This is a genomic window from Thainema salinarum CENA647 (genome assembly GCF_057732415.1).
Map to the genome: position 1 here is coordinate 113,850 of NZ_JBYJZJ010000035.1, position 57,671 is coordinate 171,520.

Below are 57,671 nucleotides of genomic sequence, written 5' to 3' on the forward strand. Positions count from 1 at the left end.
TCAATATTGGCATCGTCTCAAGCGATTGATTGAAGAGGCTAAATTTGACGAGGAGGAAAAGAAGGCATTCTATAGCCGCACTAAACGTCCTTTCCAGATCCATCAAACAGACATTGCAGTATCCGCAACCTCGCAAGGTGATCCAGAGTTTCAGAATGGACTTAACGGCTTGATGTACTCTAGCCGTTGGCTTGCAGATGATATGGGCTTGCAAACTCAGGACGACATTCGTAGCTTGCGCTCTTTAGTAGATAAGGCTCACCAGAAAGGGGATGGTTTTTCTGGATTTAGTCAAGGCAGCCCTGATGATTGGTGGGTAATTTTGCTGTCAGATGGAGACGGCATGGGCAGCTACGTCTCAGGCAAAAAGCTCTTGAAGTACGATCAGTATTTGATAAATGAGGCGATTGCACCTGACATCAACCGCCAACTCCTAGACACCTTTCAAGAAAATACCTGCAAACGCATGGGGCCGGCCACTCACGTTGGACTCAATCGAGCTTTGTTGGACTTCTCTAACCGCTTGGTTCCCTACCTAACCGAAGAACGTTTTTGTGGTCGCGTTATCTACAGCGGTGGCGACGACGTGATGGCGGTACTGCCCTTAGAAGATTTGCCAGAATACCTGATCTCGCTGCGGGCGGCTTGGTGTGGAAGTAGTGATCCTCATGGAGAGTTTCTCAATCAGGCCAATGCACAGCCAGATGCTAGAGCAAGCGGTTACTGGTTTCCTAACCATGACCATCCCCCGAAGGGAATTCAACCTCGGCCTCATTTCACTATGGGAGAGACCACTACCATGAGCAGTGGCGTTGTTTTTGCCCATAAGAGCGTGCCCCTGCCCACAGTGCTAGAGAGTTTATGGACGGCTGAGGGCGATCGCGCTAAGGCAATGCCAGGTAAAAATGGCATCTGCTTTCGCGTCATCTATAGCAGTGGTAATCAGCTAGAAGCGTTGATGAATGGGCAATTGCTAGAGCAATGGTGGGAATGGGTTGGGCAGTATCCTGACTACCAAAAGAAACTGAGCCCGCTGCTATATCGATTGGCAGAAGAGCTACCCCGACGAATTGATGAGATGCCAGAATACCCTCATCTTTTTTCCAAAGCGGCCAAAGTGCTGATGGAACGGCGGGAGGATAGCCAACAAATGAAAGAGGTTTTCGACAAGATTGAGAGCTGGCTAGACTGCTGGGAAAAGTGGGCGCGTGAGGTTCGAGAGGAAGTGAAACAGAATGCATTAAATCGGGATAAATCTCCCTCAGAAGCAATAGGTTTAGCCGAAACGACGCCAGGAACTAGTCCGAAAGATTTAAGTAAATTGCTGCGATTCACTGCGTTTTGGATTGATAAACGAGTAGAGCGTTGGCAGTGGATTTATGGGGAGGAAGCTTGATGCCCTGGTATACGTTAAAGCCACTGGATGTCTTGCTCTTTCGCGAAGCTAAGCCGTTTAACCCAGGTGATGGCTCTTGGGCAAAGGGATTGTTTCCGCCCATGCCGATCACGGTATTTCAGGCGATGCGATCGCTACTGCCAGACTATGGTGAGGGTGAAAAAGACCTCAGCCATCGGGATCTGGAGTTTCTAGGGCCGTTTTTGTTAGATAAGCACGACACCCTCTGGTTACCAACCCCAAAAGATTTGGTTTGCATTTATCCTGAAGGCCATAACCGTAAGCTTTCAGGCTATGACTGGACTGAGGTTAAACGCCTAGTTCCGATTGATCAAACCCAATCGGCTTGGGCTAGATTAGCTTTTCCTAATGGATTAGCGCCTATGGTGCTAGATGAAGCCATTTCGGGAGAAGTGGGCGAACCAGCACCCTGGATGCGGGCAGAGGAGTTACTTGATATCTACCTGCAAGGGCAAGTGAACTTCTCTAAAAACGTTTTTCACAGCAATCCTTGGTCATCTCAGATTTTGCCCCATATTGATATCGATGACAGCAAACGACAGGTCAAAGACGCTGAGGGCTATTTTACCGAAGTCGCCATTCGAGTTCACGAGGGCTGGCGGTTTGTTGTAGCCATGAGTTCCGATCTACCTGGAGGAGCTGTGCGGTTAGGGGGTGAAGGACATCGGGCAATTGTCCAGCCTTTGCCTCTAAAGGAGCACCCTGCTTTAGTGCAACAGTTAGACATACTCCAGAATCCACTAGCCGCATCAGCAGAGCGCCCCTGTGGCTATCTGCTCACGCCGGGACTGGCCCAAGCTGGAGCAACGCTTTACAGTAGCTACCCCAGCGACTGGGAAAATCTAAAAGGCTGTGCCACCGACAAACAACTGTTATGGGGCGGCGTTTCTACGATTCGGCGGAAGAAGCCACGCTTGGATAGTCATTCAGAAGTAGAACGGGACAAACAAGACAAAACGTTTGCCCTGTTACCACAACGAGCCTTTGTGCCACCGGGGACAGTCTACCGCTTTGACCCCGGATCTTATCCTGAGCGGGTACTACCGACGCCAACATCGGAACTAGAGCGTAAGTGGCTGACCACCTTTGAAAAGCTGAATTACGGACACCTATTGTGGGGAGCTTAAAAGAACAATCATGAGTGACTTTCGAACGGGATATTTATATAGTCTTGCGCCGATTCACTGTGGGGGCGAGGGCGATTTGGGCAATGTGCTGGATATTGCCCGCGAAGTGCATACCGATTTCCCATATATTCCAGGCTCGTCCCTACGGGGTGGTATTCGGGAAGAGGTAAGACTTCATGGCGAGGCTAAAGCTGAGGAATCTAGACGGCAAAACGATGAGGAAAAATCCAAGCTATACAAGGAAGCTGCCGACCATCTCTTTGGTAAAGAGTTGCAGACTAATGGCGACATGGGGGTCCATCAAGTCTGGTTTGGTGACGCTCGCTTGCTCTGGGTGCCCATGCGGACAATGGGCCTGAAGCGAAACACGAATACTAGTATCTTTACTTGGGTAAGTTGCCATAGCCTGATTCGAGATCATGCGATCGCAGCAGGCAAATCTATCACTGCTTTTCCTAGTGACGATCCGATTGGCGATCGTCCTGACACTTACATCGTGGCCGATGCAGAAGTTGAGGTAAAGAAATGGCCTCCAGGAATAGAGGACGCGATCGCTCTCGATGACTGGCCGGACGCTCTCAAAAATACGGCCCATCCCACTTGGAGCAAAAACCGCATCATCCTCTGCGATGCTGACTTCCAAACCTTGATGGAACATGCCCTCTGGACTCAAATCCGCAACAAGATTCAAGACGAGACGGATGACGAAAATAAAAATCCAGGCTCAGCCGAAATTTTTTGGACCGATATTTGCATTCCGCGAGACACCCTTCTCTATTTCACCTGGGGCTATAAGCTACTGCCAAAAGAGCGGAAAGAGCGTATTAGCCGGGATGAACATGTCTTGCTGATGAAGACCATCAACGCTTTATTGCAGGTCGGCGGACAGGCTAATGTCGGGCGCGGTTGGGTACACGGTTGGGTGAATCGGAAGGAGGAGCCTAAAGGACTGGAAGACGAAACAGTCAACGGCACTCAAACCGATGATGAAGCACCAGAAACAGCTCAACTACAATCTGCGGGAGTGTAACAATGGCGAAAAATAGGAGAAATAATAAAGCAAATAAGGGAAAGGCTAAAATTCAATCCACTTCCCAGGCATCTAGACCACCTCGACAGACAGATCGATTAGCAGAATCACCGCAGAAGGCAGTGCAGGTTCAATCTGGCGGTAGCAGCAGAACTCGGATTAGTCCAGAGCGTATGAGTCTGACAGCCCATAGTCATGTTCAATCCTACATCAACCAACATCAGTCGAAAACCAAGCAACTGTCTAAAGATGAAGTGACGGCTGTGCTCCGACTAAGGCAACACCTTCGAGTTTTTGGACTACTGTCTGCTGTGGGATTTGTCAATCAGTCTAATCAACAAGAGGGAAAGGTCTCAGGAATCACAAACCAGGTTTGGCAAGTATTACTCAACAAGCTCGTTGATGAAAATAATGCGTTGTCTCCTGCTCAACTCATGGAGCGTGTCCAAGCAACAGCGCAGAACCAACAGGCAAACTATATGGTGCTGTGGCGGCGATCGCTGACAATCTCACACTATTGGAATTTTTGGGCAAAGGCATACCAAGAGGAAAAGAAGAATGAGCAGAGAGCAGATGTATCAGACTACTCAACTGCTGACGGAACTGCTAGCGAAGCAGCATCAGGAAAGATATCAGGCTAAGTATCCAGGTCTATTCAGACAAGGTGTTTTTACATTGCCGTGGCGAGCCAAGGTAGGTTCTTTTCCTTCGCCTGATGTTGAAACCCTTATATCTGCTGGTGAACCCTGTGGTCGCTGGGACTGGCAATCGCAAAAAGAAAAGCTTCAGGGCAAAAAGAACCACGAGAAGCGGGTACCCGAAGACTTTGCTGATGTAGGACAACGTCCTGATGATGTTCCCCTGAATGGCTATATTCCTGGCTCTGCAATTCGTGGCATTGTTCGTAGTTGGGCGCTAAGGCACTATTTCGACCAAAGCAAGGTCTGGGAATACCTTGGGAAGGATAATAGTGGAAAACTGCAAACAGGTAAAATTCAATTTTTGGACGCTTGGCCAACCGAACGCACTAAACTCCAGAAAGATATTGTCAATCCTCAGGAAAAATTTCAGGTATTTCACGAGGGGTCAGCAGAACCCCATCCGGTGTATGGTTTGGGTAGTGGTCATCAAATTATTAAATTTAGAATAGCTATTAGAGGTATACCTAATAAATTCAATCAGGATGAAAATTCTGCCGATTGTTTAGACCTAATTTGGAGTTGGGTGGAAAGTGCATTAACCACTTACGGAATCGGTAGTAGGACATCAGCAGGTTATGGACTAATTCAGGCAGAAGATGCGCTATCTCATAAAGCTTTTGAGATTATCCAAGCTGCCAATATAACCTCAAAAGAATTTGATTTTGAACTCTACAGCCAAGGTAGTGCTGGCCCAAATACGAAAGTAATGGAATTGCGCCCATCCCACTGGCGAGGATGGTTCAGATCCTGGACGCTACGCTTTCTACTTGGTGTTATGTCCGAAAACGATGCTCAAATAACACTTGAAGAGCTATTTGGCACGATTGAATCTAAAGAGGATGAAATTAGGGGAAGAACTAAACAACACCGCCAAGGTCACGTACGCTTAAAAATGATTCCTGATGAAACGATGTGGGGACGACGCTCACGCTCAAACCTTAATGGCGAAGTTAATGGTGGCCACGAGCCAGATTTTTACTGCTGGAAAGGGAAGCTAGTGGTATATGCACCAGAACCGCTGCTCAGTCGTTTTTTACTACCAATCATCAGATTTGCTGTAATGCTTGGTGGCGTAGGGCGAGGTTGGAGACGTCCACTACACAGTTTCCTGATGGATAATGGCAGGGCTGCTGCCCGGGGAAGTAACTTGAATCTCAGGAGCTTCAAGTCAGGAGAAACTCAAAGTAAGAACTTTGGTATCAGTCCGCGTCCAGATATCTGGATGAAAGCTTACGAAAACTGGAAGAAATTTGTTGAGAGTCCACAAGGCGACCTATGCCATTGGGCTACTCGGTTTACAATAGCCCCCCCTTTCATAGAGGCTGAAGTGTTTTCCCCCAGAAATTGCTCGGTTTACCTTCTACCAGGGCCTGATGAAGAACCTATTGACTATCGAGATAAATGCTGGCATATTGTGGAACCGTTAGATACTCGCGGCGACGGGATAAACAGCATTTATTCTCCACGCTATAAGCGAAAAATAGATGTTGGAGGAACTGCTGCAAATGGTGATTCACACTGTTCTTGGGTCAGCATCAAGCGAGTAAAAATACGCAATCAGCAACAAGCAACAGATTGTCAAGAGATTGTTTGCTTGTTTTTAGGCAACGTCGCTCCAAAATCAAGACCAGATCATCTGAGATCGCAGTTTCTCTGCGATCTCGATAAAAGCCCCGGCGCAGTTCATTTATTTGGCATGAAGCCACCAGGCACAGAAAAGTAGTTGTATTTTGAATTGATGTTCTTATCACTTGAATAAAGATGAAACGAATTCTCGTGTTGTCAGCTAACCCTCGAAATACCGGAAGCCTGAGATTAGATGAAGAAGTCCGAGATATTGAGGAAGCCTTGCAGCGCAGCCGACATCGTGACGAATTCGATATTCGTTCTAAATGCGCTGTTCGTCATAGAGACATGGCAAGAGCAATTTTAGATTATGAGCCAAATATTATTCATTTCTCAGGACACGGGGAAGGTGAAGATGGGATTTTACTAGAAGATGAGACTGGGCAAGCAAAATTTTTAAGTTCGGAAGCCTTATCTAATCTATTTAAGCTCTTCGCGGAAAATGTTGAATGTGTGATTCTCAATGCTTGCTACAGTGAAGCTCAGGCTAAAACTATTTGCCAGCATATTGATTATGTTATTGGCATGAATACTGCAATCGAAGATCGTGCTGCGATTGAATTCGCAGTGGGCTTTTATGATGCGCTAAGCAACGGCAGAGATTATGATTTTGCATATAATTTAGGCTGTCGATATATCTCCTTAGCTGGTGTGCAACAGGCTGATGTGCCTCAGCTCATGAAAAAAAGATCTTTGCTTAATCCAGTGATTAGCCTAGGTGTCAATGGCTCTGCTAAACGAGAGTATGACAATTCACCTGACAGGATTCTGGATTGGACAGATCATTATGATTTTGACGCTCAACCCCGAAAGCTAGCAAGTCCAGACACATGGCAGCGAGATCTATTGCCTGAACTCGAACAAGTTCGCGATAAACTTGCCCAAGGCCGACGAAATTTAACACTCGATTTACGAGGTATGATACCGCTCAGTGGAGCCTTTGCCATTGGCACGGTATTTCAAGAAACTCGTGGTTTTACGCTACAGGTTGAGCAGTCAACAGGATCATCTAGTTGCTGGAAATCTAGCGAGAAACGGTCAGACCTAAAATTCCGTGTTAAAGAGTATGGTCATAATGGAAGAAATCTATGCATCGCCCTAGCCATATCCAGATCGTCTTGGCCGCAAGTCCAAAAGCTTTATGAGAATCCAAGCAGTGATATTAATGCAGTAGTTTATCTTGAGCCAGATACAGAATCGGGTGCCTGCGATCGTGCCTTAACGTCAAATGCTGACGCAATTGCTCTGGTTGAAGATGCCAAAAGACTAACTGATCACTATCGCCAACTGTACCAAGCTGATCGACTCCACTTACTTTTTGTGTGTCCTATGGGGTTTGCTGCTTTACTCGGTCATCGCTTACGCGCCGTTGGAGAAGTTATTGCTTATGAATTCACGAAGTCTGCCGAAGAGCCTTATGTCCCATCGGTAACTCTCAACCTTTGATCCAGTAGTGCTATTACGTAGCCTATGGAGATCGCATAGCAAATCACCAGTTTTAGGGGATCAGGATCAGGTTCGTTGGAGATTAATATGAAGGCAATTCACTCCTGGTACTTTGTCAACGAACTTGCGCTAGAAGATTTTGTTTATGCCAACCTATGGCCGTTACTACGGCTACAACCCCTAGCACGGCAGTACGCTATCGATGGCCAAATCTGCGACATTCTCGCCCTCAACCCTCAGCAGCAACTCGTCATCATCGAACTGAAAAACGTCGAAGACCGCTACGTCATCCCACAGCTCACCCGCTACTACGCCAGCCTCGCAAAAGCACAACCCTTTGCCGATCAAGTTGATTACAGCCAACCCATTCGCCTACTTGCGATCTCACCCAGCTTTCATGTCCACAACCTAATTGACCGAGACTACAGCCAACTACACTTTGACTGTCTCACCTTTCAAATCACCGAAACCGACAGTCGAGAGCTGATGCTGACCTTTACAGATTTAGATCAGCAGTTGATTGGTGAAGTTGAGATCGCGCCGCTCTATCGCCGCTATCTTCAGGCAGAAGATAAAGAAATTGAACCCGAACCCATTCGCCAAATCGGGCCACCACCCAAATCACTCCGAAAACTGCTCGATACACTCCCGCCCGAACAGCAACAAGAGTGGTTAACGGTGCGAGAGCAAATCTTAAATTTTGATGAACGGATTGCCGAAGTAGGCCGCAGCACCACAACCCAATATGGTTTGAGAAAAGGAAACACCGAGGTCTACAAAACAAAGCTCTGTGCAGAGATTCTAACTAAAGGGACATCCCAGCCCCACTTGATGCTGCGCCTTCCCTATCCCAAACGCGAGTTTGGTGCTCCAGGTCGAACTTACAAGAAGCAACGGGTTTTGGGATTTACATGGGCCACTGTGCCACTGCCCTATCAATTTCAACATGGGTGGCAAGTATCTTACCACTTGGGCAAATCTCGGCTTAGCGCCAGTTTCACACTACAACCATCTCAACTAGCGCTCATGCATCAGCAACTGACTGGTCAAATCCGTCAAGTCACATCCACGCAGGATATCGTTGAGCTAGCCCTCGAACAGTGGGTTCAGCAGTTTTTATAAGACTTAATGCTCGTCTATGCGAGTTTCAAAGCTCTCTGTCCAAGTTGCAATCGCAGCTTCAATAGGCTGACTACACGGAATGGCTCAAGAATTGACGGATCACCTTGGCTATTTCTTCAGCATCATCACGACACGGTGTGGCAGGGCGGGCTGTTCGAACTATCTTACGATTGTTCAACTCCAATACTGTTCGGTAAACAGACAGCTTCTTCCCACGCGTTTTTTCTTGAACGGTTACCGTGTCGATATTCGACAACCCGAATCGTTGAGTCGTCTGTAAGCCTCGACGTTCAACTTTGCGAGCCACTCGGTTTTGCTCTTATCAACGCAATGGCTCCATCAGCATTTTCAGAAAACGTTAAACGTTATCGAACATACCAAACGGCACACCTAAAGCAATCACGAAACCGTTCTCGACTGCACGATTGGCAGAACGGCTAGAAACCAAGAATGAAGCTATCTTTGCAGATGTATCGCCCAAATAGGTTCTAGGATAAGGTCAGCTTGCGGTCTGTATTTGTAGTAATGCCACAATCTCATCCCGACCATGCAGATGGATGAGGGCGTCGAGAATATCACCTAACTCATACTCAGTCAGAGATTCAAGGATGTCGGGGTGTAGGTTTTCCATTGCCATAGTCCTGTGTATGTTCGTTATGTGGCAGATTGAGGGGGCTAGATGCCCCCAGTGGCTAGTGTTTAATGCTCGTCAGTGCGAGTCTCGAAACGTTCTGTCCAAGTTGCGATCGCAACCGAGCGAACGATGCGCTTGAACATGTCAGGACGGCGACGGAGGCGGCTGTACTCCGCCTGCCAATGTTTCAGGTAATCAGGGTTAGAGGATTGAGGCATGACGCCATGAGCACCATCGCTAGCACCTTCGTAGGCCATTGCGGGTAGGAGGATGGGGTCAGATTGTTTGAGTTGTGCAATCATAGATTTACTCCATCACGAGTGGATAAATGGGAGGCGGATGCTTTGGTCGGTATCACCTCCCGTTTGCATTGATGGGGTATTGTTCAGCCTGCCCCAAGGCGAAAGCTTGTTAGGCCGCGATCGCGTCGCTATCCTCCAGTGCCGCTTCGTACAGCTCAATGAACTGTGGCTTCGTCAGCGACTTGCCATGACGGGTAGCTGGAACGCCAAAAGCCTTGCGAAGACGGGCCTTTTTCAAATCACGGATATCCCACTTCGACCAATCAATAGCTACAATCTCAGGCTTACGGTAGGGACGTTGAAACGGGACGACCGCGTCCTCAATGATTGGCCGATGATGCGCGTCCCTCTGTGCGAGTTCCGCCTCGATATCAATGTCGAGATCCGGAACCATCGTTCCACTGTTGGCGTTGCCAATCTGGCGATCACGCTCATACTGCGCAAAGCCTCCCATAAACACAGTTGCGAAAAACGCAAAACATGAAATGGTGAACGCTTCGATTGCGAACGTAAAAACGGATTGCATTGTAAATACCTAGATAACAACATGCCCTTGAAACGGTGGGCAAAGAATCAGCAAACGTTGAAGTGACAACTCGCGAGTTGATTGCAACGGGCGTGAAGCGTTCCCCAGATAGTTCCAACTCTTATTCGTCGGCAACGCTCTGCGCCCTTGGAGCTGATATCTCATTTATCTGGTACTATTTTACAGATACCTGTAAGGATATGTCAACAGATATCTGTAAAAAAACGACAGATATCTGTAGGTTTCCCCTATTAACATCAACGTTCTCGATATGAGAGTGAAAAGTAATCTTCCTGTATTAATGGCTCAGCATGAGCCGCCCCTAAACCAAGCTGATGTTGCGAGGCAAGCTAAAGTCAGCCCCACCACCATCAATCAGCTCTATAACGACAAATTGCAGCGATTAGATAGAAAGCTGTGCAAGAGTCTATACGATGCATTCGGATGGACACCCGGTGATATTTGGATCGTCGTACCCGATTGATTCTTTCATCTGCGATCGCAACTGGATGCACAGAACAGCACACGTTTTATGTCCCCACTCACCATTCCGGCTGCGACTTTATTCGTGTCACTTAAATGGACGACTAAATAAGTGACACGAATAAAGTCGCGAAAACCGGGACCTGCCACTGCTCATCTGCAACAGTATGGCTCCATCAACACTTTCAGGAAACGTTATCCAACGTCCAAAACGGGACACCTAAAGCAACAAGGATTTTAGCTACGCTGCGGGGATAACAGTCACGAGTCCATTGAGGATTGGCATGAGCATTCGCCCATTTCATCTAGCATTTCCGGTCAACGATTTAGCGGCGACTCGCCACTTCTATGAGACCGTTCTCGGCTGCACGATTGGCAGAACGGCTGACACCTGGATTGACTTTAATCTATTTGGGCATCAGGTCACAGCCCATTTAAGTCCATCTCACGCGGCGACAACCCCTACCAATGATGTTGATGGCAAACCAGTTCCGGTGCAGCATTGGGGCGTCATTTTAGAGATGCCCCAATGGCAGAGGTTGGCAAAGCGACTTCAACAGCACGGAATCGACTTCATTATTGAGCCTCATATTCGCTTTAAGGGAGAAGTCGGAGAACAAGCCACCATGTTTTTCCTGGATGTCAACGGACATGCACTGGAGTTCAAAGCCTTTCAACAGGATGAAGCTATCTTTGCGGTGACATCACAACAATAGGTCATCGATAGCGCTAGGGTTGGCCATATATCACCCCGTCCTTAAATCCCTGGTATTCAGAATTCAGCCGTTCGTATTCCAGTGCTTGCTGTTCTGCCGTCCATTTTGCCCGTTCTTGCTGGAGCAGTGCATCTACCTCAGATTGGGTTAGGGTTGGCTCCTGCTGCTTGGGTTTTAATGCCTGAATAAGCATAAGCAGCGCTACCAAAAAGCAAGTTGCTGCGATCGCAGCTCTCACCGCATCCCAGTTGATGCCAGATTGAGGCACGGTAAACACTCCGACCTGTTCATCGGGCTCCTCCACCAGTTCTGCTTGAACTGGCTGTGACTGTCGCACCAGCGGCTGTGGTGCAACAACCGGGGTAGAGGTAGGCAGTTGTTTCTGATTGCCGTCGAGATTGATGTTGATGTTAATTGGATTCATAATGACCTCGTCTCTTGGTTGGAGATGAGGTAGGGAAGCTTTAGCTGGGTTCCCTACCTGCCAATTAGTGATTGACAGCGGCCAGCCACATGCCAGCCAGGAGTGCCGGAATGAGCAAGAGAGCCGAGTAGACGCTCATGCCAACTGCGATCGCACATCCGACCGGGATAATCGCAACCAGCAGTCCATAGAACAGGGTGCGACCAATGAACCGCAGCCGCTCGTCGAGCCGGACAATGGCTACATATTCCCCCAGGTATCGGCTCATGGCTTCATCGCTGGTTTGCGCTAGGCAAAAGCCTTTGTAGTTTTGGTCGAGTCGCTGTGAATAGCTGGATTCCGCGACATCGAACTGAAGATCGGCCATGTGTTGGCCAATTGCGATCGCAAGGGTTGGATCGAACTCGTCCGGGATTTGCTCGATGTCTTCAGGCTTCATCGGCCTCATCCTCATGGGGCGTAATGTAGGCCGAGCGGATACTGCCCGCTTTGATCGCCATGCCATTAAAGAGCGATGCCATCATGTAGTTCGTTCGCTTGACGAGTTGCTGACCGCGCTCCTTGAATCGTTTTTCCATGCCATGCTCAGCCGCATCAAAGGCCGCATCGACCAGTTCAGTTCCACCCTGAACCAGTTGGGCAGGCTCAAACTGCTCCACATCAACATTTACGTTTGGGTTCTCAGTCTGGACGGCGGGTGGACGATAGGGTTTGGATTGTGTTTTGCCGCGCTCCACCTTGCCGCTCGATGCAGTATCGACTGAACGAGCTAAGCCTGTTTGTGTTTCTGTGGTTTGTTCGGAATGACTAGGTTTGTTGGTCATAACTGAAGTCTCCTAAGCAACTGTGCTGGATACGTTGATCGTTTCTTGTTCAATTCGGCGTTGATTGCGGCGCATGAGCATCTCTTCAATCCCCGCTTTGCAGTCCTCTTGGGAACCACCGGCTAGAGCCACGACTGCCCAGATTTCTGCATCAGTGTTGTCATTGATGAACGCCAAAATTTCCTCTGCCAAAACTTGATAGCGGCCTCTGGCGTACTGGATGTGCCGAAACATTGCAACACAATAGAGGGTTCTCACTTGCGCTTCAGATAGCAACGAAAAATATGCCCGTTTCGGCCAAAGAACCTGACAATCCCGACTAATTTGGTAGGCAGCTGCGCCTAGCATGTTGGCGACTTCAGCCTGCCTAAAACCTTCTGATACGTCTAGCAAAGCAGGTACGCGAGTTGTTGCCGGACGTTTACGACTGGGCATGGTTGAATTCAATCTCCATCGGAAATTTGCAATGTTGAGAAAAGGCTTGCAACCCTTATGGTTTAGAGTGAGAGATTGCAACGATTGCACGCGATTGCAGCAATAGAAGGGGGTGGATTGCAACCCGAACTTATTCCGGTTAAGGCTAAAAGGGTTCGCTAGATTGGGGTTGAGCGATTTGATGCAACGCTAGGTTGCGATCGCAACCTTTTTAGGACTTAACTGCTGTCGTCCCAATCTGAACTAGGGGGTCGATTTTCAGGATGATCTTGGGTCGTAATATCTAGGAACTCCTGTTGGGCTGCTGGCCAGCCTGCGTCACCTTCAGCCACGTTCCAGACACGACTGATGATGTAGGCGTTAGATTTGCCTTTGCTGCGGAGTTCAAAGATGCGATCGCGTTTCTGCTCTCGCGTGAGTTTGGCAATCTTGGGAAAGCACCACTCTTTCAGGTCGCTGATGGATGTGTCATAGGCTTGCAGTCGCACCGGTTCCTCTCCACCCCGGCGGGCCAGCATGTCACCTTTACCGAGCAACCGCTCACAACCGGCTTGTTGGATGACCAACTCTGAGTCTTTATCCCGCTGGAGCAATAGGCCAATCCGATGGCCAATTTTGGCGTCTACCTGACGGTGAATCGTCTTGCGATCGGGGGCTTGGGTGCAGAACAGAATCAGCCAGCCAAAGGTAGCCGCAACGGACATGACATCTGATAAACGTTTCACTTGTGTCGGCTTACCATCAATGACCATTGACTCCTTTCGCATATCGGGAAAGCCGATGTGGGACTCGTCGAGAATCCACACCTTGTAGTCCGCTTTGGTCACGCCTTCAAGATGGTTAAAGTCCTCAATGTTGGACACTCCCTGATAGGCGAATAGGCTGCGACGGTTTTCGATATCCTGCTCAACCCACTGAAGCTGGAGTTCTGCATCCTCCTCTGAATGCCCGACCAGTCGGTTAGCCGTCGATGGCCATTCAGCCAGGTAAGGAGAATTCTTGAGCGGGTTCAGTTCTGTGCCTTTGCCGTCGAAGACGAGGAACTGAATGTGCCGATAGCTGTAGTTCTTAGCGGCAAAGCCAATCATCTGCCGGATCAGATTGGTCTTACCCGCAACACGGGGCAGACCACCGATTAAGACGGCTTCCATCTGTTTGCCGTCGAGGTGGATGTAGTGACGGATCTCTTTCAGGTCAACGCCCAAGAATAGCGATGGACGCTTTGGGACTGGGATTTCGTCGATTTCGTCTGCTAGTTTCCGCAGCTCTCGATCGGGACGGGCCAGCGACAGGGATAGAAAACCGTGTTCGTTATCACTCATTGGCAGTTTGGGCAGGTGCAAACTGGCCTGGACAATCGACGGCGTTCGGTCAATGGCTTCCGGCAGTTTCTTGGGATCTCGCATCTCCAGAATGAACTGGATAAACGACGGGCCTTTGAAACAGGTCACATAATCGGCATAATAATTTGCCTTGTGAATGGCCTTCAGCGTCGCTTGCAAAAGTCCATGCACGGTTGGATCGTCGGGCGGATTCGGTATCCGTGGCTCAGAGGTATCGTTCTCCCGCGACACTGACTGATCGGGTAAGGCTTCCTGTTGGGGAGCATTTAGCGCTTTGAGATCAGCCACGTCAATACCGAGAATGGCGGCAATTTCTTCATCGCCTCGTTCCTCCGCTCGCAGGTTCTCCACCACTTGAGCAATCTTGAGCATTTCGGAACTAGCCAGCAGTTGCCGCTGGAGTTCTTCCTGCTCTCGAACAGCTCGCAGCCGCAACTCATGATTAAGCTGCCGAAGTAGTTCCCGTTCTTCCTTCTCAGCCAGCTTACTGGTGTGGAAGGCTTTACCGAAACCTGCGATCGCAATCATAATCCCAGCCATTTTTGACCATGAATCCGGTGCATAAATGGCTGCAATCTGAGCACGATTCGTGACGGCCCAATGCGGCAACCGCTGACCAGCCGGGGTGATGACGGTTGGATCAAGCCGTCCCCAGGAGGCAATTAGCAGACCAAATACGCCTGCCGCTTGATAAATCAGGATAGATTGTCGGTAGATTGAGAAATCCATTGGTTAAGATACGCTGCCCATGCAGCGTCATAGGCTTTTTCGGAATTGGTCTGCTGCGACTCGACCTGAGTTTGCTGCTGCGCTTTGGGCTGTCGAGTATTGAAGAACACTCGAAACAGCCCCGCACTCAGCACAAACCCAATCGCAACGATGAAGAACTTCCAGATGGGACTGCCTTGATAGAAGAACAGGCCCAGCAGTAAATCCCAACTGGCCAGCAGCGTCGCAATGATGACGCCAAAAGCGGTGATGCCGACCAACGTGAATAAGTTGGGATGACCTGCCACTGCAACGTAGAAACAGGCCAGTAATCCGGCTCCAGTCAGAATCAGGTAGATAAACGCGAAATCAGGTAGGAGCCGAGCTAAAAACGTCAGGAACATCCAACTGCCAATCAGCAAACCAAACATGGAACCCGCTCGGTTAATGGTGTGGAAGTTCCACGTCGGGACTTCAGGGTGAGGAGCGACTGCGATCGCAGATTCTTGCAGCGCTCGAAGCCGCTCTAGTTCAGGGTTGTGTTGCTCTGCATACATAACAGTAGCTCCCCCTTATGCGACCAGATTTAGAATGCGCTGAAACGGGCCGGGAGCTTTGCCCGTATTGGGCGTATAGTCGTCGGCTCGGATGTAGCGCTTCAGAGCGATTTCTTCCTGTTTTCGAAGCTCCTTAGCAGCGGCTTTCTGCCGAGCATCGTCAAGCTTCATCTGGGTTTCCTTGCCGATGCTAGTGCCCATCTGCTGAAGCTTTGAGGCTTGGAGCTGTCGAGCCTGCTGCACCTTAAGTTGATATTTGGTTGTCAGGGTGTCGCGCTCCATCTGGCCTTGTTCTGCGATCGCACTTAAGCCCAACTGAGTGGCATGGGCCGTGGTTTGCAGCGATTGCATATATTGCCCGGTTTGCAACTGGGCGCGGCTAACCAAGTTATCAACCGCTTTCGCACCTTCAAGACCTTTGGCTAACAGATCCGTACGAAGCTCTTCAATCGTGACTTTGGACTTGATCACGTCTTCGCTGGCGGTCTTATATTGCTTCGCTAAAACCACCTGCTGACGAAGATCTTTTGCTAGTTGTGATTGGGCACGAACCTCAGACGGGGTGAGGCGACCAAGTTTATTAATATCAACGCGAAATTCATCATTGACGCGAGCTGCACCACCCGATGAGATGCCAGTCTGTCCGACTCTCCAATTCATTTGCGGAGGGCTACCGGTTGCAAGTGCCATACATTCTTTTCCTCATGTAGCGATAGAAGCAAAATTTGCAAGTGCTGCAACATTTGCTCAAACGAATGCTAACATAACTGTCATTGATCAGTTACTAATTAGTCAAAATAGATTCAAGGTTGTTACTAAATCGTCAATCAGTCATACGATAGGAGCATGATTTTTATGATCGATGATGCAGTGAGTAAAAGGTTCTATATCTCTTTGCCTGACGGAATTGCAGATGTGCTAACCCGTTGGGCTGAAAGCGAGGGCAACAAACCCACATCCCTAGCGGCTTTTTTGGTTGAAAAAGCTGTAAGGGAAGCAATTGACAGCGGAAAAGTTCCACCTCCACATGAGATAGATAGATCCGATAAGTAAGGCGCGATCTCAGATGAGTAATAGTGAAACAGTTAAAGCTCAACGTGCGATAGTTCGCATCGGCAACCTTAAGGTTGAAGGCTTCATGCTGCCCGATGGCAGTTATCGCATGTCTCAAACCCAAGCCGCTGAATGTGTGCAGAAGCCCGAAATTAACGCCCGACGTTTTTTAGATTCAAAGGCTATCAAAGCCATGCTGGGTAAAGGTTATACGCCCGACAGTATTGAAATTGAATCGGACTTAGATCGGCGTGGACAGAGCCGATTCAACGCGCTGCCATTGGAAGTGATTACAGCTTTCTGGGTCAATGAGTGTTTTAAGGGCAATCGTGTGGCATTGGCATTAGTCATGGCCTTAGCGACAGAAACACTGGAGCGCCGATTTGATTCAGCGTTTGGCGTGACGCGAGGAGGAGGATTACGATCAGCAGCTGGCTGAGCGAACAGAACAGATTGAGAAAGCCTTTGGTGATGCCTTTGCCGATGAAGCGGTGAGCGAACGGGATTATTTTCTGCGGCTGCTACAGGAGAACGGAATTGCCCCCTACGGCATTCCAGGTGAGGAGGAGCCTGTTAATCTAACTTGTTGTGCCCAAAGCAAATTCGATACAGATTGATTTGGGATATATATAGCAAGACCAAGTTTGTCCCAATGCCCGTCCAGGAGGTGAGTTAGATGTGAAAATCCTAAGAAAGTCAAAAACCCCAGCTGGTGGTAACAGCAAGGGTTTGTAGATGACTTTTATATTCGCTTTTTGAGATAGCTGGGAACCTAACCGATTGCTTTGGCGGGCGTGACGTTAGGTGACCCATAGAGTCTTGCGCCTATCCTAGCATAGGGTCAAGCGGTAAAGTCAACATCGCGAGATCTTTTGTAGCAATTCTGCGTAGCACTCTCTATCTCTCCTTTTGACGGTGGTAGAGAGCTTTTTTGATGCTTTCTATCTCCGATCCCTCTACAGAATTAAAGGAGATAGAGCCATGAGCCAAGCAACATCTGGGCGTCAGGATACCCGACGTTCCCATTCAGAACCCTTACCCGCCGATGCCAACGGCAAGCGGCTGTGTGAACTGTTTAACTACCCGTGGCAGTTCATCACCGCCACCCTCGACCATCCCCACTACAAACCCAAATGGGAAACCATCACCCGCTATCCCCTGCGCCCGCGTAACCTGTGGACGCAATGGCAAGATCCCAATCAGTTAATTGGTGTTCGATTCGGCCACACCACTTCCTATGCGTTGATCGACATTGATGCCAAAAGCCAGTACCTCAATCCAACTGCGATCGCAGATCTCCAGTACGCCCTGGAAACTATCGGCATTTGCCGAGTGCTTATCCTGCGCTCTAGCTGGAGCGGCGGCCTGCACCTCTACCTTCCCTTACCCGAAGCCGTCAACACCTTCTCCCTGGCCTGCACGCTCAAGCACAGCCTCACCGCCCAAGGATTTGACATAGCCCCCGGTCAGCTCGAACTCTTTCCGAACGTCAAAGCCTGGGCCAACCACTACCGAGGCGAATTCACCCAGTACAACGGCCATCGCCTCCCCCTGCAACCCGATAGCGGTTCCACCCTGCTCGATGCTGAACTCAACCCGCAACCGCACGGCACCGATCTCGGCGTGTTCTTCCAGCAGTGGGACATTAGCGCCGACGGCCAAGATCTCACCCTGCTCAACAGCGCCCTCAACCAGGGCCGCAACCATCAGCGCAAACGCAATCGCCGCCATAATCCCCACAGCCACATCGTCGCCACCTGGCAAGCCGATCTAGAAGACGAAATCGCCCAAGGCTGGACGGACTATAGCCAAACCAATCACTTGCTCAAAACCATCGCCTGCTACGGCGTCGTCTTCCAAAAACTGAGCGGAGACGACCTAATCGACTACATCCAGCACACCGCCACCCATAGCCCCAGCTATTACCAATGGTGCCGCCACCGCCACGAAATCCGAGCGCGAGCCAAAGCCTGGGCCAAAGCCGCCGAGAGCTACTACTGGCCCCTGGGCAGCAAACCCAAACGCAGCACTGAGCACCCCCAACTAGACGGCACGAACAACATCGTCAACTTTAACCAAGAGCGAGCCACCGATGCACAGAACCGAATTCGAGCTGCCGTGGAGCAACTGAGAGCCGATAACCAGCTACCGGATGGAATCACTGCCAGAGCAACTGCGATCGCACCCGTTGCCAATACGAGTCGCAAAACGCTCTATAAACCTCGCAATTTAGCCCTGTGGCATCCACAGCATCAGGAGGTGGAACAACAAGTACAGTCTTCAAATCCCGATACGCAGCCGCGATCGTGTGAACGACCAGATTCCACAAGCAATCCAGCCCATGATCCGACCCATCAGGCAAATTCCGCTCAACGGCTGAAACGAGCACACAGCACGAAAGTACACACCCTCAAGAAAAATATGAAAGGTAGACTACTACCAGCGACACAATCTAGCTTTCCGAGAGATTCGCGCATCAATCAAAGCCAATGGCTACCAAAATTCCAGATACATCATCCACAAACAGATATCACAGACTGAAAAATTCACGAATTCCGGCCCAACCAACTGATATTCCGCTGAATTACGAACCTGATCTAACAAAAAATCAGACACAAACGGGCTGTATTGCTTATCCTCTGGAGAATTACCATCATCGGTACATAATAAGCTTGGGGATAAGACTTTCTCTTCTACATCTAGCTTTTCTGCCTCGATCTGCTCTGTTTGATGTTTTTCCAGATCTTCTGGATGCCATAGATCCCGATGTCGATATAAACTTCCTCCACCAATTCCATAGCTTGTTAAGATCTTGAATCGTTCTGTTGTTTGGCTTGGTAATTGATTCTTTTCTAAAAGATCTGCGATCGCAGCCTGAATCTTTTTACGAGTATCTTCAGATTTCTGTTGATTCCAACTCGTTTCTTTAGGCTGCTCCGACAAAGTTTTATACTTTCCTTTTGAATAGCCATAGTGAAAGTAGTGACTCGATTCAATACATCTAGCCCACTCTTCTATCCGAGACTCTATCTCATGTTGATGTCTACACCACTCTTTATAACCGGGCAAGGATGTAGCGATTTGAAGAATGTTTTCAATCAGCCTTTTTCCATCTAGTGGCGGTTCATTCGTCAAAACATGATGAAAGATATACGATCTCATCGTAATCCGACCGAGCAGTCGATTAGTTTGACCGAACCCAGTCCAACCCGCTTCAATTTCTGTGTTTAGGTCGTCTAGAAATTTCTGAGCTCGTCCAGAAAGTTGATAATAATACTGCCTCTGAACTTGCCTTAAAATTGCAGCAAGTTGCTTTTGATCAACTTTGTTTTGAGTTTGGCAGTACTGCCATTGGCGCACAAAAACAGATTGACAACTCCAAATCGGTTCAAAATCACTGTTCAGCAGGTATGAACCAATCTGAAGCGGTAATCGGTGAGCGTTAAATAAACTGCGTGTTCCATCTCCAGGGTAAGCCCGTCGGTTTGGAAAAAGCTCAAGTTGACCGGGTGACAGTTTAAAGCCCGAATGCTCTAACAAATATGAAACGGCATTCGCAAGTTGCCACGATTTAATCGTCTTTTGCAGTGGGAAGTAAAGGTGTAAGCCATTACTGTAGCTTGATGTGCAGGTGATATGCGTTGAGATGCCTAAAGGTTCAAGCGCCTCTAGGATTTTTGCGATCGCAAAGGGATCAGTGTTTGGATGATACTGGCTGCCAATATCAATATCGAGTAAAAAATAGTTTGTGGTCGAGCTAGGACGGACACCAAAGAGCTGTTTCCCCTGCTGGATGAGGCGATCAGACAAAGGATATCGCGTTTCAGTCTGCCACTGGGGTAACTCTCCTAGTTCTGGATAGGGAGCATAGATAAAGTCATAACGATTCGGGAAGAGAGACAAAAACTCGTCGTCCCACTCCTGCACATACCTAAATCGGTCAGTGGCAACCGTGCTAACGATATGCCACCTCCGCTACAGCCACTGCAGCTGGGCACCAAAAACGAAGCTGACCCAATACTTTGGGTGCACTTAGCGCCTTTCGTTGGCGCTTGCGACAATTAGCTTGCCTAACCATTAGTACAGCCTGAAGCATTGAGAACTTTTGACCAGCAGCAACGTCCCAGCATTGAAAACTTTGTTTCAGTGCTAGATGGACTTTGTAATCAATAATCACATTGCGAAGATAGTGACCAAAAATCTGACAAAAGCGCCGACTATTCAAATCACTGAGCAGCAGTTCACAATTCAAGTTTTGCATTGTCTTCTACCTCGATAAGATGCTGCGATCGCAACTGTGTTGCTCACGGCAGGATAGAGAGCTTGCACCATATCGATAGAAGTGTCGTAATATGGACACAAAGCTCTAGGTATAAAGTTCTGTGGGACACCTAATTCTTCGCCTGCCACAGCACTGGTTAGGTTCCCTATGAATGTGAGATTGAGTCCCTCACTGTTGTACAGTTGAGGGATTTAATTTATGGCTACTGTTAGGTCATCTCTTACGCCTCAGCAAAAGCATAAAAGTAGTTATAGCAAGCGCTTTGATGACAAAATACGGCCATGACGCGCTCCTAAAGCAGCTTTTGTAATCAAAAATGGGTTGATCTGACGGCGCGGATCGTCAAACGACTCGAAATCTCGTCGGCATCAAAACAGATCGTCCCAAGGGTCTAGATTTTTTGTCCCAGGGGGTCTAGATTTTTTGTCCTGTGGTTCTAGAAAACGGTGTAATCATTGCGGCTCTGTCATCAAACGCAATACTAAACTTCAGCACAAAGGCTGTATTCTTCTCCAGACAAGCATTTCGACTTCTGTATTAACCTCTAACGATAAGCAAAAGGGCAAGGGCCGACATGAAGAGGCATCTGCTTGTAACTTGCCATTACGAGAATTGATATCAGTCACTAGATTCTGTATGTCCCAGGGTTTTAGAGCAATTGTGTAATCGCTTAGCTTTGTCCCAGGGCTTTAGAGGAAGCTGTAATCAACGCTATCTCTGTAATCAAGTCGTATGTCCTAAGGCTCTAGAATCACCTGTAATCAAACTCCGAAATCTGTAATCAGGTTCTGTATGTCCCAGGGTTTTAGAGCAATTTGTAATCATCACGTATAGATCAGTAGAAAGCACGTCCCGAGGGTTTAGAGCAATTTGTAATCAACTTTGGCTAATTTGAACTTCAGAACGAAAGGCACTATAGCAAGCCATATTGATTAGGACGTTGGGAAACTCTGAGAACGTTCGAGCGGTTCAGCGTTAGATTCTGCAAATGTCTCAACAAAAGAGCGACGCCGTAGTTACATCTCTTGATGCTCAACCAAGTTGTACTAGGTCCGTGTATAGGAACATTGTTTATTTTGTGTGAAATGCTTGCTCAGCAAGCATTTCACACAAAATAAACAATGGAGTTTTACCAAATCTCATATTACTACTAAGGTTCTACATGTCCCAACGGTCTAGAAGACTATGTAATCAAAGGTTCTGTAGCATAGGTTTATGTCCCGACGGTCTAGAGCGACTTGTAATCAAGCTGTCGCCTGTAATCAGGTTATACGTCTTGGGGGGCTAGAACACTTGTAATCAAAATTAGTGTCGCCGCTACATGAACTCGAATGCCCGTTGTAAGGCGGCTTCAGTTTCAGCAGTAATTTGGCGCTCTCCTTTTTCGATGAGCGAAATCAGAGATTGGCTCAACCCCGTGAAGGAAGCGAGTTTACGCTGCGACCAACCGCGCTGATTACGCTGTTTTTTGACATCAGCACTAGTCATTACAACTATGCTGGATTCACTCTCTGTATCCGTCTGCAAATCAGCATCAATCTGAGACGGTAGTGATAACGAAAACCAGTCATCCGGTGGACTAATCCATACTTTCGCCGTTAATAGCTGTTCAAAAAAACCTTTAGGGCGACTTGCCGTTTCTCGACCCAACCCATAGGGCCGAATATCGTTAGGGTAGGTTTCGGCATCAAATTGAATTCCCCAACCCTGATCTCTCAGTACAAACAAATCCTCATCCCAAGCATTGGCAATTCTGGAGCGAATCTTTCGATTTGAGATCGCTTGATTCAGTCTCTCGCTACTATAAGCCACTTCCATCAACGTTTTTACATCGTAGGGATAAAGCTGATTCTGCTGAGATTTGAACAGGAGCCAGATCATTAAGCGGGCAGCGCCCTCACGATGCTGCCAAATACTCATCACGCTCTCTAACAGAGCCTTAGAGAGATTGCTGTATTGGGGCGATTCAGCTGATCTACCGTCCCCAGACTCGCTCAAAAAATGCTTTGCCCACGATCCGGGCTTGATAACAAAAGTCATTCCAGCAATATCCTTTGTATCATCCAGTAAGTTCTGCTGATAGTGATATCGCGTTTCAATCAAATGCCAAAGTCGCCCTTCGGCAACCGTAAATCCTTTTTGCTTGGGCGTACTTTTCCAAGTAATAAACGTAGTAATTTTGCAGGGCTGCTCAACTAAGTCTTTGATAAGTTCTAGCTTCTGCTGTCGATTTAAGTCCGTGCGTTTGTAAAGCCCCAGATACTTCTCAAGCTGTCTGTCATCAACAACAATTTCATGCTCCCACGGATCTTCGACCCGAGCAGCATAAGCGGCATATACCAAGTGCATACAAGCGGCTCGGATATCAAACGTATCAATTACGGCCAAAGCCGCAGCACTCGCCAATCCAACGGGATGATCGCTTTCGGCCTCATCTGTTACCCAAAAATGGATCGCGCCCTCTCCCGTGTCAAAATCACGCACATAGGACAGACGGCCATCCGGATCGGTCTGCCAAGGTAAATGCTTGCGGCGAGTTAGGATATTGCTTGCTTCCAGAAGCGGTAAGGAAGACGGGACAGGAGTCGTGCTGCTGTCAGAAAACAAATCTGGATGCGTCATGCGGCGCTCATCAACTAAGTTAGATGCCGCTTTTACTTTGCCCCGTTTTTTCTGAGGTCGCTCATCCCGATCTGAGCTATGAGTTGGATGATTAGCGTCCTGCTGAGATCTAGAAGAAGCCATATCGCGAATAGATGAGACGATTGCGGTAAAACGTGCGATCGCAAAAGTAGAAATTGCCCAACTGAGCCAAGAAAGACTTAATCCTAACACCGCCTCTGATTTCGGCAACAAGAGGCGACAATAAATTACACTACCCCAACTAACCATCTGTCTCAGTGTCATCTTCTAGCTCTTCAGCTGCGGTGCTGAGTTCAGTCTCAAGCTGTTCAATCGTGGGTAAATTATTTTGAAAATTGGGTGGCAGTTGAGACTGTAGTTCATAGGTTGAAACGCCAATTGGCTGTTGGCTTCCTTGCAGCGCATATTCCACAGTTGTTTTATCCTTGGCTTTGCAGAGAATAATGCCAATCGTGGGATCATCTCGTTCACTACGCAGTAAATTGTCTACTGCCGCGACATAAAAGCTCATCTGTCCCGAATGCTGCGGTTCAAATTCACCCATTTTCAAATCGATGACCACATAGCAATGAAGATGGACATGGTAGAACAGGAGATCAAGTCGATATTCTTTGCCGCTAACTACTAATGGATATTGGCTCCCCAAAAAGGCAAACCCTAGCCCTAGCTCCATCAAGAAATCGCGGATATGATTGACGAGCGCATGTTCTAGCTCCCGCTCCTGGGCCGCCTCAGTTAGGGTCAGAAAATCAAAGTTGTCGGGTAGGAGGGCATACGTCGCCGCATCCCTCCCCCCAAAGAACCGGACGTGACAGTTCACCCATCATCCGGCTCAAGCCTTCGCCCGTACGCATGTCTGTGGTTATGGCAGGCTTTGTGAACTAGCTCTAAATTAAGCAAGCCATTTCCACCCCCATCTCTAACAGACTGTTTGTGATGCGTTTGCAGTGACTCGCCATTAAACAGATGCTCACCACACACTTCGCATTTCCACCACTGGCTCTGAGCAATGTGATAAAGCTTTGAGCCTGGTGCTAGCAGTACCCTTCCCATCCCCGTTCGACGTTGCCGCCAGTAATCAGAGAGGGTTGGGTCATCCGGAGAGAACGTGCCCTTCACCCGGATGTGACGAGTAATCGGGGTGTCATAGACTTGGGTGAGGGCAAAGGTATGCTCCTTCCCGTCCCGCTCCTGGGCCGTCGTTGCAAAGATCCAGCTTTGACCGTTGATGGTCTTGAAGTACTTCTTTGCAATCCATCGTTTGCCTTTGTTGCGGTGTCGTCTACAGGCCCATTTCCAGAGTGTTTTCCAGATTTGGTATTCCACATAGCTGAACACCCGTTTGCTAGCCACGTATCGGTAGTAGTTGCACCACCCCTTGAGTTTTGGATTTAGGTATCGAATGACATCCACTTGTTTGATGTCTTTGTGACGTTTCAGCCACGTTCTGATGTCGTTAAGGAACGCTAAAACCTTATCCTTTTGAGGGCGGATGATGCAGTGCCCGTTGAACTGGCGAATCGTAAAGCTCAGAAAATCAAACCCCTTGCTCACTTGAACAATTTGGGTTTTCTCTTCATTGAGTTCGAGCCCTCTGTCTTTCAACCATTCTCGAATTGTCGGAAGAATGGCGCTGATGTCTTCCTGCGTTTCAGCGGTGACGATGAAGTCGTCTGCATAGCGAATATAGCCGTACCGTTGGAGCTTGTGCTTAAACGTCCCTTTTCGTTTAGCGTTGGGTGAGAGTACTCCCGCTTTTACCTTGTGGTAATTGGACAGCATCGCTCCTAGACCGTCTAATGCAATATTCGCCAGTAAGGGCGAGATGACTCCGCCTTGCGGCACACCGCTAGGAGTTTCGTGGAAGGTGTTGGACTCGACATACCCTGCTTTCAGCCATTGCTTGATTAAGGCTCTACCTGGAATTTCTCCAATGGCATTGAGGACATAATCATGACTGATGTGGTCGAATGCACCTTTGATATCGGCATCGAGTACCCATAAGTCATGCCCTTTCCGCCGCCGACTATGGCACTGGGTAATGGCATCATGGACACTTCTGCCAGGTCGAAAACCAAAGCTGTTTGCCTCAAATCGAGCTTCCCAGCTTGGTTCTAGAGCATTCTTCACAACTGCCTGTAACACTCGGTCTTGGACTGTGGGGATTCCTAAGGGACGTTGTTTCCCATTGGCTTTTGGAATATACACCCGTCGGGCAGGTTTAGCTACCCAAGGCGTATACGCCTGCATCTGTTGCCACAGCCACTCCCGTTCCTCGGTGCTACGAAACGTCAGACCATCAATGCCTGCCGTTCGTTTGCCGGGGTTGATTTGGGTGACTCGTTTGATCGACAGTAGCAAGTTGGCTTGACTGCGAAGCATCAGCTTCATCAAGCTTCTCACCTGATTCCACTGCTGCTGTTGGGTCGCACGATATATTCTCTGTCTCAGGTTCCTGACCCGTCTTTGAGCGAGCTTCCAATTAATAGTTGCCCATCTCAGTTGAGGTTCCTTCGCTCCGATGTCATTGCTGACTCTATCTTTCACGTTGGTTCGGTTCCGTTACATTGGCTTTATCGTGGAAGACTCGCTGGAAGTCTGCCCGCTTTCGCGGTAGGGCAAAGCTTGAACCCCTATCCTGAGCATTACCCCAGGCATTCGCTTTCTCCAGCATCCTTTACCCGCTAGATAATTCCGCTTTCCTTGCGGTTGGCCTACTCCAGCTATCGACCGTCGCTGGAGAATCTATCGGGCTTACCGTGTTCCGTCCGTTCGAGATGCGACCCAGCAAGGTTCCACCTACTACTCCGGTGGGGCTTGTGTCCTTCGTTATCAGTCCATACAACCTGATAACCACCCACGTACCTTTTGGTTAGAGTGTCTCAGCCTGATTTCACTCTCTGCAAGTATTACGAAGCTTACAGTGATTCGCTTGCGCTAACCTGTCTGGGTCTTCCTCTTGCAGTCTCTACAGAAGGAGGCTTTCTGTAGTGTCCGCTTTCGTGCCTTGCATTCCAGTGGGTTCATTGCTTACTGCCACTGTAGGCGGAGTCGGAGACTCTGTTACGTGAGGACAGAGAGAAGGAGTCTCTGGAGAGGTTGCCCTCTCACTCGAAACAGGCGACTTTCACGTCGCACGTACGGATCTTTAACCAGTTGTTGCGCCAAATCAGATTGAGGGGCAGGCAAGGCCCGCTCAAAGTTCGTCACTGCTCCACCTTGCCGCTGGTACAGATTACTCTCAATCTGCATTACCAAAATATTGCGACTCCACCCGTTAGTAATCGTTCGCTGTACGTACCAGAGTCGTTCATCCTGATCCTTCACCAGCTCCAACAACCGGATATTGTGGCCCCACGGAATTTGGCCAACAAGCTGTTGGACAATTTGCTCATCAGGATAGGCCTCGGCAAACGCGCGCATATTTTTGAGATTGGAGCGAGAAAACCCCTTCATGTCCGGGAATTCTTTTTTGAGATCTGCCGCTAGCCGATCAATTACCTTTGCACCCCAGCCTTCCGATTCTTGCTTAGCCAGAATATCCTGCCCAATTTGCCAATAGAGATAGATCAGCTCTTGGTTTACGGCCAACGCAGCTTTCACCTGCGCTGAACGAATACGCTGCTTTAAGCCATTCAGGAAATCGTTATAGTTGCGATCGGAAAAAAGAGAAGACTGTCGAGGCATGGTTATTTGTAGTCGCCAATGATGTGAGACGAGGAAAATTTCTGATTAGTAAGGATTTAGTTTGGTTGCTTCTAGCTACATTATTCGAGCCGTCATCGTATATCCTAAGTTACTGACTGAGAAAACGAACGCCATTCGAGCGGTAAATTGGGTGTTTGAAGGAGCAGGGGAGCAAGGGAGAAGTGGAGCAGGATTTGCGCTTGAAGGCCAAAGGATTGCGAGTTACCCAAAACGTTTTGGGTAATTCACGACAAAGACGAAAAGCTCAGTATATCAAGCCTTTCTTGAACTCAATGAAGATAGATCATGATAAAAATCCGATGCTCCTAGATATCAGTTATTAATCCTTCCAACACTGTCAGTTCTAACAACGACCAAAGCTCCTCCACGTCTAAAGCCTCTAAAGTCCTGTCACAAATCATGCTCTAATTAGACCTCTTGCATGAATCGAAAAACACAACGTAATCATAGAGGTTTCAGCCTTCAAACTCTGGTTCGTGCAAGAGGTCTATTCCGTCCATTCCAAATATCCATTCCGAATCTATGAGTAAAGTCATTACGCTATTTAATCAGTCAGGAGGGGTTGCCAAGACCACACTGACAATGAATCTGGGGTATCACCTCGCCAAGAAGCGACATCGAGTGCTATTGGTTGACATGGATCCCCAAGCATCATTAACCACGTTTCTCGGACTCGATCCCGTCGAGCTATCGCAAACGATCTATGAATCGGTGGTGGGTGAGGAAAGCCTGCCGATTCATCATAAGATCCACGGTTGTGATGTGGTTCCATCCAACATTAACTTGAGTGCCGCTGAGCTAGAGCTGGTTTCTGCGCTGATGCGTGAAATGCGGCTCAAGGATGCGCTAGCTCCAGTGCTGGATCAGTATGATTTTATTCTGATCGACTGTCCTCCGAGCCTTGGCATTTTGAGCGTGATTAGCTTGGCCGCAGCAACTCATGTGCTGGTACCAATTCAGACTCAGTTCAAGGCATTTCAAGGAACTGATTTGCTGCTGAGCACTATTGCCGGACTGCGATCGCGCGTTAACCGCTCACTTGCGATCGCAGGTTTTGTCCCCACGATGTACGACAGCCGCACCGCTCAAGAAAGCCGAACGCTGAAAGCCATTCAAGATCAGCTATCTGTCTTAGGGACTGTCTTTGATCCCATTCCAAAATCGATTGCTTTTGCGGATGCTTCAGAAGCTCGTCTGCCGTTGGCAGTTTATAACGCCAAGCATCCTGCCGTTCGCGTACTGAAGAAAATTGCCACTGGCATGGAGAAACTGACGTGAATACCCGCAAAAAAGATCAGCCTTATACCAGTCAACTGAGAGGCGTCGCAGCACTCTTGGGAACGCAGCCAATCGACTCAGCCACAGAGGCCGCCGCCGAGTTTGTAGAGATTAGCCAAATCACACTGCCCAATTCTCAACCACGTCGATACTTCGATCCCCAAAAGCTACAAGAACTCTCAGCCTCTATTAAAGAACATGGTGTTTTAGAACCATTACTGACTCGTTCATTGAATGGTCAGTACGAACTAGTCGCTGGAGAGCGCCGTTACAGAGCCGCCAAGCTTGCTGGGCTAACACAAGTTCCGGTTGTCGTAAAACAGCTTACCGATCAGGAAGCGCTCCAGCTGGCCCTAATCGAAAACCTTCAGCGTGAGGATCTCAATCCGGTAGAAGAAACACAGGGCATTCTCGATCTGCTGGCCGTCCGCCTCGACACCACTGTAGAAGAAGTCATTTCACTGCTCCATCGGATGCAGAATGAAGCAAAAGGCAAAGTTACCCAAAACGTTTTGGGTAACTCACAAGGTCAAGCTATCCAAAACGTTTTCGACTCACTTGGCTTGATTGGTTGGGAATCCTTCGCGACCAGTCGCCTCCCCTTACTCAAACTGCCAACTGATGTGCTGGATGCACTGCAAGCAGGAAAAATTGCTTACACCAAGGCAAGTGCGATCGCGCGGATTAAAGATGCCGATCAGCGGCACAAATTATTGACAGAAGCCATCAAGCAACAGTATTCACTATCCCAAATCAAAGCCCAAATTAAACACATTCAGGCACCAGCCAAACACATCACACCTTCAGCCGATTTGGGTCATCGTGTGGATCAAGTCTACAAAGCTGTAAAGCACTCTAAGGTCTGGAATAACCCTCAAAAGCGAAAGCGACTTGAGAAACTACTGACGTCGATTGAAGATTTACTAGAATCTGGACAGTAATCCCGTTGCTCTTTCATAGAAATCCAGATCTGCTGTGTGAGCATCGGGGCAAGCGGCGGTAGAGCTGCTATCCGTAGCCGTATTGAGACAATTAACATGCATCTGCGGTTAACAGCCTGTCAAACACAGGAAGATGACAAAAAATGCACCTCACTACACTTCAAGGTCAACCCGTCAGTCGGCTCGGTTTAGCCAGCCAGTATATCGAAGAGGCCAATTGCGTTCCCACTGCTTTTGATGCCGGAATCAACTATTTCTTTTCCTACAGCACACCGACTGGTATCTTTCTCCAAGAACTGCGATCGCTAGTTGCAGGCCATCGTGAACAGCTAATCGTCGCAACGGGCAGCGAACATCGTGATACCAAGCCACTTCAGCATCGACTTGATGAAATCCGTCAGCAGTTAAATACAGATATTGTGGACGTGTTCTTTCTAGAATATATTTCTCCCGATGAAGACATAAATCGAGTCAAAACTGCAATCGAGCAACTGTACACATGGCAACGACAAGGATCAATTCGCTATGTTGGTATTACCACTCATAATCGGTCAATTGCCTTAAACTTTGTGCAGACGCAGCAATGTGATGTGCTGATGCACCGCTACAATATGGCGCATCGACAAGTTGAAGCAACTGTTTTGCCTGTTGCTCAAGCTGCTGAAATTCCCGTCATTGCATTTACCTGCACTCGCTGGAGCACTCTTTTGCAAGGCCATCCAGATTGGCCAGACTCACCACCATCCGCATCCGATTGTTATCGCTATACGCTTCAACAACCGTCGGTTCACTGCGCGCTTACCAGCCCGAAATCGCTATCCCAGCTTCAAGAAAATCTCAGCGTTTTAACGGCTCCACCTCTACCTCCGGCTGAGGTCAAACGCTGGCAACAATACGGAGATCTGATCTATGGCAGTGGACAAGACTCATTTGAAACACGCTGGCCATAGTTAACAAGATTTCAATTTAAAAATCTAGATCTAAGTAGGTACGGGCTGAAACCTGCATCTGTGTAACTGAATGCAAACAAGAGGTAAACCGATTGATGGCTATAGCCTTCGAGTTGTTTGCAAATCTCAACATGGCGTAGTTTTTCTACCCCAACCTACTTACTAGGCAGTAATTCATCTCGTAACAACCAAATCTTTTGGCGCACGTGCAAGAGCTACAGCAACACGGCTACATTTTGGGAGCACAAGAATTACCCAGAAAAAACGGTCTGCCAGCATTCAGTTCCAGGTCAATCCCGAGAAGATCAGCTGTCACGAATGAGCCATGCATATCACCTCGTGCACCTTTGTTTCTAGACCAAAAAATATTGACCACTTGTCTTGAGGCTTTGAATTAACTGGTATATGGCAAAAGAAGATAAGTTCATTCGTGTTAATTTGTAGGATTCTCGCAAAAGTAACACGAATGAATACTATTCAGCTTCATCTTACTGTCGGCACTTTCACATTAGTCGCGGATGTTGCCACGTAAGGATTTGAGCTGACTCCTTTTGGTTTTACTATCAAGGCGTTTTTGCTTTGCGCGGCGAGAGGGTTTGGTGGGTTTGCGCTTTTTGGGGGTGACAGTCACGCTTTTGATCAGGTCTTTGAGTCGATTGAGGGCGTCTTCTTTATTTTGGTCTTGGGTGCGGTGCTGCTGAGCTTTGATGACAATGATGCCGTCTTTGGTGATGCGGCTGTCATTGAGAGTGAGCAGACGTTCTTTGTAGAGAGGAGACAGGGAAGAGGCATTGATATCAAAACGCAAATGAATGGCGGTGGCCACCTTATTCACGTTTTGACCACCGGCACCTTGCGATCGCACTGCGCTGATCTCAATTTCGTTGAGCGGGATGGCTGTATGTTTAGTAATTTGCAGCACGATTTGGCAAGGGGTCGTTAACTAGATCGATCGTATCAGTTGAGGCCAGAACTGTCAGACTATAGGGATTGGTCTACTGCCGTTAAAAACTGGCAAAATGCTTGGGACTCTTGTATGTGTGGCATGATCTATTGGCTCATAGCGTTATCCCTTGATCAATGCCAGCTTGCAGATGAGGGCTAGCGGTTTCAACTTCAACCAAATCGATAGAGAAGCCAGACAGGGCCGTCAACCGAGCCACTGCTTTGATGTAGTCAGTGGAAGATAAGCCCCAAACGGCTAGGTCTAGATCTGAGTTTTCATGAAAAGATGCTTCGCTTAGCACAGAGCCAAATAAGACAATCTGCCTGACGCCAAATTCCTCCCGTAGGACTTGAGCCGCGTTTTGAGCTACAGCTAGCCCTTGCTCCCGACGTTGGCGGAGTTGATCGTGTTGTTGCTGCTGTCTGCAGCGGGCGGTATCGATGTAAACCTGCATTTTAGCGGCGGGGGGCAGTGCCATAGTTGTTGATTGCTCTACTCCATTACTCCGTCTTAGTCTATAACGCTGCTTATATCTTGCAAGAGATCGAGATGATTAAGGCAAGCAAGGGCAATCAGGAGGCTGGAGTTAGATACCACAAGCATCGGCCTAGTGTTCCATGAGCTGCTCAATCGCTTTGACTTCAGCGGTCAGTTCATTTAGAGTTTCACTGAAGTAAGAAATTTGGTGTTGAGCCAGAAGCTCGATAAAGCTATGTTTTGAGATGCCGAGTAATTCTGCTGCTTTGCCAGCCGAAATCCGTTGCTGTCGAAAGAGATCCAGCGCGAGAAGCTCTATAAGATGCTGGGGAAGCTGCGATTTAGGGATGTTTAAGGCTTTCACAAAATCGCGAGGTGGATTGAGATTGATGGTTAGATTGCTCATGGGTTTAGGATTTTACCGATACTCCCATCATGCAGCCATCTAACCGAAAAGACTGACCTGCGATCGCAACTATAAGAAGCAGGTCAAAGTTTGCTATCTCTAGGAGAGTAGCCATGATTCAAATCCAGCTCAACTTACCCGAAAGTGCCTTCTCCGCGCTGCGTAGCACTCCTGATGAATTCGGCCAAGAACTGCTAATCGCCGCTGTTGTGAAATGGTATGAAGTGGGCATGATCTCTCAATCGAAAGCCGCTGAAATTGCAGGCATCAGCCGCCAAGACTTTCTCCAGGCATGCGATCGCTTTAAAGTTTCACCCGTCCAAACCACTCCAGAAGAACTGACTGAGGAGGTTAATCGCGGTTAGACGCTAGGTAGCTCAGTGCTTTGCTGCTCATGAGCTTAGCCTAGATGAACCTGCGTGAAGAAAAAACAGTTATTCGTGTTGTTTTAAAGAATTCTATTTTAGGTGACACGAATAATGGGTGTATTTTTAGAGAAGGTGCGATCGCATTACGTCAAGCCAATTATCTTTCACCTAGAGTGGGAATAGGAAGATCTTGGTCGAGGTTCATCAGGTTGTGCGTGATCTAGCCGGAGCTGTACTTGCCGATGAACACGTTGGTCACCGTTTCATCATTGAACACGGCTTAATTCGAGCGATGGAAGTTTGTCCGCTGCCATCACCGACCTCGGTTCCTAACCACTTCTTCCAGTGATGCTATCTTCCACATAATGGTGGATTGTCTGAATAAACTCGCGCAGCACAGGCGATGGATTTTGAGAGCGCCATACAGCCAAAGTCTCAATCTCAAACGTCGGTTGTATATCCTTGTAGACTACCCCAGTCCGCTGTAGATTCTGCATTGAGGCGGGCACGAGTGCAACCCCGATTTTTCCAGCAACTAGACCTAATGCGGTTTGGAGCCACCGGGCTTGTTGCACGACTGTTGGGATAAACCCATTGTCCTGGCAAAGGTTCAGGACTTGATGATAAAACCCTTGTCCTAGGTGAGACGGGGGTAGAATAAATGGTTCTTGGCTGAGCACCTTGAGGGGAATTTTGGGGTGAGATCGGAGTGGATGCTCTTGATGGATGGCAACAATTAGTGGTTCTTTGAGGACAGAGAAAAAACTCAAATCGCCATTGCTGGGGATTGGGGCATTGAGGAAACTACAATCAATCGTGCGATCGCTCAGCCGTTGAATTTGCGTTTGAGAATCCAGTTCGCATAAGCTCAACTGAACCTGGGGAAATCGAGTTTGAAAGGCGTTCAGGATAGTTGGCAGAACACTTTGAGTTACGGTGCTATTAAACCCAATCGCTAAGTGTCCGACTTCTCCTCGATTGGCTTGTTGAGCCATCAGAGTTGCCTGTTCAACTTGAGCCAAAACCAACTGCGCCTGCTTTAAGAAGGCTTGTCCTGCATGGGTCAACTGAAGGGGACGCTTATCCCGTTCAAGCAACTGCACGCCCAGTTCAGTTTCCAGCGCCCGAATTTGCTGGCTCAGAGGTGGCTGAGCCATGTGTAACCGCTCAGCCGCTCGACTGAAATTTAACTCTTCTGCAACCGTGACGAAGTATCGCAGGTGCCGTAGTTCCATTGTTGAAGCTCATCGCTGATTTCAAGACTATATCTCAAAAGTATAGTGGGCCGATCTAACCAATATTGGACATATCAAAACCCTGCTCTTATCGTTTCAGTAGGACTGTTTACCCGATTGAAGCAGCACAGCATTATGGTTATCTCATCATCGGTAGGGGCGATCTCCACCCCCCAATTACTAAGCCAGAAAGGATATTACGGCGAGTTTGGCGGACGCTTTACGCCTGAGATTTTGCATGAAACATTGGAGGCAGTCACCGCTGCCTATCAAGCTGCCAGACAGGATCAGGCGTTTTGGAATGAGTTTGTCGCCTTGTTATCTAACTATTCTGGTCGTCCGACATCCCTCACCTATGCCGAAGGTTTAACGCGTTACCTAGGGGGTGCCAAAATTTTCATCAAGCGAGAAGACTTAAACCATACCGGTTCACACAAATTGAATAACGGGCTGGGGCAAATGCTGCTGGCTAAACGGATGGGCAAGACGCGAGTGATCGCAGAAACAGGCGCGGGTCAACATGGCGTCGCAACGGCCACGCTTGCCGCCAAGTTCGGACTCCGCTGCACCATTTACATGGGGGCGATCGATGTTGACCGGCAATATCCGAATGTGTTCTGGATGCGAAAGTTGGGGGCAGAGGTCGTCCCTGTTTCATCTGGAACTCAAACGCTCAAAGATGCGATGAATGAAGCGTTGCGGGATTGGTCTACTCACATGGACACCACGCACTACGTCATCGGAACCGCCTGTGGGCCGCATCCGTTTCCAGAAATGGTCGCTTGGTTTCAATCGGTGATTGGACTGGAAGCGCGATCGCAAATTCTGCAACAGGCTGAAACCTTACCGACAGCCGTTTATGCCTGTGTCGGAGGAGGCTCCAATGCGATCGGGATTTTTAGTGGATTTCTGGATGATGCAGGGGTGCAGTTAGTGGGCGTAGAAGCAGGGGGATTGGGCATCCATACACCGCATCATGCCTCGCGCTTAGCAGCATCTGATGCATCTGTTGGAATTGCTCAGGGGTACAAAACCTATTTTCTGCAAAACCAGGATGGACAAATGCAGGATACCCATTCTGTCGCAGCAGGGCTTGACTACATTGGTGTTTCACCTCTTCTGGCTCACTTGACTCAAACGGATCGCATTAACGTTAAGGCCGCAACCGATGCAGAAGTGCTTGAAGCGTGTCAGTTGTGCATGAGTCAAGAAGGATTAATTCCTGCTCTGGAATCGGCTCATGCGTTTGTTCAAGCCTTCAAAGATGCACCCCACTACACGTCCAATGACTGCATTGTGATTAATCAATCCGGACGTGGTGATAAAGATATTTTCACAATCGCCAATGCTTTTGGTGATACTGAGTGGAAATCATTTTTAAGCAATCAAGTATCCTCATTCTAATAGTAAAAATAAGGTATTAAAGAAGTTGATAAAAACATTATCTACATCGACTCAATTAGAGCAGTTCATTGTTGAACAGCGCCAGCAGAAAGACATTTTACTGATGTCTCATACAGTACTGGGCTATCCATCATTTCAAGATAATTACTGTGCGATCGACGCCATGGTGAAAGCAGGAGTTGAATTAATTGAACTTCAGTTTCCTTTTTCAGAAGCGATCGCAGATGGCGCTCTATTGCTGAACGCCAATCAATCCGCTATCCAAGCCGGAACAACGATCAAAGATTGCCTTTGCTTTGCGGCTGAGATCACCCAGCAGTATCGGCAAACACAGTTTATTATCATGACTTACTACAATGTTGTCTATTATTATGGTGTCGAACAGTTTGTCCAAACCGCTGCCAATTCTGGTATTACTGGAGTGATCATTCCTGATCTACCACCGGAAGAAGCTAAGACCTATGTTGCAGCCTGTAACCATCAAGGCATTGCCACGATTTTTTTATGCACACCGAATAACTCTTCTGAGCGGTTACAGCAGATTGCTAGAAGCACAAGTGGAATGATTTACTGTACCGCTCGCAACGGTGTGACAGGACATGAAACACAATTTTCAACCCAATTTGACCGCTATGTTGAATCGGTTCGGGCATCGGTTCAACTGCCGATCGGGGTTGGATTTGGCATTCAATCTCAAGCAGCCATTTCTCAACTAAAAGGACAAGTCGATATCGCGATTATCGGTACCCAAGCTGTGAAATTGTACGTTGAACAAGGAGCAGCGGCATTAGAAGCGTTTATGCGAGATTTACGAACTGGCTAGGACTTCTACATACCCTTCTGTTCCATGCACGCGAATTTGTTGCCCATCTTTGATCCGTTTGGTCGCATGATTGACTCCGACTACGGCTGGTAAGCCATATTCACGGGCGGTCACGGCTCCATGCGTTGTTCCCCCAGGTTCGCGCCTTTGCCCCCGACAACGGTGAGCTTTGTTTGATCAATATCTTGAAGACTAAGTACATAAGAACTCATTTACGCACCTCATAGCGCAATTCGACCATGCCGTTGCCAAGCTGCTGGACAGACATTAAACACAGATTTGGACTCAGCACCCGACGAGGAAATAGCGGCTTACCTTTGCCAAGCGTAACCGACCCAATTTGGATGATGAGTTCGTCTAAAAGACCAACATCGTAGAACTGACCTGCGAGATCTCCTCCCCCGACAATCCAGATATTCTTCTCTCCTGCGGCAATTTGCATTTCAGCATGAATATCGCGCACATCACCTTTGACAAAATGTAGGTTTGCACCTTCGATGAGCGGCAGTGTGCGACTGGAAAATATCCAAGCTGGCTGGGTGTAGGGCCACGGTGAGCCGACCTCGGCAACGACCTGTTCTGCGTTGCGGAGCATCCACTCATAAGTAGTAGACCCCATTGCCAACGCACCGACATTCGCAATGAATTCTGGATAGCTAGAGTGATTGAGATCGCCAAGTGGAAATAGCCAGTCTAGTGAGTCATCTTCGGTTGCAATAAATCCATCCAGACTGGTCGCTGTAAAGTACTGAGTTTTCATGACCTGCACCTCCTCAAAAGGCTCTTTACCCAATCGTTGTTTATGATGCCACCTGCTCAGTGATCCATTGCACCAGTTGCAACCTCCACCACCCAACTTGATACGGTCGGTGTGCAACGAGATTGTTGGATGGCTCCTCGCTGCCATTGCAGGGTTGAGTATTGCTCAGTCTGCCGCAGCAAAATGCGCCATCTGGTCTGCGTGTGCCTTCATAAATGAGGGGCGTGCCGTGGCGCGCGCAACATAGTCATGGCAAGCAGGATATACCGTCAACCCGTCGAATCGATCAACCAGGCGCAGCACATCCGCCATGAGAATATCGGCAATCGAGAAGGTTTCGACCAACCATTCGCGTCCGGCCAAGACGTTTTCCATGTGCTGGAGCCGAGCCTCAAGGAAGCTCTCAAAAAACTGCCGCATGGGAGTTTCGTCGGTGTCACCTGAGAACTGGAAGAATGACCAGGGCTGACTGGCGGCTTCGACTGAAGCAAGAGCTGCGAATAGCCACTGCTTGACATCATTGCGATCGTGCGGCTCAGTAGGCATCAGCTTGCTGCTCAGTTCGCCCAGATGAAGCAGGATGGCACCACTCTCGAAAATAGAGAGGTCTCCATCGGTTAACCACGGCACCTGCCCGAAGGGTTGGTGCGAGAAATGATCGCTGCCGCGATCTCGAAATGGCACACTATTGACGCGATAGGGTAACCCAGCCTCTTCCAGTGCCCAACGCACGCGTAAGTCGCGCACATAGCCTCGCGGAGCTTCGGGAACCCAATCGAACGTGGTGAGAATCAGATCGGTCATTCAGTGAACCCTCACGCTTAAATAACGGTATGTTATGTCGTTTGAAAGTCTTGCCCTTTGGACGTTACAGTTGAAGGAGTGCAGCAGGCCAGTCTTTTGTTCGTCTTCACGGATGGTGTTGAGTAACTAGCAATGGGTATTCATCCTGTCATTCAAATGGTCTGTTGAGCCTGTCGTGAAGCCGCGATCGCATGAACAGCAGTCATCAGCACCAGCCAGAAGCCTGTATCGATATCCAGGACAATGCCGAAAATGGCAATTGCCAGCAGTCCCCAACCCACAAACGATGGTAGGGGTAGGGCTAATTGATGTTCGATCCAGTAGCACAGCAGGCCGAAAAGGATGAGCAAAAAACCTGGTGTCAACAACCAGTAGTAGCCCCAGATGCTTAAGGAGTCTGGGCTTGCAGCATCAACGACTCCGGCAGCAGCAATGTCCTGCCAGATGTTGCTGAAACCGAAAAATCCCGGCATCAGGAGCGCTAGCAGGGAGTGAAGCAGACCAATGCCCATCAAAGCGAAGCCGGTCATTTTTCTTATAGTGATTGTTTCCCTCAAGCTAGGGTGATGAGTAGCGCAACCAGGCTCAAAAGCCCGAAGACGGCTCTGGCGACGTGGGAATATTCCCAGCGATCGCGCAACTCCGTCCAAACGGGGGTGTCCGTTTCGCTGGAAGAGCGGGTGCCAAAGGTGAAAAAACCAGAGCTAAAGCGATCGAGGCTTTCCCCTTCGACCCAAAACTGATTCACCGGATGGGTGATTAGCCAGTACACCGCCTGCATACCGATGAGTCCGATCAGCGCCAGGAGCGTCAGCCAAAACTCGGCGCTACCGGCTGGCGTTAGCCATAGCAGGGTTGCCGTCAAGATAATGCTGACTGGCTCGCTGATGCCCCCATCGTAAAGCCGGGATAGTAGATAGTTTGGGTAGCATAGTAGGTTTCCTGATTGAGCCTCATTTTTCCGGGTAATTCCAGCGCGTGGGCTAGAGCCAGCGAGCTCAACCAGCAATGTCGTCGTAATTTGCAGTAGGTTAAACACGATTGATTTCTCTCTACATCATCCATATGTTGGCTTCTGTGGCCAATCGGCAGGTAAATCCTCAACATCCTCCTGCCAACCATAGGACATATTCATGGAGTAGTCGTTTGAAAAAGGGGGGGATCGACAAGGGAACGAAAATTTTCAACCCAATTCTCTAGGTAGATGAGAATTTGTCTTGAATCAGCTTTTTGTAAAAAAGTTGATCTGATTCACCTCCCTGTTCAGCTAACGGTCTGGCCCGTTCTGGGGAGCGAGTTACCGCGACGACCTCATGTCCTTGAGCCAGCAACTGGGTCATCAGCGGACAACCGATCGCCCCTGTCGCTCCTGCAACAAAAATTTTCATCTATTGAATCTTAAAGACAGTAAAACATTCACCCATAAGACGAGATAGCCTCATCGGTTGTGACAAGTCGCCAAAATTCGGGTGCTGTTTCCTTGGCCGGAAGGATAGGCAGCAACTACTTCATCCGTTACGCTGAGAGTGTTTTGGAGCTATCACGAATTTAGTTGCAATCGCACCGTGCTGATCTCGATTTTGGCAATGGCGAACGGGTCACGCTGCGTGACATCGGTGAATGGTCGCTGCCGCAGACTGACCTGGTTGTCCTGAGTGCCTGTGAAACGGCTGTGAGTGAAGAACTGGGCAACGGGGAAGAGATCCTCGGCTTTGGCTACCAGATGCAGCGGATTGGCGTGGAAGCTGCGATCTCATCGCTGTGGCAAGTGAGCGATGGGGGAACGCAAGTGCTGATGAATACGCTGTATGCCTCATTGCAAGATGGTCACAGTACCGCAGCAGCTTTACAACAAGCACAGATGGCGTTAATCGCAGGCGAATGTTACGGGGTAGAAAACTGCGATCTCAGTTTTCCAAGAGGTATTGCGGAATTGGAATTGAGCCAAATCAGCCATCATCTGTCAGCACCAACCTGAGCCATCCCTACTACTGGGCACCGTTCATTCTGATTGGCAATGGCTTATAACATTAGTGTTGATGGCCCCCCCAAATCCTGACCAGATGTCTATTCGTGTTGTTTCTGCCACATTTTACAGGAGTAACACGAATAAACTGATTTGCTAGGTGCATTAGAGCAGTGCGATCTCATCTTCAACTCCTGCTATCTCAAGCTTTCACAAGCAACTCTATCATCATCTCCATCGAGTCGATGTGGATCACCAGGAGAGGACTCCAGTACATCTTGAGCCTGTCTCCAACTGGAAAAATCGCCACAGTCGCAGTCACTGTTGATGCAGGCAGGCAAGTCTGCCGCAGCGGTCGGTGATGGTTCAGTCGCTGAAGGGGCAGAAGGTGAAACGGCTGGAGTGGACGAAGCGGTTACTGGGCGTTTTCCTTGGCGATAGTCCCAGGGCTTAATGAATGCTAAGTCACCCCAGACTCCCTTGCCAGTTGATCGGGCTCGTTCTTCTGCCGCCAGTAACTCATCTGCATTGTTGCCACAGTTACTTAGATATTGGGTGTAGACCACGGCATCGCCTGACTCCAGCATTTGCAGATTGATAAAATTGCCTTCTGCCGTATATACCTCAGCGACTGTGCGCCCATACGCATCCTGATCCACGACGTTGAGCTGTATTTGTCCCGATATCAAACTGGATAGTCGCTCAGTGGCATCTGCACCATGTGGTGCCTGAGCTGACTCTGGCGAATCGATACAGGCTAACCTCACGGTAATCGTCTCGCCATCGCGAAAAGCGTCGATCGTGTCGCCATCATAAATTTTTGACACTGTGTAAAGTGGTTCGGTATTTGTCTCTTCATCTACAGCAGTTGGTGCTTGAGATGATGGAGATGCTGTGTTCTGAGCTGTATCTGTAGAGATTGATGGACTAACTGGCCGGTTATCCGCAACATCTGCATTGTAACTGTTAATGACAGCAAAAATGATCAACGCTAGCCCCATTCCAACGACAGCTAGGCTAGAGAGAATCAGCCATTTATAGTGATACCAGCGTTGAAACATAAGTCGATATGAGTTTCGGTCGAAAGATTGCGCCTGTCTAGTTTACTGTTCAGCTTTACCTAGCAGCGCTTGTTCAAGTTCCCGTGCGCTGTGCCGATCGCCTAGCTCTAGAAAATCAAAGACATATTCATCCCGAACCGCTAGGTTAGCTTGATTTCGCAGTGACTCTGGCAGCGTCTCGGCAAAGTTAGTCTGGTTCAATAGCGTCTTTTCATAGGACTGGTTCTCGATCTGATGAATCAAAACGCTCTTTGTCCATCCATATTTGCGAGTCATGCGGATGTAGAACTCTCGCTCCAGATCATCCTTACACTTCTCGATAATGACCAGGTTATGGCTTCAACCAATTTCTCGCACGAGTGGTGCGAGTTTTTCAGAACGCTCATAGGTTTCATAGAAGAGTTTCATCCGCATCTCGATTCATTGCTCCACCTCGCTCCATCTTAAATATCGGTATCGGCTGCTTCGGTAGCTTCTTATCAGATAGTTTGCCGAGTTCTGCGAGCGGCTTGAGCTAAACGACAGACGCATCAACTGCGATCGCATCTGCATCCGCTAGGGAGAGATGAAGAAGATGGGGTATTTGAGGTGCGATCGCAGATCTATTCGATAACTCGGTCGGCTCAAACATTAAATCGATTCTCCTGCTACTACGACTGGCTCTACAAATGGAAGACTGAGCTGCTGATATTCAATCGGCTGAGTACTGGTCAGATTAGAAATGGTAATCCCTAATAGCCGCACCTTAGCTCCGGGCTGCACATTCTCTTGCAGCAACGCTTTCGCCGTTTGATAGATCCGGGTTGCGTCCCGAAATGGAGTCGGTTGGGTACAGCTGCGTGTCATCTGCTGATAATTGGCAGACTTCACCTTCAGCGTTAGCGTATAGCCATAGCGCTGATGCCTCATTAACCGCTGCTCAACCTGATGCGCAATCTCATCCAGTTCCTGGCACATCTGCTCTATCTCACTCAAGTCTTCATAGAACGACTGCTCGGCTCCCACCGACTTACGGATGCGATTGGGATTGACGGGTCGATGATCTTGCCCGCGTGCCACCTGATAATAGAATCGACCCACTTTGCCAAAGTGACGCACCAGAGACTCTTCCGGCCACTGCTTTAGATCGGCTCCCGTGTGAATACCCAACGCCTGCATCTTTTGCGCCGTCACCTGACCAATGCCATAGAACTGGCGGATGGGAAGTGCTTCCACAAAGGATGCCGATTGTTCAGGTGGAATGAGGGATAGCCCATCCGGTTTATCTAAATCTGAAGCAATCTTGGCCAAGAACTTGTTAATCGATACTCCTGCTGATGCCGTGAGTCGAGTTTCGCGCAGAATATCCCGCTTAATCTGACGTGCGATCGCCATTGCCGACGCGCAGTCAATTTTATTCTGCGTCACATCCAAGTAGGCTTCGTCTAGAGATAACGGCTCAATCAGATCGGTATAGCGATGAAAGACGGCCCGGATTTGCTGAGAGACTTGGCGATACACCTCAAAGCGAGGTTTGACAAAGATGAGATGGGGACAGCGCTGCACGGCAATTCGAGACGGCAAAGCGGAATGAATGCCGTAGCGACGTGCTTCATAGCTGGCGGCGGCTACGGCTCCCCGTTGCTCGGGTCGTCCACCCACCACAATCGGGCGATCTCGATAGGCCGGATGGTCGCGCTGCTCAATGGAGGTGTAGAACGCGTCCATATCGACATGAATGATTTTGCGAATCGGTTCCATTGCCCGATCTCAAAACAGTGTGGAGAGCCCTAGCATTTTGTTGTGCTAGAGCTCCACTATTTTAGTTGATGCATACTGCATTTATCTACATAGTTGCCTGCTTAGCCCAGCTGATCAGCAGCTTTAGGCTCTGTTGCAATGAATAAGATCCGTCTCCAGACGCGTCGTTGACTCAAGTGGGCCGACTGCATGTGACGATAGAACGCTATTTGAACAGTTTCAAGCAGAAGTGGACTTTCAGCAAGTAAGGAGGAAAGTCTTACTGCTGTCATTTCTCTGGTTCAATAAGGTGAGAGTACAGTAATGCTCTCACCTTATTGGATCTCATGGTTTAAGTAGTCAATTGACTCAAGCTTGTCGGCAGGATAGCTGTTAGCCTCAAACAACTACATCCCAAGCTAAATCAAATACAGTTGGTGAAATAGACCCTGTATTGGTGACACTGCCATTATCAATAGACCAAGTTGTAATCTGTCCACCAAACAGTATGCTGTGGTTACGCCACAGCAAATCATCCGTGTAGCCATCGCCATCAAAATCGCTGACACCTTCAATTCGCCAGTTCCCTCCCATTGTTGGTAGTGTAGTCACCGTATTTTCGACGAGCAAACCATCTGTCTCCCAAATCGTGTTTTGACCTGTTTGGCGGTTGCGCCAAACAATATCATCAATGTTGCCATTCGCTTCAAAGTCTCCAACACCTTGGGCTTGCCAGTCAGTGTCAATTGTCCCAAAATCAAGACTTCCAGTTTTAGCCGCACCATCCATTGTCCAGACAATCGTGCTACCGTTACCCTGATGTTGCCAAAGGATGTCATCCACATAGCCAGAATGGTCAAAATCGCCAACACCCTGAATTGTCCAATCGGTATTTGTAACGGTATCAAGCGTGGCGTTACCAACCTTATTGAGACCATCCATGAACCAGATAACATTTTGGCCATTAACAGTATTACGCCAGAGGATATCGTCTCGATTACCATCTTTGTCGTAGTCACCAACACCTGCAGTAATCCAACTGGAACTTGAAACAGTGTCGCTCGTAGAACCACTACTCAGTCTATTCTGTCCATCTGTGAACCAAATGCTGGTTAATCCACGACTGGCATTGCGCCAGACTAAGTCGGGCAGGTCATCCCCATTAAAATCTGTTTTGCTATCATCAGTTCCGTTGACTGTAATAACGATATCCTGGGCAGTTCCGTCATCTGTTGTCACAGTAAACGTCTCCGTGACAGCATTACCGTCAACCAAAACATTAGTATCCTCATCAGCATTATTTAGCGTATAAAGCCAATTACCTTGAGCGTCGATGCTGAAGCTGCCATACATACCAACAGTATGAGTTTGAGCTGTAAAACCAACTGTGGAATCTATATCGCTCGCACTGAGGCTACCTGCAACACTACTAGTTGATGCATCTTCAGTCACAGTCCCTGCTGCGTCACCTGTAATGACAGCCGGATCATTAACATTCTCGATTGTTAATTCAAAGGTATCAAAAGACGTTGAACCGGCCTGATCTATGGCTGTAACGGTGATTGATAGGACACCAACATTCTCATTGAGAGGAGTACCACTGAAGTTGTTGCCATCAAAGCTTAGCCAAGATGGCAACGGTATGCCGTCAGCGAGAGTTGCACCCAAAGTTAAAGAGTCGTTTACGTCAATATCGCTAAAGGTATCTGACGGAATCGTATAACTGAACATCTCATCTTCGATTGCCGTTTGATTACTTAGCTCATTCGCAACAGTCGGTGCATCATTGACAGGAGTAACTGAGAAACTGCGAGAAACACCTGTGATGTCGCCACCATTACTGTCAGTTACGGTGTAAGTCAGAGTAACAGTCCCGTTGAAGTTTGCATTTGGTGAAAAGGTATAGGTGCCATCACCGTTATCAATAACGCTACCCTCATCAGAGGTTAGCCCAATGACCAATAGGACATCACCATCTGGATCGCTGAAACCTTCAAGCAGGGTGCTGAGCTGAATGATGAGATCGTTATCCTCTAATGTGTTAGACACTGTACCTGATGCCGTGCCTGTTGGAGAATCGTTAGTGTTTGCAATAGTCAAGTTAAAGGTATCAGAAGTGGTTGCTCCTGACTGATCCATCGCGATAACCGTGATTGATAAGACACCAACATCCTCATTAAGAGGAGTACCTGTGAAGCTGTTACCGTCAAAGCTCAGCCAGGAGGGTAGCGGTGTACCGTCGGCTAGAGTAGCGCTGAACGTTAGCGAGTCACCCACATCAACATCGCTGAATGCATTAACTGGAATGGTGTAGCTAAATACTTCATCCTCTATCGCTGTTTGATGACTAAATTCATTCGCAACAGTGGGCGCATCATTGACAGACGTAACCGAGAAAGTATGAGTAACTCCTGTGATGTCACCACCATTGTTGTCAGTGACGGTATAGGTTAGAGTCACGCTGCCGTTATAGTCAGCATCAGGGGAGAACGTATAGGTGCCGTCATTGTTGTCCATCAGGGTGCCGACATCAGCGGTCAATCCACTCACGGATAAAGTGTCGCCATCTGCATCAGTAAAGCCCTCAAGTAGAGTGCTAAGTTGAATGATGAGATCGTTATCTTCTGCGGTATCGGGGACTATACTAATCGCTACACCAGTTGGTGCGTCATTGACGTTTTCTACAACTAAATCAAAAGTATTTGAAATCGTGTCACCTGATTGATCAATAGCTGTAATCGTAATTGAGAGGACACCAACATCCGCGTTAAGAGGTATACCAGTGAAGCTGTTACCGTCAAAACTCAGCCAAGTCGGTAGTGGTGCGCCGTCAGCGAGAGCTGCATCCAAAGTTAAAGAATCGTTTGAGTCAATATCGCTAAAGGTATCTGACGGAATTGTGTAACTGAAAACTTCATCTTCGGTTGCGGTTTGATCACTTAGCTCATTCGCAACAGTCGGTGCATCATTGACAGAGGTTACCGAGAAACTACGAGAAACACCTGTGATGTCGCCACCATTACTGTCAGTTACGGTATAAGTCAGCGTGACACTGCCGTTGAAGTTAGCATCTGGTGAGAAGGTAAAGGTGCCATCATTGTTATCGACAATCGTACCTGCATCAGATGTCAATCCACTAACTGACAGCGCATCACTTTCGGGATCACTGAAACCTTCAAGCAGGGTGCTGAGCTGAATGATGAGGTCAGTGTCTTCTGCGGTATCAGGCACGATACCTGTTGCTGTACCAGTTGGGGCATCATTGATGTTCTCAATAACCAAATCAAAGGTATTAGAAGTGATTGCCCCTAATTGATCAGTGGCGATAACCGTGATTGATAGGACCCCCACATCCTCGTTGAGAGGAGTACCCGTGAAGCGGCTGCCGCCAAAGCTTAGCCAAGTTGGGAGGGCTGAGCCATCAGCCAAAGTGGCTGTGAACGTGAGCGAGTCACCCACATCAGTATCACTGAATGCATTAGCTGGAATGGTGTAGCTAAATGCTTCATCTTCGATTGCCGTTTGATTACTTAGCCCATGCGCGACAGTCGGTGCATCGTTAGTGTTCTTGACCACTAAACTGAAAGTGTTAGAGGTTGCGGCACCCGATTGGTCAGTTGCAGTGACAGTGATTAACAGAGTTCCCACATCCTCATTGAGAGGCGTACCGCTGAAGCTATTGCCATTGAAATTCAGCCAACTTGGGAGGGCTGAGCCATCAGCTAAAGTAGCGCTGTAGGTTATTAAGTCTCCTGCATCAACATCGCTGAATGCATCGTCTGGAATGGTGTAACTGAATGCTCCATCTTCGGTTGCGGTTTGATCACTTAGCTCATTCGCAACATCTGGTGCATCGTTGGCAGGAGTAACCAAGAAACTGCGGGTCACGCCTGTGATGTCGCCACCATTGTTATCGGTGACGGTATAAGTCAGAGTAACGTTGCCATTGAAGTTTTCATCTGGTGAGAGGGTATAGGTGCCATCACCATTGTCGATCAGAGTACCCTCGTTGGAGGTTAGTCCAGTGACGGATAGAGCATCGCTGTCTGGATCGCTAAAGCCTTCAAGTAGGGTGCTGAGTTGGATGATAAGGTCAGTATCTTCTGCCGTGTTGGATACAATACCTGTTGCTGTTCCTGTTGGAGCACTGTTATTGCTTGCGATCTCAATACTGTCGCTAGTAACTGTTTCAGTCGTACCACCCTGGTCAACATAGCTCATCTGTACCCGAATAAGTTGATCAACCTGATCGTTACCAGGAGTAAAAGTATTGTCGGTTGCTCCCCCAATATCATTCCAAGTGAAGCCATCAAACTGCTGCCACTGATAAGTATAGGTGCTGCTATCAGGTAAGCCGTCAGCATCTACTAGGTTAGATATGTCTGCTGTGAGTAAGCTGTCTTCTTCAGGAATACCATTAATTGCGATAGGTATATCGATCCCTAGATTGATTACATGAAGCCCAGTGTTGTAATCCACAACATAAGCGTAGTTACCAATTACACTTATACCCGTCGCATCTCCAGAGGTATTGTAACTGCTAACCAAGACGGGATTGCTTGGATCGCTGATATCTACAACTTGTAGACCACTGTCAGCAGCAGCGACATAGGCGTAGTTACCAACGATATTTATATCGTGCGCATAGAACGTAGTATAGTACTCGCTCACAGTGGTGAGATTATAAGGGTCGCTAATATCAATGACTTGCAGACCGCTATCAGCAGAAGCGATATAAGCATAACCCCCAACAATTTCTAGTTCTTCTAGCCTGCTAGCAGAAATATCGTATGTGCTGACGAGAAAAGGGTTATAGGGGTCACTAATATCAATGATTTGCAGACTACTATTAAAGTCATCTTCAACAGCAACATAAGCATAGTTGCCTATGACATTGATATCGCGAATTCCGCCTGAAACATCATAAGTACTAAGACGAGACGGCTTATATGGATAGGAATCTTGGTCACTAATGTCTACAATTTGCAGACCGCCATTAAATCCATTATCACCGATATAAGCATAGTTGCCTATGACTTCTACTGCTGAAACATCGCTTGTATTGCCGTAGTTATCATAACTACCGATAAGAGTAGGGTTATTGGGGTTACTGATATCAACGACTTGCAGGCCATCATAGCGAGTAGCAATATAGGCATAGTCCCCAACAATGGTTATATCTTCCGCATAGTTCCCTATGGAGTTGTCACTGACCAAAATAGGAGTATTGGGATCGCTAATATAAATGGCCTGTAAACCTTGATAATCGTTGGATATGACATAGGCATAGTTCCCTGATACGCTTATGTCCCATGCAGATAACAGCGCATCGTAGGTGCTAGCAAGAGTCGGATTTTCAGGAAGCGCTTCACCCACTGGTGCATCATTAACTGGGGTAACGGCAAATTCACGGATCACTCCTGTAATGTCACCACCATTATTGTCAGTGACGGTATAGGTCAGAGTGGCACTGCCGTTGTAATTAGCATTAGGTGAAAAGATATAAGTCCCATCACCGTTGTCAACAATTGAGCCTGTATCCGTAATAAGATCAACCACATACAAACTATCTCCCTCAGCATCACTAAAACCTTCCGTTAGAGTGCTGAGCTGAATGATGAGGTCAGTGTCTTCCGCCGCATCGGGTATTGTCCCCGTTGCAGAACCTGAAGGCGGTGTATTGTTTACATCGGTAATCCTGACCTGATCACTAGCAACCGTTTCAGTTGTGTCACCCTGATCGGTGTAGCTCATTTGGACTCGGATATCTTTGTTGATCTGATCATCACCAGGAGTAAACGTGCTGTCAGTTGCTCCTACAATGTCGTTCCATGTGAAACCATCAAACTGCTGCCATTGGTAGGTATAGGTACCGCTATCAGGCAAGCCATCCGCGTCTACTAGATTGAAACTATCCGCAGTGAGCAGATTGTCTGTTTTAGGAACGCCACTAATCGAGATAGGATCAATGCTGATGCCCAAATCTATAATCTGAAGACCTTCAGTCTCGTCTGTAAGATAAGCGTAGTTACCTACTACACTGATACCTGTTACATTTCCAGAGGCATTGAAACTACCAATCAAGACGAGATTATTTGGATCGCTGATGTCTAAAATTTGCAGACCGCTATCAGTGTCATTGACTGCAATATAGGCATAGTTGCCAACTATGTTTATGTCCCGTGCAAAACCAGATGTATTGTATTCACTTGCAAATATCGGATTGTATGGGTCGCTAATATTAATAACTTGCAGACCACCGTAAGAAGCAGCGACATAAGCATAATCTCCGGCAATTTTTAAATCTTCCGGTCTGCCAGAAATATCGTATGTGCTGACAAGAAAAGGATTATAGGGATCACTAATATCAATGATTTGCAGACTACTATTAAAGTCATCTTCAACAGCAACATAAACATATTTGCCTATGACATTAATATCGCGAATCCAGCCAGAAATGCTATAAGTGCTAAGAGGGTATTCGTAGTTGATTTCTACAATTTGCAGCCCATCATTAAACCCACCACCGATATAAGCATAGTCTCCTACAACTTCAACTGCTGAGACACTGCTTATATTGCCGTAATCATCATAGCTACTAACGAAAATAGGGTCGCCAGGGTTGCTGATATCAATAATTTGTAGACCGTCATAGCGAGTAGCGATATAGACATAATCACCAACTATGCTGATGTCTTCGGCATAGTTTCCTATGTAATTGTCACTAACCAGGATAGGACTATTCGGATCGCTAATATCGATGACCTGCAAACCTTGAGCATCACTAAATATTACATAGGCATAGTTCCCTAATACCCTCAAGTCCTCCGCATGAACTAGCGTATCGTAGGTGATAACGAGAGTCGGGCTACTAGGAGCTTTTTTACCTACCGGTGTATCATTGGCTGGAGTGACAAAGAAACTGCGGGTTACACCTCTAATCTCACCGCCATTACCATCGGTCACAGTGTATGTTAAGGTGGCGCTGCCGTTGTGGTCTGCATTAGGCGAGAAAGTATAGGTACCGTCTCTGTTATCAATAATTGTTCCTGCATCGGCAGTAAGACCACTGATAAAAAGATTATCTCCATCCGCATCGCTGAAGCCTTCGATGAGATCTTGATAATCGATGATCAGATCCGTATCTTCTACAGTATCCGGTACTGTTCCTGTAGCTGTCCCGAATGGGGCATCATTGATATTGGTGATTATTACTCCCGCACTAGTAACTGTTTCAGTCGTACCACCCTGATCGGTGTAGCTCATCTGGACTCGTATTTCTTGCCCAACTTGGTCATCACCAGGAGTAAATGTGTTGTCAGTTGCTCCCGTAATATCGTTCCAAGTAAAGCCATCGAACTGCTGCCATTTATAGGTGTAAGTGCTGCTATCGGGTAGTCCATCTGCATCTGCCAGATTAGAAGTGTCTGCAGTAAGTAAATTATCTTCTTGAGGAGTCCCGCTAATGGCAATTGGGTTGCTACCTAGTTCTATGATCTGAAGACCGTCAAAACCCTTTGCAATGTAGGCATAGTTGCCGACCACGCTCACCCCATATGCACCTGATGAACCTGAGTTAATAGTACCCGTAGAAACAGGATTACTTGGATCGCTGATATCAATAATTTGTAAGCTTCTGAAGCCATCTGCAACATAAGCATAGTTGCCAATGATTTTGACATCAAGAGCAAACCCCAGAGTGTTGTAAGTTCCAATTAGAGCAAGGCTGTTTGGGTTGCTGATGTCGATAATCTGCAGACCGTCAGCACCATCTGCAACATAGGCATAGTTGTCGAATATAGTGACACTAGACGCGTAACCAGGTGTATCTTGTGCACTGAGCAAAACAGGACTATTAGGGTCACTAACGTCAATAATTTGTAGACCGTTGTAGCCGCTCACAATATAAGCATAGTTACCAACAATACTCACACCTTCAACTCGACTCGATATATCGCAGTTGCCAACAAGAGTAGGACTATTAGGGTCGCTAATATCAATAATTTGTAGACCGCTATTACCATCAGCAACATAGGCATAGTTGCCAACAATACTTACGTCATACATATGGTGTGAGCTACTATAGCTGCCTATAGAAATAGGACCAGCAGGGTTGCTAACATCAATAATTTGTAGACCATTCGTAGCATCTGTAACGTACGCATAGTTACCGACAACACTGATGCCATTAGCATAGCCTGAAGTATTGTAGTTCCCTATTAGGATAGGATTTTCTGGGTTGCTGATATCAATGATCTGTAGGCCACTAGAACCATCAGCAGTATAGGCATAATTGCCGATAACTACCACGTCTCGGGACTCGCCCGAAGTATTATAAGTGCTGGTCAAAGTAGGATTATTCGGAGCACCTTGATCGGCTGGAGGAGTGTTGAACATTCCTTGATAACTGCTGAGTACAGATGTGGTCCAAGGTGAAACCGAAATGCGGCCAGATGTTCGCCCTAGAAGCAAATTAAGTTGCCATGTTCCGCCATGTCTTAAGCTTCCTACAGCTTGGGAAGAGGCATATATGTTTGCCTGAGTTATGCAATACAGTTGGCCTAAAAACTCTTCACCAGCGTCACCAGCAGCAACATTACAGCCATATAGAAAAAGTGAAGATTGAGGAACACACCAGGTTTTGAGTTGTTGAGAATAGGTTTTTAGGGTATCAAGACTAAGCTGACTGTTACCAAGGTAAAGACAGCCAGGTGAGCCATGAGAGACGAGATGGAGAGAAAAGCAATTTATGAGTTGGAGTTTTAGACTTTGCAAAATTTCAGTGATTTGAATAATGCCGTCTCGCCCTGGGTCAAGAACGAAAATATCGAATTCAGGAGACGCGTTAGCAATCAGAAATTGGTGGTCGTTGACATGTGTGTCAATAATCAAAATTTGGCGAGATAGACTGTGACTGTCAAAAGACTGAAGGGATGGTTGTAGCATGTAAATCTGACCTTTAGAAACTGTGTTGAGTGAGAGAAGCGCTTTTATCAATAGATGTGCAGTTTGATGCCGTTTTGTGATATAGGTCGCAAATAGCACATCTATCGAAAGCGCTTTTCGAAACGTTATACAGTTCTAAACTTCCCGTAACCAAGCAAAGAATTGATAGTCAATAGTAAATTTATTATCTGTTTTTTATGCCTATTCAATATGGTTCTTTATTGAATAAGCATGATTTATTAAGTAGATTTACGCATATAACAATACTTTCAATATAGAAAATTTTAACTGGCTCTTTTTTTAAGCTGTTATTTTTAGTTCTCATCGTTATTCAATAGCTCTGTTTTTGGTTAAGCTAATGTTTTAGCTTAAGCTAATGTTTTAGCTTTTTTAGACATTTTAATTTTGTAATATGAATTGTGATTATAGGTAATTTTAGAATGTGCAATCGCACTCCCATCTGCTCTTCTAAAGTTGCCCAATTTTCACACCTATAATACATGTTATGCCGATTGTTTAGGGTGAGAGGGATGAGTCTTATAATTGGCTTTATAGAAAGAGTGCTGAGTCTCAAGTTAAGAATAAATGGTTAGTAGGCTTAAATCTAAGTATTTAGGTTGCCTTTCCGATGGGGATGCTGGAGAGGTATTCAACAGTCGTCACAGAATTTAATCCAAAATTTCCTCTTGACAAGTGTTTGATAGTGGTGCCATTTTGAATACAAAGCAGCTTATCGATCAGGGCAGGCAGAAGCCTGGGTTCTCGTCTCATAAGCAGCATCTCTGAACCTTGACATTACATACCGCTGTTACCTTGGTCTAGCAGTCCGCTGGCGTAGGTATCTCGGCAATAGATATGCAACGCCTTTAGCATAAGTAATGGTTCTATTTCTTGTGCTGAATTTTCTGCCTATCTACTGTCTGGTTATCTGGGTGAGTGTATTGCTGGTTCAAGTTAGTAGCTGTGTGTGATGGCAGGGAGCAAAGATACTGCGGGTTGAGACGGTAATCATCTGACACTGAATACGTCTGGGGCAATCCAGTGGTATTCAGTTCATCAGTCATAGCTTGATAGGTATTGCTGCCTCCAATTTATTAAGAGGCAATTCTATGTCTAACCAAGCAAAGTGTTTGGTCACTTCGTCTGTTGCAATTTTGTGTGATTGGCAAAACGTTAGGGGAACTCAAGCCCAACTGCGGTGTTTGATGAGTTTTGCATGCAAACTTGGCACAATCGCTTTCAAGAGAGTCTATGCACACTGGCGGCATGAAAATTCTAAATGGGAAGAGCTATTTGACGAGTTGGATTTTGATTGTTTTAACGTGCCTTCCTCAAAGCAAAAGAGGAACAATGTTGACAAGAAGCTGATTGCCCATTGCAGGCAGCAGATTCTCAACAATCCTGATATCACAACAGTGATTCTGCTCTCCGGCGATGGTGATTTTAAGGGGCTAGTCCGTGACCTCAAAGCTAAAGGGAAGAAAGTCATTGTGATCGGGGAGTGCTCGAACAAGACAAGTGGCAAGCTCATTGAGTTGGCTGATGAATTTCATCTGCTGAAACAGCTTTGTTAACGAATTTGGAGGTTTGGCTATCTCTCCATTGGAGGGATAGCTAAATGCTGTCATGGATGAAGTAAGGAGAATTGGTAGAAATGCATCAACTCTTGATCTTTCGGAACGAAAAGCTTTTGCGTCAAGCATTAACACATCGCTCATATACCAATGAGAATCCCGGTGAGAAGCATAATGAGCGGCTGGAGTTCTTGGGGGATGCCATCTTGAACTTTATTAGCGGAGACTACTTGTATCGTCGCTATCCAGACATCGGGGAAGATGAAATGACGCGGCGGCGATCTTCTCTGGTTGATGAAAAGCAACTGGCTAAGTTTGCCAGAGAAGCTGGATTAGATTTTAGAATGCGGTTGGGGAAAGGAGCAATCCAGGAAGGGGGATTGAATAACCCAAATTTGCAGAGCAGCACCTTTGAGGCAGTTGTTGGTGCTTACTATATTGACCATGATCATGATATCGAAGCTGTGCGTCCCATTGTCGAAGGTTTATTTGACTCGGTATTACCAACAGGTAAAGAACATCGCTCTAACGTTGATTCAAAGAACCGGTTTCAGGAGTGGGTACAGGACAAGATTGGCTCGGTACTACCCAAATACGTCACAGAGCGCATCGGTGGCCCGGATCATGCGCCGGAGTATTTAGCGCGGGTCTTGGTCAATGGCAAGGTGTATGGAGAAGGAAAAGGATGCGGCAAGAAAGATGCAGAAAAATGGGCAGCCGAGAATGCTTTGTCTAAGCTCAAAGCCCAGGGCTTGATTTAGGGCTTAAAGTTGTTGAAGCTCAAGTAGAACGGCTGTGCAATCTGCAATTGCCATATCTAAATTGGGGTGCTCGGTATGCTCATGAATAAATGCCCCTATCTTCTCTGCCTCCTGTTCTAACAACTTGGTATACCGCTCGATCTCGGTTGCCGTAAGATAACTGAGAATTGAATTGCTGTTCGTCGCAACAATTCAGAAGCAGCCTAGCCTTTTAAAGCAGGTTGCAGATCACGCACAATCCGAATTAGGCCAACAAAGACCGTCAAGAATTCCAGCCGTCCTAAAAACATAGCTACAATCTCTGTCCATAGCAGGGTTGGGGGAGCATCTGGTGCCGTTACACCCACTGAAAGTCCAACTGTACTCATCGCACTGGCTGTTTCAAATAGACTTTCTTCCAGAGAAAAGCCGTGGCTTGAAATGATGATGCAGATCAAGCTGTAGGTGACCAGGTACAAGAAGACAAATAGAGCGGTTTGTCGAACTTGAGCATCTTTAACAAACCGACGGGCATTAGTTTGCCAAATTCTGGGTTCGCTGACTAAGCGATCAGGCATCAACATGTGATGAATTTCCCACAGTAAGCTGCGGTAGAGAATATAAATGCGCAGTTGCTTGATGCCTCCAGCCGTGGAACCCGATCCGCCGCCGATCAGCATCAGCAAGATTAAGATCAACCAGCCCAAGCCACTCCAGTCACCATAGCCAACAGTAGAAAATCCAGTTGTCGTTAAGGCCGAGATCGGCTCGAATAGAGCAACGCGAATTGATTTTCCCAAAGAGTCGTAGCGTGTTCCGGTGACTCCGACCAAGATGATGAAGGCGCTAATGCTGATCAACACCGCTTGGATACGCATCTGCCCATCTCGCCACAGGCTCGACCACTTACCTCGCAAAATTAAATAGCTAATGACAAAATTGAGGCTACCCAACAGCATCAGTACCCACGTCACGATTTCGATTGGTGGACTGTTCCAATAGCCAATGGAGTCTACTCGGGTCGAGAAGCCTCCGGTTGATAAGGCGGCAAAGGCATGATTTACAGCATCAAACCAATTCATGCCTGCGATTCGCAGTCCTACGATGCCTAGTACTACATATCCAAGATAAATACTCAAAACCAATTTGGCGGAACGGCGAACATGAGGCGCAAGCTGTTCACTGCGACCTTCGGCACTGGATAAACCTGAACCTGACGGGCCTGCGATCGCACTTAAAGTGATAATCGCTAACCCAGCTCCACCGTAGAGTTCAGTGATACTTCTAAACAGCAAAATTAGCCGAGGCGCTTGAGTTACATCCACGACCGACAAGCCAGTTGTCGTCCAGCCACTTGTGGATTCAAAGAAGGCTTGGGTAAGGGTCAGTCCTGATATCCACGAAAAAGGTACTGTGCCGAAGCCAATTACCAGCAACCAAGCGAGTACGACAATCACCGCCCCCTCCTGCAAGGTGAGGCTATAGCCAGATCGAGGAGTTAACCAACGCCAAGCAATCCAACCCAGAGCAAAAAGGAGTCCTCCTGGCAGCAGAAAACCTCCAGCTAGAACCCACTCTTCGGGATAGAAGATCAGAGCCAGCAGTGGCGATATAATTCCTAATCCGGCAATCCAGCAGACTAAGCCCGTATAACCTAAAATCGCTCGATAGCGCTGGCGCAAAAAAGTTTGATAGCGACTCATCTAGCTAACGTCTCCCATAATCACCTGATAAGCCGCCTCATAGGTTCCGGCCTGACTAATCACAATTAGCCGATCGCCAACCTGTAGTTGGCTGCCGCCTTTCGGGATAATGACGTGGCCCTGACGCACAATACAGGCGACAATTGCCTCTGCCAGCTCCAAATCTTGTAGTTTTTTACCGACAGTGGGGCTAGAGGATTGCAGAGTGATTTCGGCGAGATGCACATCACCATCCGCCACAGGCATCAACGCTTTAATGTTGCCGTAGTCCGTCTGCTGCTCAATTAAATGGCCCAAAATTTCGGTCGCTGAGAAGGCGACTGATACTCCTAGTTGCCGAAAGACGGCTTGGTTGGCTGGATCATTGACCAGTGCAATTGTGCGAGGTATACCAAACCGCTTTTGGGCTATCTGGCAAGCCACCAGATTATCTTCGTCTTGGGGGGTCAATGCTAAAAGAACATCAGCTCGATAGGCTCCAGCATCTTCTAAAACCGCTGGCACACTGCCATCACCACAAAGGACGGTTGCTTTTAACTTGTGGGACAGGGCTAATGCTTCATCGCGGTTAGGGGTAATTAACGTCAGAGTATATTGTTTCGCAATAAAATGCTTGCCTAGAAAATAGGCTAGTTTGTCTTGGCCAATGACAATGACTCTCATGATGATATCAACGTATTTTGGTGCAAGATTTCCAGAAGTGCATTTGCAGAGAGCTGAGTTGGGCTGATAGTCGCAATGCCAAATTCTTTGTAAATGGCTTCTCGGGTTGGGTCATAAACACGGGCAATGACAACAGGAACTTCAAACATGACATTGGCTACTTGAGCAACCATCAGATTGATGTTGTCTTGATCGGTGACGGCTAATAAACAGTCCGCGCGCTGGATCTTGGCCTGCTCCAGAATCTCCATTTCTGTCGCATCCCCCGTGATCCGAAAGCCGCTAAATTCGGCTGATAACTGGTTAAAGGCCGCTTCCCGAACGTCGATAATGACAACGTTATGTCCTTCATGACTCAGGTGGCTGGCCAATGATGAGCCTAAACGGCCACACCCAACCACGACGATATTTTGGTTTTTTGCCATCAGTTTGTTCTCCTGTTCTACACTTGCATTCGTGATGACGACTTCTGGCAATGAACATGGTGTCAACTGTGCCCACAGCATCTTTTAATGCGGTGAGTATCGCTTATCCCTGGAACTGATCACTTCGAAACCAGTTGGAATGGGGTTCACCGAGCAGAATAAGTGAACAGTCAAGCTGCTGAGCAACCCAGTTAGAGAGATTACTAATGTTGAGATCTCCTGTGCGGCTCCGGCGGCGATAGGTGCGCATAATCACCAAGTCGTGAGAGCGAGATTCTTGTAAAATTCCTTGAGCCGGATCGACCTGGTGAAGAATTTTAGGGATGACTTCGACAGCAGAGATGCTATTCCCGGCCAGCTCCGTCATCTGCTGCTTAAGCCATTCTGTGCGATTGCTCGATGGCTGACGGGGCGCGACGTGTAGAAGCGTTACCCGAGCGTGATTCGGTTGGGCTATGGCCAATGCGAGCTGAACTTTATATGCTTCTGCCGCCGTGAACTGTTTAATGGGCACTAATATACTGCTCATCTCGCGAGGCGACATTCGCAGGCGGATAATCGCTAGCGGACAGTGGGCCGACCAAAGCACATCATCAATTAGTGTGCCGAACAAGCGGGCCTTGATGCCATCTTGTTTACTCCAGCCCATGATAATCAGGTTAGCTTTCTGCTCTCTGGCAGCTTGGCTGATACCATCGGCAACATTGTTCGCAATGCGCAGCAGTGGTTCAACGGGAACATTGAGGGCAGAGCCAATTTCGGTTGCAGTAGCCAACAGGGTTTCTCGCTGACGAAAAATGCGGTTCATACGGGGCGAATCCATGCGGGACTGTGCTTTTGCGATCGCAAGTGGCTTGATTACCCCGTTTCGTTGCTCGGCCAGTAGAGCTGCAATTTCCAGCAGCCCCTTCTCAGTTTCGGGGTTATAGACAGGTACTAAAACCGTGAAGGATTGGCTTTGAATCTCTTGGGTCCATTCCCCGCCGCTCTGCGGCGTAAGATCTAAGAATGAGTGAGTACATCCACAAGAGTCATAACGTTACAGTTTTGCTATACCACTTAGTGTTTCCAGCAAAGTATCGACGGGTTGTGTTTGATGAGCAAGTAGATGCGGTTCTGCGAGAAGTCTGCCTCGAAATCGAGAAACGCTACGAGGTGAAGTTTGTCGAAATTGGAGTGGACAAAGACCATGTCCATTTTCTAGTGCAGTCCGTGCCGACCTATAGTGTGACCAAACTGGTGACGATGCTGAAAAGTTTAACTGCACGAGAAGTCTTCAAACGATGCCCTCAAGTGAAGCAGAAACTCTGGGGAGGCGAGTTTTGGAGTGATGGATATTTTGCGAGTACAGTAGGCCGCCACGGGGATGAAGGAA

At 47.8% G+C, this 57,671-nt stretch carries 55 protein-coding genes and 1 pseudogene (2 of these 56 cut by a window edge); 23 read left to right on the top strand and 33 right to left on the bottom strand.

Going from position 1 to position 57,671, the window contains the following annotated elements; translation table 11 throughout:
- The 7 genes from AC286M_RS36840 to AC286M_RS36870 form a co-directional block, all read left to right on the top strand.
- Positions 1-1,396: the end of a type III-B CRISPR-associated protein Cas10/Cmr2 gene (locus AC286M_RS36840; RefSeq protein ID WP_488209134.1), read on the top strand. It extends 1,910 nt beyond the left edge of the window; only the last 1,396 of its 3,306 coding nucleotides appear in the window; its start codon lies beyond the left edge, outside the window; its stop codon occupies positions 1,394-1,396.
- Complete coding sequence (locus AC286M_RS36845; RefSeq protein WP_488209135.1) at positions 1,396-2,544, top strand: type III-B CRISPR module-associated Cmr3 family protein; 1,149 nt, start codon at positions 1,396-1,398, stop codon at positions 2,542-2,544. Before AC286M_RS36840 ends, AC286M_RS36845 begins: the two co-directional genes overlap by 1 nt.
- Before the next feature lie 10 nt (positions 2,545-2,554).
- Positions 2,555-3,574: an RAMP superfamily CRISPR-associated protein gene (locus tag AC286M_RS36850; RefSeq protein WP_488209136.1), complete on the top strand. Its 1,020-nt coding sequence runs from the start codon at positions 2,555-2,557 to the stop codon at positions 3,572-3,574.
- 311 nt (positions 3,575-3,885) lie between these two features.
- Complete coding sequence (locus AC286M_RS36855; protein WP_488209137.1) at positions 3,886-4,215, top strand: hypothetical protein; 330 nt, start codon at positions 3,886-3,888, stop codon at positions 4,213-4,215.
- Positions 4,148-5,998, top strand: a complete 1,851-nt coding sequence (locus AC286M_RS36860; protein ID WP_488209138.1) for an RAMP superfamily CRISPR-associated protein — start codon at positions 4,148-4,150, stop codon at positions 5,996-5,998. Before AC286M_RS36855 ends, AC286M_RS36860 begins: the two co-directional genes overlap by 68 nt.
- A gap of 38 nt (positions 5,999-6,036) precedes the next feature.
- The gene (locus tag AC286M_RS36865; RefSeq protein ID WP_488209139.1) at positions 6,037-7,347 is read left to right on the top strand and encodes an SAVED domain-containing protein; all 1,311 of its coding nucleotides are present in this window, start codon (positions 6,037-6,039) and stop codon (positions 7,345-7,347) included.
- Positions 7,348-7,434: 87 nt separating this feature from the next.
- The gene (locus AC286M_RS36870; protein ID WP_488209140.1) at positions 7,435-8,469 is read left to right on the top strand and encodes a PDDEXK family nuclease; all 1,035 of its coding nucleotides are present in this window, start codon (positions 7,435-7,437) and stop codon (positions 8,467-8,469) included.
- Positions 8,470-8,968: 499 nt separating this feature from the next.
- Here AC286M_RS36870 and AC286M_RS36875 read toward each other — a convergent pair whose 3' ends face one another.
- From AC286M_RS36875 to AC286M_RS36885, 3 genes are all read right to left on the bottom strand, one after another.
- Positions 8,969-9,100, bottom strand: a complete 132-nt coding sequence (locus AC286M_RS36875; protein WP_488209141.1) for a hypothetical protein — start codon at positions 9,098-9,100, stop codon at positions 8,969-8,971.
- Between the two features lie 68 nt (positions 9,101-9,168).
- The gene (locus AC286M_RS36880) at positions 9,169-9,405 is read right to left on the bottom strand and encodes a hypothetical protein (RefSeq protein WP_488209142.1); all 237 of its coding nucleotides are present in this window, start codon (positions 9,403-9,405) and stop codon (positions 9,169-9,171) included.
- 109 nt (positions 9,406-9,514) lie between these two features.
- Positions 9,515-9,931 carry a hypothetical protein gene (locus tag AC286M_RS36885; RefSeq protein ID WP_488209143.1) on the bottom strand — a complete coding sequence of 139 codons (417 nt, stop codon included), beginning with the start codon at positions 9,929-9,931 and terminating at the stop codon, positions 9,515-9,517.
- A gap of 271 nt (positions 9,932-10,202) precedes the next feature.
- Between AC286M_RS36885 and AC286M_RS36890 the strand changes: the two genes are divergently transcribed.
- Both AC286M_RS36890 and AC286M_RS36895 read left to right on the top strand, forming a co-directional pair.
- Positions 10,203-10,415 carry a helix-turn-helix domain-containing protein gene (locus tag AC286M_RS36890; protein ID WP_488209144.1) on the top strand — a complete coding sequence of 71 codons (213 nt, stop codon included), beginning with the start codon at positions 10,203-10,205 and terminating at the stop codon, positions 10,413-10,415.
- A gap of 283 nt (positions 10,416-10,698) precedes the next feature.
- Positions 10,699-11,130 carry a VOC family protein gene (locus tag AC286M_RS36895; RefSeq protein WP_488209145.1) on the top strand — a complete coding sequence of 144 codons (432 nt, stop codon included), beginning with the start codon at positions 10,699-10,701 and terminating at the stop codon, positions 11,128-11,130.
- 13 nt (positions 11,131-11,143) lie between these two features.
- On the opposite strand, the gene AC286M_RS36900 is transcribed toward AC286M_RS36895, so the two are convergent.
- The 7 genes from AC286M_RS36900 to AC286M_RS36930 form a co-directional block, all read right to left on the bottom strand.
- Positions 11,144-11,554 carry a hypothetical protein gene (locus AC286M_RS36900; RefSeq protein ID WP_488209146.1) on the bottom strand — a complete coding sequence of 137 codons (411 nt, stop codon included), beginning with the start codon at positions 11,552-11,554 and terminating at the stop codon, positions 11,144-11,146.
- Between the two features lie 64 nt (positions 11,555-11,618).
- A complete protein-coding gene (locus AC286M_RS36905) occupies positions 11,619-11,993 on the bottom strand; it encodes a hypothetical protein (RefSeq protein ID WP_488209147.1) in 375 nt (124 codons plus the stop codon).
- On the bottom strand, positions 11,983-12,378 hold the full coding sequence (locus tag AC286M_RS36910) for a hypothetical protein (protein WP_488209148.1): 396 nt from the start codon (positions 12,376-12,378) through the stop codon (positions 11,983-11,985). Before AC286M_RS36910 ends, AC286M_RS36905 begins: the two co-directional genes overlap by 11 nt.
- Positions 12,379-12,390: 12 nt before the next feature.
- Positions 12,391-12,813 (bottom strand): hypothetical protein, encoded by a 423-nt coding sequence (locus AC286M_RS36915; RefSeq protein ID WP_488209149.1) that lies wholly within the window; start codon positions 12,811-12,813, stop codon positions 12,391-12,393.
- 218 nt (positions 12,814-13,031) lie between these two features.
- The gene (locus tag AC286M_RS36920) at positions 13,032-14,885 is read right to left on the bottom strand and encodes an FtsK/SpoIIIE domain-containing protein (protein WP_488209150.1); all 1,854 of its coding nucleotides are present in this window, start codon (positions 14,883-14,885) and stop codon (positions 13,032-13,034) included.
- Complete coding sequence (locus AC286M_RS36925) at positions 14,852-15,421, bottom strand: hypothetical protein (protein WP_488209151.1); 570 nt, start codon at positions 15,419-15,421, stop codon at positions 14,852-14,854. The genes AC286M_RS36920 and AC286M_RS36925 overlap by 34 nt, the downstream gene beginning before the upstream one ends.
- Positions 15,422-15,436: 15 nt before the next feature.
- The gene (locus AC286M_RS36930) at positions 15,437-16,111 is read right to left on the bottom strand and encodes a hypothetical protein (RefSeq protein WP_488209152.1); all 675 of its coding nucleotides are present in this window, start codon (positions 16,109-16,111) and stop codon (positions 15,437-15,439) included.
- A 165-nt stretch (positions 16,112-16,276) separates the two neighbouring features.
- Here AC286M_RS36930 and AC286M_RS36935 point away from each other — a divergent pair, with 165 nt between their 5' ends.
- The 3 genes from AC286M_RS36935 (at position 16,277) to AC286M_RS36945 (ending at position 19,015) form a co-directional block, all read left to right on the top strand.
- Positions 16,277-16,474 (top strand): ribbon-helix-helix domain-containing protein, encoded by a 198-nt coding sequence (locus AC286M_RS36935; protein ID WP_488209153.1) that lies wholly within the window; start codon positions 16,277-16,279, stop codon positions 16,472-16,474.
- Positions 16,475-16,487: 13 nt separating this feature from the next.
- On the top strand, positions 16,488-16,913 hold the full coding sequence (locus AC286M_RS36940) for a hypothetical protein (protein WP_488209154.1): 426 nt from the start codon (positions 16,488-16,490) through the stop codon (positions 16,911-16,913).
- Positions 16,914-17,455: 542 nt separating this feature from the next.
- Entirely contained in the window at positions 17,456-19,015 is a 1,560-nt protein-coding gene (locus tag AC286M_RS36945) for a hypothetical protein (RefSeq protein ID WP_488209155.1), read from the top strand.
- Here the strand turns inward: AC286M_RS36945 and AC286M_RS36950 are convergent.
- The 5 genes from AC286M_RS36950 to AC286M_RS36970 form a co-directional block, all read right to left on the bottom strand.
- Positions 18,968-20,401 (bottom strand): hypothetical protein, encoded by a 1,434-nt coding sequence (locus AC286M_RS36950; protein ID WP_488209156.1) that lies wholly within the window; start codon positions 20,399-20,401, stop codon positions 18,968-18,970. The two genes, AC286M_RS36945 and AC286M_RS36950, sit on opposite strands and share 48 nt — an antisense overlap.
- A gap of 1,672 nt (positions 20,402-22,073) precedes the next feature.
- Positions 22,074-23,501: a helix-turn-helix domain-containing protein gene (locus AC286M_RS36955; protein WP_488209157.1), complete on the bottom strand. Its 1,428-nt coding sequence runs from the start codon at positions 23,499-23,501 to the stop codon at positions 22,074-22,076.
- A 139-nt stretch (positions 23,502-23,640) separates the two neighbouring features.
- Positions 23,641-24,219, bottom strand: coding sequence for a PDDEXK nuclease domain-containing protein (locus AC286M_RS36960; protein ID WP_488209158.1), 579 nt, complete (start codon positions 24,217-24,219; stop codon positions 23,641-23,643).
- Positions 24,216-25,946 carry a group II intron reverse transcriptase/maturase gene (gene ltrA / locus AC286M_RS36965; RefSeq protein ID WP_488209159.1) on the bottom strand — a complete coding sequence of 577 codons (1,731 nt, stop codon included), beginning with the start codon at positions 25,944-25,946 and terminating at the stop codon, positions 24,216-24,218. Before ltrA ends, AC286M_RS36960 begins: the two co-directional genes overlap by 4 nt.
- Before the next feature lie 516 nt (positions 25,947-26,462).
- A complete protein-coding gene (locus AC286M_RS36970) occupies positions 26,463-27,086 on the bottom strand; it encodes a DUF1016 N-terminal domain-containing protein (protein WP_488209160.1) in 624 nt (207 codons plus the stop codon).
- 543 nt (positions 27,087-27,629) lie between these two features.
- Between AC286M_RS36970 and AC286M_RS36975 the strand changes: the two genes are divergently transcribed.
- The 3 genes from AC286M_RS36975 (at position 27,630) to AC286M_RS36985 (ending at position 30,276) form a co-directional block, all read left to right on the top strand.
- Entirely contained in the window at positions 27,630-28,385 is a 756-nt protein-coding gene (locus AC286M_RS36975) for a ParA family protein (protein WP_488209161.1), read from the top strand.
- The gene (locus tag AC286M_RS36980; RefSeq protein WP_488209162.1) at positions 28,382-29,326 is read left to right on the top strand and encodes a ParB/RepB/Spo0J family partition protein; all 945 of its coding nucleotides are present in this window, start codon (positions 28,382-28,384) and stop codon (positions 29,324-29,326) included. Before AC286M_RS36975 ends, AC286M_RS36980 begins: the two co-directional genes overlap by 4 nt.
- Before the next feature lie 143 nt (positions 29,327-29,469).
- Positions 29,470-30,276 carry an aldo/keto reductase gene (locus AC286M_RS36985; RefSeq protein WP_488209163.1) on the top strand — a complete coding sequence of 269 codons (807 nt, stop codon included), beginning with the start codon at positions 29,470-29,472 and terminating at the stop codon, positions 30,274-30,276.
- A gap of 508 nt (positions 30,277-30,784) precedes the next feature.
- Here the strand turns inward: AC286M_RS36985 and arfB are convergent.
- The 3 genes from arfB to AC286M_RS37000 all read right to left on the bottom strand — a co-directional run bounded on the left by arfB (position 30,785) and on the right by AC286M_RS37000 (position 32,105).
- Positions 30,785-31,198, bottom strand: a complete 414-nt coding sequence (gene arfB / locus AC286M_RS36990; protein ID WP_488209164.1) for an alternative ribosome rescue aminoacyl-tRNA hydrolase ArfB — start codon at positions 31,196-31,198, stop codon at positions 30,785-30,787.
- Between the two features lie 136 nt (positions 31,199-31,334).
- Positions 31,335-31,700, bottom strand: a complete 366-nt coding sequence (locus tag AC286M_RS36995; RefSeq protein ID WP_488209165.1) for a nucleotidyltransferase family protein — start codon at positions 31,698-31,700, stop codon at positions 31,335-31,337.
- Between the two features lie 129 nt (positions 31,701-31,829).
- Positions 31,830-32,105: a UPF0175 family protein gene (locus tag AC286M_RS37000; protein ID WP_488209166.1), complete on the bottom strand. Its 276-nt coding sequence runs from the start codon at positions 32,103-32,105 to the stop codon at positions 31,830-31,832.
- 113 nt (positions 32,106-32,218) lie between these two features.
- On the opposite strand from AC286M_RS37000, the gene AC286M_RS37005 reads away from it, so the two are divergent.
- Positions 32,219-32,470, top strand: coding sequence for a UPF0175 family protein (locus AC286M_RS37005; protein WP_488209167.1), 252 nt, complete (start codon positions 32,219-32,221; stop codon positions 32,468-32,470).
- Between the two features lie 193 nt (positions 32,471-32,663).
- Positions 32,664-32,822: a hypothetical protein gene (locus tag AC286M_RS37010; protein WP_488209168.1), complete on the top strand. Its 159-nt coding sequence runs from the start codon at positions 32,664-32,666 to the stop codon at positions 32,820-32,822.
- Here the strand turns inward: AC286M_RS37010 and AC286M_RS37015 are convergent.
- Positions 32,803-33,708: a LysR substrate-binding domain-containing protein gene (locus AC286M_RS37015; RefSeq protein ID WP_488209169.1), complete on the bottom strand. Its 906-nt coding sequence runs from the start codon at positions 33,706-33,708 to the stop codon at positions 32,803-32,805. The genes AC286M_RS37010 and AC286M_RS37015 overlap by 20 nt on opposite strands.
- A 135-nt stretch (positions 33,709-33,843) precedes the next feature.
- Here AC286M_RS37015 and trpB point away from each other — a divergent pair, with 135 nt between their 5' ends.
- On the top strand, positions 33,844-35,112 hold the full coding sequence (gene trpB / locus AC286M_RS37020; protein WP_488209170.1) for a tryptophan synthase subunit beta: 1,269 nt from the start codon (positions 33,844-33,846) through the stop codon (positions 35,110-35,112).
- A 25-nt stretch (positions 35,113-35,137) separates the two neighbouring features.
- Positions 35,138-35,935, top strand: a complete 798-nt coding sequence (gene trpA / locus AC286M_RS37025; RefSeq protein WP_488209171.1) for a tryptophan synthase subunit alpha — start codon at positions 35,138-35,140, stop codon at positions 35,933-35,935.
- Here the strand turns inward: trpA and AC286M_RS37030 are convergent.
- The 6 genes and pseudogenes from AC286M_RS37030 to AC286M_RS37055 all read right to left on the bottom strand — a co-directional run.
- Positions 35,921-36,061 (bottom strand): annotated as a pseudogene (locus AC286M_RS37030) (PEP-utilizing enzyme); the annotation flags it as partial. The gene trpA and the pseudogene AC286M_RS37030 overlap by 15 nt on opposite strands.
- Positions 36,062-36,143: 82 nt before the next feature.
- Positions 36,144-36,695, bottom strand: a complete 552-nt coding sequence (locus AC286M_RS37035; RefSeq protein WP_488209172.1) for a dihydrofolate reductase family protein — start codon at positions 36,693-36,695, stop codon at positions 36,144-36,146.
- Positions 36,696-36,860: 165 nt separating this feature from the next.
- Positions 36,861-37,499: a glutathione S-transferase family protein gene (locus tag AC286M_RS37040; RefSeq protein ID WP_488209173.1), complete on the bottom strand. Its 639-nt coding sequence runs from the start codon at positions 37,497-37,499 to the stop codon at positions 36,861-36,863.
- A 152-nt stretch (positions 37,500-37,651) separates the two neighbouring features.
- Positions 37,652-38,029: a DUF6463 family protein gene (locus tag AC286M_RS37045; protein ID WP_488209174.1), complete on the bottom strand. Its 378-nt coding sequence runs from the start codon at positions 38,027-38,029 to the stop codon at positions 37,652-37,654.
- 23 nt (positions 38,030-38,052) lie between these two features.
- Positions 38,053-38,538, bottom strand: coding sequence for an anthrone oxygenase family protein (locus AC286M_RS37050; protein WP_488209175.1), 486 nt, complete (start codon positions 38,536-38,538; stop codon positions 38,053-38,055).
- A gap of 157 nt (positions 38,539-38,695) precedes the next feature.
- Positions 38,696-38,887, bottom strand: a complete 192-nt coding sequence (locus AC286M_RS37055) for an NAD(P)H-binding protein (protein ID WP_488209176.1) — start codon at positions 38,885-38,887, stop codon at positions 38,696-38,698.
- A 164-nt stretch (positions 38,888-39,051) separates the two neighbouring features.
- Between AC286M_RS37055 and AC286M_RS37060 the strand changes: the two genes are divergently transcribed.
- Positions 39,052-39,477 carry a CHAT domain-containing protein gene (locus tag AC286M_RS37060; protein ID WP_488209177.1) on the top strand — a complete coding sequence of 142 codons (426 nt, stop codon included), beginning with the start codon at positions 39,052-39,054 and terminating at the stop codon, positions 39,475-39,477.
- Positions 39,478-39,662: 185 nt separating this feature from the next.
- Here AC286M_RS37060 and AC286M_RS37065 read toward each other — a convergent pair whose 3' ends face one another.
- The 4 genes from AC286M_RS37065 to AC286M_RS37080 all read right to left on the bottom strand — a co-directional run bounded on the left by AC286M_RS37065 (position 39,663) and on the right by AC286M_RS37080 (position 51,290).
- The gene (locus tag AC286M_RS37065; RefSeq protein ID WP_488209178.1) at positions 39,663-40,526 is read right to left on the bottom strand and encodes a thermonuclease family protein; all 864 of its coding nucleotides are present in this window, start codon (positions 40,524-40,526) and stop codon (positions 39,663-39,665) included.
- Positions 40,527-40,568: 42 nt separating this feature from the next.
- Positions 40,569-40,856: a DUF1016 N-terminal domain-containing protein gene (locus AC286M_RS37070; RefSeq protein ID WP_488209189.1), complete on the bottom strand. Its 288-nt coding sequence runs from the start codon at positions 40,854-40,856 to the stop codon at positions 40,569-40,571.
- A gap of 300 nt (positions 40,857-41,156) precedes the next feature.
- Positions 41,157-42,266 carry a DNA polymerase IV gene (gene dinB / locus AC286M_RS37075; protein WP_488209179.1) on the bottom strand — a complete coding sequence of 370 codons (1,110 nt, stop codon included), beginning with the start codon at positions 42,264-42,266 and terminating at the stop codon, positions 41,157-41,159.
- A 378-nt stretch (positions 42,267-42,644) separates the two neighbouring features.
- Positions 42,645-51,290, bottom strand: a complete 8,646-nt coding sequence (locus tag AC286M_RS37080; RefSeq protein ID WP_488209180.1) for a cadherin-like domain-containing protein — start codon at positions 51,288-51,290, stop codon at positions 42,645-42,647.
- A gap of 1,010 nt (positions 51,291-52,300) precedes the next feature.
- On the opposite strand from AC286M_RS37080, the gene AC286M_RS37085 reads away from it, so the two are divergent.
- Entirely contained in the window at positions 52,301-52,765 is a 465-nt protein-coding gene (locus tag AC286M_RS37085) for an NYN domain-containing protein (protein WP_488209181.1), read from the top strand.
- Positions 52,766-52,845: 80 nt separating this feature from the next.
- Positions 52,846-53,526: a ribonuclease III gene (gene rnc, locus AC286M_RS37090; protein ID WP_488209182.1), complete on the top strand. Its 681-nt coding sequence runs from the start codon at positions 52,846-52,848 to the stop codon at positions 53,524-53,526.
- Between the two features lie 203 nt (positions 53,527-53,729).
- Here rnc and AC286M_RS37095 read toward each other — a convergent pair whose 3' ends face one another.
- The 4 genes from AC286M_RS37095 to AC286M_RS37110 are packed head-to-tail and all read right to left on the bottom strand — an operon-like array spanning position 53,730 to position 57,260.
- A complete protein-coding gene (locus AC286M_RS37095; RefSeq protein ID WP_488209183.1) occupies positions 53,730-55,208 on the bottom strand; it encodes a TrkH family potassium uptake protein in 1,479 nt (492 codons plus the stop codon).
- Complete coding sequence (locus tag AC286M_RS37100) at positions 55,209-55,871, bottom strand: potassium channel family protein (RefSeq protein WP_488209184.1); 663 nt, start codon at positions 55,869-55,871, stop codon at positions 55,209-55,211. It abuts the gene before it with no gap.
- Positions 55,868-56,377 (bottom strand): potassium channel family protein, encoded by a 510-nt coding sequence (locus tag AC286M_RS37105; protein ID WP_488209185.1) that lies wholly within the window; start codon positions 56,375-56,377, stop codon positions 55,868-55,870. The genes AC286M_RS37100 and AC286M_RS37105 overlap by 4 nt, the downstream gene beginning before the upstream one ends.
- Before the next feature lie 22 nt (positions 56,378-56,399).
- Positions 56,400-57,260: a universal stress protein gene (locus AC286M_RS37110; RefSeq protein ID WP_488209190.1), complete on the bottom strand. Its 861-nt coding sequence runs from the start codon at positions 57,258-57,260 to the stop codon at positions 56,400-56,402.
- A gap of 44 nt (positions 57,261-57,304) precedes the next feature.
- On the opposite strand from AC286M_RS37110, the gene tnpA reads away from it, so the two are divergent.
- Positions 57,305-57,671: the 5' portion of an IS200/IS605 family transposase gene (gene tnpA, locus AC286M_RS37115; RefSeq protein WP_488202591.1), read on the top strand. The gene runs 77 nt beyond the window's last position; the window shows 367 of its 444 coding nt (coding positions 1-367); it begins with the start codon at positions 57,305-57,307; its stop codon lies beyond the right edge, outside the window.

What these genes read in the sequence shown, in the direction of transcription:
- AC286M_RS36920 (WP_488209150.1), bottom strand. Translation starts at nt 14,885, where the DNA reads ATGGATTTCTCAATCTACCGACAATCTATCCTGATTTATCAAGCGGCA.
- AC286M_RS36925 (WP_488209151.1), bottom strand. Translation starts at nt 15,421, where the DNA reads ATGTATGCAGAGCAACACAACCCTGAACTAGAGCGGCTTCGAGCGCTG.
- AC286M_RS37055 (WP_488209176.1), bottom strand. Translation starts at nt 38,887, where the DNA reads ATGAAAATTTTTGTTGCAGGAGCGACAGGGGCGATCGGTTGTCCGCTG.
- dinB (WP_488209179.1), bottom strand. Translation starts at nt 42,266, where the DNA reads ATGGAACCGATTCGCAAAATCATTCATGTCGATATGGACGCGTTCTAC.
- AC286M_RS37065 (WP_488209178.1), bottom strand. Translation starts at nt 40,526, where the DNA reads ATGTTTCAACGCTGGTATCACTATAAATGGCTGATTCTCTCTAGCCTA.
- rnc (WP_488209182.1), top strand. Translation starts at nt 52,846, where the DNA reads ATGCATCAACTCTTGATCTTTCGGAACGAAAAGCTTTTGCGTCAAGCA.
- AC286M_RS37085 (WP_488209181.1), top strand. Translation starts at nt 52,301, where the DNA reads ATGTCTAACCAAGCAAAGTGTTTGGTCACTTCGTCTGTTGCAATTTTG.
- AC286M_RS36900 (WP_488209146.1), bottom strand. Translation starts at nt 11,554, where the DNA reads ATGAATCCAATTAACATCAACATCAATCTCGACGGCAATCAGAAACAA.
- AC286M_RS36955 (WP_488209157.1), bottom strand. Translation starts at nt 23,501, where the DNA reads ATGGCTTCTTCTAGATCTCAGCAGGACGCTAATCATCCAACTCATAGC.
- AC286M_RS36860 (WP_488209138.1), top strand. Translation starts at nt 4,148, where the DNA reads ATGTATCAGACTACTCAACTGCTGACGGAACTGCTAGCGAAGCAGCAT.
- AC286M_RS36975 (WP_488209161.1), top strand. Translation starts at nt 27,630, where the DNA reads ATGAGTAAAGTCATTACGCTATTTAATCAGTCAGGAGGGGTTGCCAAG.
- AC286M_RS36910 (WP_488209148.1), bottom strand. Translation starts at nt 12,378, where the DNA reads ATGACCAACAAACCTAGTCATTCCGAACAAACCACAGAAACACAAACA.
- AC286M_RS36930 (WP_488209152.1), bottom strand. Translation starts at nt 16,111, where the DNA reads ATGGCACTTGCAACCGGTAGCCCTCCGCAAATGAATTGGAGAGTCGGA.
- AC286M_RS36985 (WP_488209163.1), top strand. Translation starts at nt 29,470, where the DNA reads ATGCACCTCACTACACTTCAAGGTCAACCCGTCAGTCGGCTCGGTTTA.
- AC286M_RS37105 (WP_488209185.1), bottom strand. Translation starts at nt 56,377, where the DNA reads ATGCTGTGGGCACAGTTGACACCATGTTCATTGCCAGAAGTCGTCATC.
- AC286M_RS36865 (WP_488209139.1), top strand. Translation starts at nt 6,037, where the DNA reads ATGAAACGAATTCTCGTGTTGTCAGCTAACCCTCGAAATACCGGAAGC.
- AC286M_RS36870 (WP_488209140.1), top strand. Translation starts at nt 7,435, where the DNA reads ATGAAGGCAATTCACTCCTGGTACTTTGTCAACGAACTTGCGCTAGAA.
- AC286M_RS36970 (WP_488209160.1), bottom strand. Translation starts at nt 27,086, where the DNA reads ATGCCTCGACAGTCTTCTCTTTTTTCCGATCGCAACTATAACGATTTC.
- AC286M_RS37005 (WP_488209167.1), top strand. Translation starts at nt 32,219, where the DNA reads ATGATTCAAATCCAGCTCAACTTACCCGAAAGTGCCTTCTCCGCGCTG.
- AC286M_RS36880 (WP_488209142.1), bottom strand. Translation starts at nt 9,405, where the DNA reads ATGATTGCACAACTCAAACAATCTGACCCCATCCTCCTACCCGCAATG.
- AC286M_RS36875 (WP_488209141.1), bottom strand. Translation starts at nt 9,100, where the DNA reads ATGGAAAACCTACACCCCGACATCCTTGAATCTCTGACTGAGTATGAG.
- AC286M_RS37045 (WP_488209174.1), bottom strand. Translation starts at nt 38,029, where the DNA reads ATGACCGGCTTCGCTTTGATGGGCATTGGTCTGCTTCACTCCCTGCTA.
- AC286M_RS37095 (WP_488209183.1), bottom strand. Translation starts at nt 55,208, where the DNA reads ATGAGTCGCTATCAAACTTTTTTGCGCCAGCGCTATCGAGCGATTTTA.
- AC286M_RS37035 (WP_488209172.1), bottom strand. Translation starts at nt 36,695, where the DNA reads ATGAAAACTCAGTACTTTACAGCGACCAGTCTGGATGGATTTATTGCA.
- AC286M_RS36895 (WP_488209145.1), top strand. Translation starts at nt 10,699, where the DNA reads ATGAGCATTCGCCCATTTCATCTAGCATTTCCGGTCAACGATTTAGCG.
- AC286M_RS36935 (WP_488209153.1), top strand. Translation starts at nt 16,277, where the DNA reads ATGATCGATGATGCAGTGAGTAAAAGGTTCTATATCTCTTTGCCTGAC.
- AC286M_RS36850 (WP_488209136.1), top strand. Translation starts at nt 2,555, where the DNA reads ATGAGTGACTTTCGAACGGGATATTTATATAGTCTTGCGCCGATTCAC.
- AC286M_RS36945 (WP_488209155.1), top strand. Translation starts at nt 17,456, where the DNA reads ATGAGCCAAGCAACATCTGGGCGTCAGGATACCCGACGTTCCCATTCA.
- AC286M_RS36940 (WP_488209154.1), top strand. Translation starts at nt 16,488, where the DNA reads ATGAGTAATAGTGAAACAGTTAAAGCTCAACGTGCGATAGTTCGCATC.
- AC286M_RS36885 (WP_488209143.1), bottom strand. Translation starts at nt 9,931, where the DNA reads ATGCAATCCGTTTTTACGTTCGCAATCGAAGCGTTCACCATTTCATGT.
- AC286M_RS37100 (WP_488209184.1), bottom strand. Translation starts at nt 55,871, where the DNA reads ATGAGAGTCATTGTCATTGGCCAAGACAAACTAGCCTATTTTCTAGGC.
- AC286M_RS36905 (WP_488209147.1), bottom strand. Translation starts at nt 11,993, where the DNA reads ATGAAGCCTGAAGACATCGAGCAAATCCCGGACGAGTTCGATCCAACC.
- AC286M_RS36915 (WP_488209149.1), bottom strand. Translation starts at nt 12,813, where the DNA reads ATGCCCAGTCGTAAACGTCCGGCAACAACTCGCGTACCTGCTTTGCTA.
- AC286M_RS37015 (WP_488209169.1), bottom strand. Translation starts at nt 33,708, where the DNA reads ATGGAACTACGGCACCTGCGATACTTCGTCACGGTTGCAGAAGAGTTA.
- AC286M_RS36995 (WP_488209165.1), bottom strand. Translation starts at nt 31,700, where the DNA reads ATGGCACTGCCCCCCGCCGCTAAAATGCAGGTTTACATCGATACCGCC.
- trpB (WP_488209170.1), top strand. Translation starts at nt 33,844, where the DNA reads ATGGTTATCTCATCATCGGTAGGGGCGATCTCCACCCCCCAATTACTA.
- AC286M_RS37000 (WP_488209166.1), bottom strand. Translation starts at nt 32,105, where the DNA reads ATGAGCAATCTAACCATCAATCTCAATCCACCTCGCGATTTTGTGAAA.
- AC286M_RS36890 (WP_488209144.1), top strand. Translation starts at nt 10,203, where the DNA reads ATGAGAGTGAAAAGTAATCTTCCTGTATTAATGGCTCAGCATGAGCCG.
- AC286M_RS36845 (WP_488209135.1), top strand. Translation starts at nt 1,396, where the DNA reads ATGCCCTGGTATACGTTAAAGCCACTGGATGTCTTGCTCTTTCGCGAA.
- AC286M_RS37040 (WP_488209173.1), bottom strand. Translation starts at nt 37,499, where the DNA reads ATGACCGATCTGATTCTCACCACGTTCGATTGGGTTCCCGAAGCTCCG.